Source organism: Ignavibacteriales bacterium, assembly GCA_026390575.1.
In the GTDB taxonomy this organism is placed as follows: domain Bacteria; phylum Bacteroidota; class Ignavibacteria; order UBA10030; family UBA10030; genus Fen-1298.
Genome location: JAPLFR010000015.1, coordinates 346,029 through 403,699, shown reverse-complemented (window position 1 = coordinate 403,699; position 57,671 = coordinate 346,029). Strand labels below are relative to the sequence as shown.

49 protein-coding genes (2 of these 49 cut by a window edge) are annotated in these 57,671 nt (G+C 44.0%); 19 read left to right on the top strand and 30 right to left on the bottom strand.

Annotated elements, in window-relative coordinates; translation table 11 throughout:
• Window positions 1-3,210: part of a hypothetical protein coding region (locus NTX44_12985; GenBank protein ID MCX6122516.1), annotated on the bottom strand (this coding region is incomplete at its 3' end). 579 nt of the annotated region lie to the left of the window's left edge; the window shows 3,210 of its 3,789 annotated nt.
• Window positions 3,211-4,631: 1,421 nt separating this feature from the next.
• On the opposite strand from NTX44_12985, the gene NTX44_12980 reads away from it, so the two are divergent.
• Together NTX44_12980 and hflX are read left to right on the top strand one after the other, a co-directional pair.
• The gene (locus tag NTX44_12980; GenBank protein ID MCX6122515.1) at window positions 4,632-6,815 is read left to right on the top strand and encodes a BatA domain-containing protein; all 2,184 of its coding nucleotides are present in this window, start codon (window positions 4,632-4,634) and stop codon (window positions 6,813-6,815) included.
• Between the two features lie 341 nt (window positions 6,816-7,156).
• Window positions 7,157-8,416, top strand: a complete 1,260-nt coding sequence (gene hflX, locus NTX44_12975; GenBank protein MCX6122514.1) for a GTPase HflX — start codon at window positions 7,157-7,159, stop codon at window positions 8,414-8,416.
• 200 nt (window positions 8,417-8,616) lie between these two features.
• Here the strand turns inward: hflX and NTX44_12970 are convergent, their stop codons facing one another.
• The 5 genes from NTX44_12970 to hutH all read right to left on the bottom strand — a co-directional run bounded on the left by NTX44_12970 (window position 8,617) and on the right by hutH (window position 15,199).
• Window positions 8,617-10,536: a tetratricopeptide repeat protein gene (locus tag NTX44_12970; GenBank protein ID MCX6122513.1), complete on the bottom strand. Its 1,920-nt coding sequence runs from the start codon at window positions 10,534-10,536 to the stop codon at window positions 8,617-8,619.
• 666 nt (window positions 10,537-11,202) lie between these two features.
• Window positions 11,203-11,538, bottom strand: coding sequence for a GxxExxY protein (locus NTX44_12965; protein MCX6122512.1), 336 nt, complete (start codon window positions 11,536-11,538; stop codon window positions 11,203-11,205).
• Between the two features lie 287 nt (window positions 11,539-11,825).
• Window positions 11,826-12,449, bottom strand: coding sequence for an MBL fold metallo-hydrolase (locus NTX44_12960; protein MCX6122511.1), 624 nt, complete (start codon window positions 12,447-12,449; stop codon window positions 11,826-11,828).
• Window positions 12,450-12,496: 47 nt separating this feature from the next.
• A complete protein-coding gene (locus NTX44_12955) occupies window positions 12,497-13,591 on the bottom strand; it encodes an adenosine deaminase (GenBank protein MCX6122510.1) in 1,095 nt (364 codons plus the stop codon).
• Between the two features lie 36 nt (window positions 13,592-13,627).
• On the bottom strand, window positions 13,628-15,199 hold the full coding sequence (gene hutH, locus NTX44_12950; GenBank protein MCX6122509.1) for a histidine ammonia-lyase: 1,572 nt from the start codon (window positions 15,197-15,199) through the stop codon (window positions 13,628-13,630).
• Window positions 15,200-15,448: 249 nt separating this feature from the next.
• Here hutH and NTX44_12945 point away from each other — a divergent pair, with 249 nt between their 5' ends.
• From NTX44_12945 to NTX44_12895, 11 genes are all read left to right on the top strand, one after another.
• Complete coding sequence (locus tag NTX44_12945) at window positions 15,449-16,555, top strand: hybrid sensor histidine kinase/response regulator (protein ID MCX6122508.1); 1,107 nt, start codon at window positions 15,449-15,451, stop codon at window positions 16,553-16,555.
• A gap of 24 nt (window positions 16,556-16,579) precedes the next feature.
• Window positions 16,580-17,959, top strand: coding sequence for a sigma-54 dependent transcriptional regulator (locus NTX44_12940; GenBank protein ID MCX6122507.1), 1,380 nt, complete (start codon window positions 16,580-16,582; stop codon window positions 17,957-17,959).
• Between the two features lie 62 nt (window positions 17,960-18,021).
• A complete protein-coding gene (gene sixA / locus NTX44_12935) occupies window positions 18,022-18,498 on the top strand; it encodes a phosphohistidine phosphatase SixA (protein ID MCX6122506.1) in 477 nt (158 codons plus the stop codon).
• Window positions 18,499-18,526: 28 nt separating this feature from the next.
• Window positions 18,527-19,009, top strand: a complete 483-nt coding sequence (locus tag NTX44_12930; GenBank protein ID MCX6122505.1) for an adenosine-specific kinase — start codon at window positions 18,527-18,529, stop codon at window positions 19,007-19,009.
• 18 nt (window positions 19,010-19,027) lie between these two features.
• Window positions 19,028-19,336, top strand: a complete 309-nt coding sequence (locus NTX44_12925) for a hypothetical protein (GenBank protein ID MCX6122504.1) — start codon at window positions 19,028-19,030, stop codon at window positions 19,334-19,336.
• Between the two features lie 250 nt (window positions 19,337-19,586).
• The gene (gene hutU / locus NTX44_12920) at window positions 19,587-21,245 is read left to right on the top strand and encodes a urocanate hydratase (protein MCX6122503.1); all 1,659 of its coding nucleotides are present in this window, start codon (window positions 19,587-19,589) and stop codon (window positions 21,243-21,245) included.
• An 83-nt stretch (window positions 21,246-21,328) separates the two neighbouring features.
• Complete coding sequence (locus NTX44_12915) at window positions 21,329-21,895, top strand: transposase (protein ID MCX6122502.1); 567 nt, start codon at window positions 21,329-21,331, stop codon at window positions 21,893-21,895.
• Between the two features lie 45 nt (window positions 21,896-21,940).
• Complete coding sequence (locus NTX44_12910) at window positions 21,941-22,297, top strand: VOC family protein (GenBank protein ID MCX6122501.1); 357 nt, start codon at window positions 21,941-21,943, stop codon at window positions 22,295-22,297.
• Window positions 22,298-22,442: 145 nt separating this feature from the next.
• Window positions 22,443-23,687 carry an imidazolonepropionase gene (hutI, locus tag NTX44_12905; GenBank protein ID MCX6122500.1) on the top strand — a complete coding sequence of 415 codons (1,245 nt, stop codon included), beginning with the start codon at window positions 22,443-22,445 and terminating at the stop codon, window positions 23,685-23,687.
• A 17-nt stretch (window positions 23,688-23,704) separates the two neighbouring features.
• Window positions 23,705-24,727 carry a glutamate formimidoyltransferase gene (gene ftcD / locus NTX44_12900; protein ID MCX6122499.1) on the top strand — a complete coding sequence of 341 codons (1,023 nt, stop codon included), beginning with the start codon at window positions 23,705-23,707 and terminating at the stop codon, window positions 24,725-24,727.
• 57 nt (window positions 24,728-24,784) lie between these two features.
• Window positions 24,785-25,411: a cyclodeaminase/cyclohydrolase family protein gene (locus NTX44_12895; GenBank protein ID MCX6122498.1), complete on the top strand. Its 627-nt coding sequence runs from the start codon at window positions 24,785-24,787 to the stop codon at window positions 25,409-25,411.
• A 251-nt stretch (window positions 25,412-25,662) separates the two neighbouring features.
• Here NTX44_12895 and NTX44_12890 read toward each other — a convergent pair whose 3' ends face one another.
• The 4 genes from NTX44_12890 to NTX44_12875 all read right to left on the bottom strand — a co-directional run bounded on the left by NTX44_12890 (window position 25,663) and on the right by NTX44_12875 (window position 29,136).
• The gene (locus NTX44_12890) at window positions 25,663-26,814 is read right to left on the bottom strand and encodes a PLP-dependent aminotransferase family protein (GenBank protein MCX6122497.1); all 1,152 of its coding nucleotides are present in this window, start codon (window positions 26,812-26,814) and stop codon (window positions 25,663-25,665) included.
• Window positions 26,815-27,054: 240 nt separating this feature from the next.
• Window positions 27,055-27,312: a four helix bundle protein gene (locus NTX44_12885; protein ID MCX6122496.1), complete on the bottom strand. Its 258-nt coding sequence runs from the start codon at window positions 27,310-27,312 to the stop codon at window positions 27,055-27,057.
• Window positions 27,313-27,402: 90 nt separating this feature from the next.
• The gene (locus NTX44_12880; protein MCX6122495.1) at window positions 27,403-27,828 is read right to left on the bottom strand and encodes an amino acid-binding protein; all 426 of its coding nucleotides are present in this window, start codon (window positions 27,826-27,828) and stop codon (window positions 27,403-27,405) included.
• 6 nt (window positions 27,829-27,834) lie between these two features.
• On the bottom strand, window positions 27,835-29,136 hold the full coding sequence (locus NTX44_12875) for a phenylacetate--CoA ligase (GenBank protein MCX6122494.1): 1,302 nt from the start codon (window positions 29,134-29,136) through the stop codon (window positions 27,835-27,837).
• A gap of 145 nt (window positions 29,137-29,281) precedes the next feature.
• On the opposite strand from NTX44_12875, the gene hypF reads away from it, so the two are divergent.
• From hypF to hypE, 6 genes are read left to right on the top strand one after another with little or no spacing between them, the layout of a single operon-like run.
• On the top strand, window positions 29,282-31,600 hold the full coding sequence (gene hypF, locus NTX44_12870) for a carbamoyltransferase HypF (GenBank protein MCX6122493.1): 2,319 nt from the start codon (window positions 29,282-29,284) through the stop codon (window positions 31,598-31,600).
• Window positions 31,601-31,646: 46 nt separating this feature from the next.
• Window positions 31,647-31,925, top strand: a complete 279-nt coding sequence (locus tag NTX44_12865; protein ID MCX6122492.1) for a HypC/HybG/HupF family hydrogenase formation chaperone — start codon at window positions 31,647-31,649, stop codon at window positions 31,923-31,925.
• A 23-nt stretch (window positions 31,926-31,948) separates the two neighbouring features.
• Window positions 31,949-32,314: a four helix bundle protein gene (locus tag NTX44_12860; GenBank protein MCX6122491.1), complete on the top strand. Its 366-nt coding sequence runs from the start codon at window positions 31,949-31,951 to the stop codon at window positions 32,312-32,314.
• 59 nt (window positions 32,315-32,373) lie between these two features.
• The gene (hypD, locus tag NTX44_12855) at window positions 32,374-33,465 is read left to right on the top strand and encodes a hydrogenase formation protein HypD (GenBank protein MCX6122490.1); all 1,092 of its coding nucleotides are present in this window, start codon (window positions 32,374-32,376) and stop codon (window positions 33,463-33,465) included.
• A gap of 58 nt (window positions 33,466-33,523) precedes the next feature.
• Window positions 33,524-39,028, top strand: a complete 5,505-nt coding sequence (locus NTX44_12850) for a PAS domain S-box protein (GenBank protein ID MCX6122489.1) — start codon at window positions 33,524-33,526, stop codon at window positions 39,026-39,028.
• Between the two features lie 24 nt (window positions 39,029-39,052).
• A complete protein-coding gene (gene hypE, locus NTX44_12845; GenBank protein ID MCX6122488.1) occupies window positions 39,053-40,117 on the top strand; it encodes a hydrogenase expression/formation protein HypE in 1,065 nt (354 codons plus the stop codon).
• A 206-nt stretch (window positions 40,118-40,323) separates the two neighbouring features.
• On the opposite strand, the gene NTX44_12840 is transcribed toward hypE, so the two are convergent.
• The 20 genes from NTX44_12840 to NTX44_12745 all read right to left on the bottom strand — a co-directional run.
• Window positions 40,324-41,550, bottom strand: a complete 1,227-nt coding sequence (locus NTX44_12840; protein MCX6122487.1) for a peptidase C1 — start codon at window positions 41,548-41,550, stop codon at window positions 40,324-40,326.
• A 23-nt stretch (window positions 41,551-41,573) separates the two neighbouring features.
• A complete protein-coding gene (locus tag NTX44_12835; GenBank protein MCX6122486.1) occupies window positions 41,574-42,119 on the bottom strand; it encodes an isoprenylcysteine carboxylmethyltransferase family protein in 546 nt (181 codons plus the stop codon).
• 27 nt (window positions 42,120-42,146) lie between these two features.
• The gene (locus NTX44_12830; GenBank protein MCX6122485.1) at window positions 42,147-43,622 is read right to left on the bottom strand and encodes a Ni/Fe hydrogenase subunit alpha; all 1,476 of its coding nucleotides are present in this window, start codon (window positions 43,620-43,622) and stop codon (window positions 42,147-42,149) included.
• A 47-nt stretch (window positions 43,623-43,669) separates the two neighbouring features.
• Complete coding sequence (locus tag NTX44_12825; GenBank protein MCX6122484.1) at window positions 43,670-44,122, bottom strand: CoA-binding protein; 453 nt, start codon at window positions 44,120-44,122, stop codon at window positions 43,670-43,672.
• Window positions 44,123-44,124: 2 nt separating this feature from the next.
• Complete coding sequence (locus tag NTX44_12820; GenBank protein ID MCX6122483.1) at window positions 44,125-45,090, bottom strand: hypothetical protein; 966 nt, start codon at window positions 45,088-45,090, stop codon at window positions 44,125-44,127.
• On the bottom strand, window positions 45,083-45,598 hold the full coding sequence (locus NTX44_12815) for a hydrogenase iron-sulfur subunit (protein ID MCX6122482.1): 516 nt from the start codon (window positions 45,596-45,598) through the stop codon (window positions 45,083-45,085). Before NTX44_12815 ends, NTX44_12820 begins: the two co-directional genes overlap by 8 nt.
• 25 nt (window positions 45,599-45,623) lie before the next feature.
• Window positions 45,624-47,636, bottom strand: coding sequence for a CoB--CoM heterodisulfide reductase iron-sulfur subunit A family protein (locus tag NTX44_12810; GenBank protein MCX6122481.1), 2,013 nt, complete (start codon window positions 47,634-47,636; stop codon window positions 45,624-45,626).
• The gene (locus NTX44_12805; protein ID MCX6122480.1) at window positions 47,626-48,528 is read right to left on the bottom strand and encodes a CoB--CoM heterodisulfide reductase iron-sulfur subunit B family protein; all 903 of its coding nucleotides are present in this window, start codon (window positions 48,526-48,528) and stop codon (window positions 47,626-47,628) included. Before NTX44_12805 ends, NTX44_12810 begins: the two co-directional genes overlap by 11 nt.
• Window positions 48,525-49,169, bottom strand: a complete 645-nt coding sequence (locus NTX44_12800) for a 4Fe-4S dicluster domain-containing protein (protein MCX6122479.1) — start codon at window positions 49,167-49,169, stop codon at window positions 48,525-48,527. Before NTX44_12800 ends, NTX44_12805 begins: the two co-directional genes overlap by 4 nt.
• A 424-nt stretch (window positions 49,170-49,593) precedes the next feature.
• Window positions 49,594-50,100, bottom strand: a complete 507-nt coding sequence (locus NTX44_12795; GenBank protein MCX6122478.1) for a hydrogenase maturation protease — start codon at window positions 50,098-50,100, stop codon at window positions 49,594-49,596.
• Complete coding sequence (locus NTX44_12790) at window positions 50,100-50,588, bottom strand: YbaK/EbsC family protein (GenBank protein ID MCX6122477.1); 489 nt, start codon at window positions 50,586-50,588, stop codon at window positions 50,100-50,102. Before NTX44_12790 ends, NTX44_12795 begins: the two co-directional genes overlap by 1 nt.
• Before the next feature lie 82 nt (window positions 50,589-50,670).
• Window positions 50,671-51,990 (bottom strand): Ni/Fe hydrogenase subunit alpha, encoded by a 1,320-nt coding sequence (locus tag NTX44_12785; GenBank protein ID MCX6122476.1) that lies wholly within the window; start codon window positions 51,988-51,990, stop codon window positions 50,671-50,673.
• Complete coding sequence (locus tag NTX44_12780; GenBank protein MCX6122475.1) at window positions 51,980-52,795, bottom strand: hypothetical protein; 816 nt, start codon at window positions 52,793-52,795, stop codon at window positions 51,980-51,982. Before NTX44_12780 ends, NTX44_12785 begins: the two co-directional genes overlap by 11 nt.
• Window positions 52,796-52,811: 16 nt before the next feature.
• Window positions 52,812-53,714 (bottom strand): FAD/NAD(P)-binding protein, encoded by a 903-nt coding sequence (locus NTX44_12775; protein MCX6122474.1) that lies wholly within the window; start codon window positions 53,712-53,714, stop codon window positions 52,812-52,814.
• Window positions 53,665-54,126, bottom strand: a complete 462-nt coding sequence (locus tag NTX44_12770; protein MCX6122473.1) for a cyclic nucleotide-binding domain-containing protein — start codon at window positions 54,124-54,126, stop codon at window positions 53,665-53,667. The genes NTX44_12775 and NTX44_12770 overlap by 50 nt, the downstream gene beginning before the upstream one ends.
• 29 nt (window positions 54,127-54,155) lie before the next feature.
• Window positions 54,156-55,283 carry a 4Fe-4S dicluster domain-containing protein gene (locus tag NTX44_12765; protein MCX6122472.1) on the bottom strand — a complete coding sequence of 376 codons (1,128 nt, stop codon included), beginning with the start codon at window positions 55,281-55,283 and terminating at the stop codon, window positions 54,156-54,158.
• Between the two features lie 119 nt (window positions 55,284-55,402).
• Entirely contained in the window at window positions 55,403-55,825 is a 423-nt protein-coding gene (locus NTX44_12760) for a hypothetical protein (GenBank protein ID MCX6122471.1), read from the bottom strand.
• Window positions 55,826-55,865: 40 nt separating this feature from the next.
• Window positions 55,866-56,054, bottom strand: a complete 189-nt coding sequence (locus tag NTX44_12755) for a hypothetical protein (protein ID MCX6122470.1) — start codon at window positions 56,052-56,054, stop codon at window positions 55,866-55,868.
• A gap of 236 nt (window positions 56,055-56,290) precedes the next feature.
• Window positions 56,291-57,652: a sigma-54 dependent transcriptional regulator gene (locus tag NTX44_12750; GenBank protein MCX6122469.1), complete on the bottom strand. Its 1,362-nt coding sequence runs from the start codon at window positions 57,650-57,652 to the stop codon at window positions 56,291-56,293.
• Window positions 57,652-57,671 carry the 3' end of a PAS domain S-box protein gene (locus tag NTX44_12745; GenBank protein MCX6122468.1) on the bottom strand. The gene runs 1,396 nt beyond the window's last position, so only the last 20 of its 1,416 coding nucleotides appear in the window; the start codon falls outside the window, past its right edge; the stop codon is at window positions 57,652-57,654. Before NTX44_12745 ends, NTX44_12750 begins: the two co-directional genes overlap by 1 nt.

Genomic DNA, 57,671 nt, shown 5'->3' with positions numbered 1-57,671 from the left:
TGCATCGCCAGCATCTATCATGCTTGTGGGGAATTTAGATGTAGCTGGGAATGTAGACACCATACCAACATATCCATCTGTCATACCGGAAACCTGACCGATTGAATAAACTCCATCACCAGTGATTGCTGATGTAGTAGTAAACAATAAAGTAGGAGTGTTAATGTCTTTTACTCTCACTACTAAGTCAGCGTGTCCAAAACCGCTTGTAGCAGTAACAGGAAGATCGCCATAATAAACCTTCCCGGCTATTGTGACTATTGCAGAGTTGTAACCAAACGCTAATATTTTTGTTCCAGGTGTAAAGGCACCTGATGTGACAGGATTAACCTTTATATATGTAATAGCGTGGCCGCTACCAGGGCTATTATTATACGTTCCGATCATTTTCACCCATTTTTGAGTAGCAGCTAATGTATTATCATAGGTAATTAATCTTACATCGGCAACGTCTTGGAATACATCCGTAACAGTATATGCCGCGGTTACTGCCAAATCGGTAAGGCTACCGAGACTATTTGTAACACCTACCGTCCAATTGAATAATGAAGCCCTCTTAACTGAAATGGACGCACCTCCAGTACCAAGAAATTGAAGATTACTTGGACTTTCAGTTACACCACTGAGTGCAGTAGCAAAACTAACGGTCGTATATCCAGGTCCCGTTTGAGCAGATGTAATTGTCAATGGAGCATACTTTGTACCATCTCCAACTGGGAATTCATAATTAAATCCACTACCGACGATTGACGCTGCAAACGTTCCATTCCATACATAGGCATTTACACCAGGACCAGGAGCTGTAGAGATAGCAGGGTCAGCGACAAACAACACATTTCCACTTGCACCCATGTTAATCTTTCCATAAATATTCGGGGAGTTATTACCAAATATCAGTTTTTGAATGGTAAGGTTGCCGCCCGTTACATAAAGACTACCTGACGTCAATGCAACATTCACCACAGAAATTTTTCCTGTTCCTGAATAATCTCTTGATGTTGCATTCAATTTCCAAGTCTGCGGACCTGCACCAAAAAATGTAAGCAAGCCTGTAGATAAATTATCCGTGGCTGCATCAAGTGATCCTTGCAGAGTCAGTGGTGCGGTACTCTGTAGAGTAAGCCCTCCACTGCCGATTGTAACATTTCCGGTAACAGACATTCCGGCGGTGGCGGTTGAAACGACTGAAGCAGTGCCCTCAGCACGAAGATTTCCCAATATAGTCAGACCAGTGGTGACTGTGGCAGTGCCTGTATTGCTAAATGTAAGATTTTGTAAATTCACACTGCCAACATTCACATTAGTAGCATTGCCGCTAACTGTAAGAGTCTTACCGGCGTTCATAGAGAAAGTACCACCGATTGACAAAGCCCCAGTTCCAGAATATTCGAGCGAGCCAGCACCACTATATGTTCCTGTAAGCGTTGCGGTGGCACCAGTTACTTTCAGCGACCCACCGTTAGTAATAGTTCCTGCTGCTGTACTCAAAAGAACAGTTTGTATATTTACACCGGAAACGATACTAAGGGAAGCAGAACCTTGAAGAAGTAACTGACCACTAAGGGTCCAGTTATTAGGTGGTGCTATCGCTGTTGCTGTACTATTGGTACCATCGAGAATTAGATTATTATTACTTAATGCATTCATAGATGTTATTGCAAAACCAATCCTCGGTTCAATTAAAACATCACCTCCGCTAGGTATCGAACCAAAAGTTACCTTTTGATTGATATCAACTGGAATGAGATTTATAGTACCAGCGCCAGTAATATTACCTATTACCTGAGTGCCTACTGTCCCGGCAACAGTTAAAATACCATACAATCCGCCTGTACCTTGGTTTGTAAATGTCGTTTGATTAACAACTGTAGCACTTGAGGGAATTGTAAAAGCAGCGGTCCCATCAACTGTTAGAACACCAGCAACCGTTGTTACTCCTGTTGGTGAAAATGTCTTTAATGATGGAGTTCCATTAGAAAGGGTCAAAGTTCCATACGAGTACTTATTTATTGTTTGAGCTCCTGTAGCATTAAATATAACTGAAGAAGCGTTACCTATAACAACATTAGTAAAAGTAGGTATTGTGGCTGCACTAACATAGAACAATCCAGCATCTTCCACCTTTAAAGTGGACGCTCCACTAACCGGTAAAAGCAGTACACCATTATCATAAAATTTTCCGCTACTAACATCCAATAGCGTTACAGTTACAGCTGCTGAAGAAGCCAACTGCACACCAGCACCGGAATTGTTAATGTATATGCTGGTGAAAGCTCCAGATGGAATTGATTGTAGTGTACCAGTTGTACCGCAGAAATTGAACGAACCACCCGCTTGGAGAGTTCCGTTACTGCCTATTGTTATTGATCCTTTAATATTATGTGTTGCACTACCCGGATTGAATGTTCCGATATTAATATTAAGTGTACCATCTATCGTCAAAGCTGATGCCGCGGCAAACACAACTAAGGGGCTGGCGGTAATAGTAAGATTGTTGTATTCAACTCCTGCAACTGTCGTAGCACTTGAATTTGCATAAACGACTTCTGAAGCGCCAGCAGTAAATGCTGTAGGGTTAATGGACATTGCAGGTGTGCCAGACAATGTAATTTTATACGCTGTATTTGGATCGCCTTTCAATGCACCATTCACCGTGAACCCACCTCCAACTGCGATAGGACCACCAATAATCTGCACAGTGGTTCCGGAGGTTATAGTAAGTCTACTAAAGTTAAGAGTTGGAGAAGCTGTTGTAGTTATTGTTTGCAATGCTGAGGAAGCAAAGAAGACATCGCCCGTTGAACCTGGATTAAAACTTCCTTCCCTGATAAAATCTCCATTTACGGTTATTATGCCAGGTTTAGTTGCATTACTCGCTATTAAAGTACCAGTGCCTTTAATCCATAGCTTGTGATTCACTAGTAAGACACCAGCTGTGGAGTTGTCTGATATATTCATGGTACCTGTAATAGTTAAATTTTCACATGTAGCAGCGCCTGTCAGAACAAGGTTAACACCACCTGATTGTGGAGCACCGACTACTACATCATAACCCGTTCCAGGTGTGGAACTACCATCCCAGTTCAAGGGATCTGCCCAAGAACTACTGATTGCACCCGTCCAAGTTGCAGGGGTGTTAGTTTGTCCAAACACTGCAGCACTTAATATCACAAGCAGCGCGACAAGTTGAAAAAGTTTTTTTGTATACATTTGTTCCTCCGATTAGAGATTATTTGAAAATTCTAAATGCCTCTTACGGCATCCCTTACTAATTTCTGATCTACGAACACTTTTGAAGAATTCCAATTTTAAAAATTTACATTTACAATTCTTACTTCATTCTCCGCGCGAAGCGGATCTCACACGATGGAAAAAGAAATTAGCTAGAATTAAATGTTAACCATCCTCTCATATATTTTTTAACTCCTTATTATTTTGTGAAAAGAAATTGCATTAAAATTTTTACTCAGCTTGTTTTGCCGAGGTAATAGAAAAGTCGAATGAATACTCACCACAGAATTACAAAACGGCCTCAGTTCTTCCGTATCTGATTGCAAGCAATATATGAGAATTCAACAATCTTGTCAAGTCTTTTTTTGTGTTCTAACGCACAATAATACGCATTTATATTGGGGCAATTCGCTGCCGGTCATTTCTTCCACCCTTGAATTCCTCCTCAAGAATTTTGTATTGTATTTTTTTGAGATTAATCCTTTATCGTTTTCACACGCCCTGAGCACCTTCAGACTTTCCATCAATATTTTTGATTTACTTTGTTAAAGTCATCATCATAAATATGAATAAATATACGCATTGTTTTTCTTTTTGAGGGATTTGTTTCTTTGAATTCCTTATGCCAACATAAGGTATCAAGTCCAATTTGTCAACCATTTTTTATAAATATTTTTGCTCCATGTGACGCTCCACACAAGCATTGTATACCCTTCCTGAAGATTTTCTTGAGAATTTGCTGCACGCTATGCAGCCATTCATTTCAAGATTCCAGCTATTCGGATGTACCCATGACGCATGCTCTATTATATAGAGAGTTCGTAATATTTTCTCAAGGTTCTCTCGGAAAGCAAAAAGACTAACAGGTTTTGGTCGTGTCTCTGTTTAGTGCGGTGGCTGACCAAAAAGTGTAAAATTAACGGTAATCGAAACCTCCCGCCTGCTCGCCGACGCTCGTAGAGCTTAGGCGAGCCTGCCGGACGGGCAGGTCAGGTTTCGTTTTCAGATAATAGAGGTTGTCTAAAAAGTATGTGCACAGGGGCGTCACGAATCCCCGCCTGCGTGACTGCGCCAGCAGTCGGGCAGGATTTCGTGACGCTGAGCCATTGAAAACAATTCATTTTCAGTGTCACGGTACGGACCGTGACACTCAAGTTATTTATGTTACGCAAAAAAAGGAAAAAGAAGACTGTCATTCCCGCGGATTGTAAGTCCGTTTCGATTAGTAAATCGAAACGAGATCTCGATCCGACTTTAGTCGCGACCGCGACTGCCATATGGCAGTCGGGCAAAGTCGGACGGGAATCTAAAATAGCCCACTCCCCAAGTTCCTCCCTCCTTGATTTTCCATTATCTTCGGCTTAAGTTACTATTACATTCATCCGCACAGAGGAAGCACATTGACATTTCTTAATCCCATAGCATTGGTTGGACTCCTTGCGGCAAGTATTCCTATCCTGCTGCACATATTCAATTTGCGCAAGCTCAAAACGATTGAGTTCAGCACGCTGTCGTTCTTGAAAGAATTGCAGAAAACAAAAATCCGCCGGCTGAAACTCCGCCAATTGCTCTTGCTGGTTCTTCGTACTGTATTAGTTGTTCTTGTTGTCTTCGCATTCTCACGTCCGACATTGAAAGGTTCACTCCCCGGCGGTCTTGCCGAGCAGGCGAAGACAACGGCAGTTATTCTCTTTGACGATTCGCAAAGCATGACCGCGAACGACGAACAGGGAGAACTGCTGCATCAGGCAAAGAATACCGCCCTTGCGGTCGTGAACCTTTTCAAAGACGGCGACGAAGTATTTCTTCTTAAATTTTCCGGTGTCCCTCTCGATGGAACAACAGAACTTCCTTCTGCCCAGCGAAACTTTCCGGTCATCCGAAGCACCATCAATGAAATGAAACCGTCATCGATGCATCGCACAATCGAAGATGCGCTTCGCTTTACCGCCCGGCTCCTTGCTGCATCCCAAAACTTTAATAAAGAAGTTTATGTCATTTCCGATTTCCAGGCTGGTTCACTTGAATCTAAAGCGCACTTGATGAAAACCAGCGAGAAACTCTTTGCGCCGGCGGTACAATTCTTTTTCGTTCCTCTCGGCAAACGCGAATTGCAAAATGTTTCTGTAGAATCGATAGAAATCCCGAATACAATTTTTGAAGTGAACAAATCCTTTACTGTGAAAACGAAGCTTACAAATCACGGCACGTCAGGCGTGCAGAATCATGTTGTCAGCATCTATCAAGATGGAAGCCGGGTAGGACAAAAAGGCGTTGATATCCTTGCCGGACAATCGGTGGAGACGGAGTTCACGCTTGTGCCAAAGCATTCTGGATTCATTGAAGGAAAAATCGAATTAGAAGACGACGATCTTGAATTTGACAACACACGCTTTTTCACCGTGCATATTCCGGAAGAACTTCATGTTCTTCTTATCGGCAGCGCACCCGATCTTACCTATCTTCGAATAGCTCTCGCCCCCCGACTTACCGACAGCAGTGCAAGCTTAAAAATTAATCAGATACCGTATGACCGTTTTTCATCATCTCAATTGAACAATATCGATGTCGTTGTCCTTTCCAATCTGCACGAATTCACGCCCGATCAATCTTTTGCCTTAAAGACATATCTTCAAAATGGCGGCGGCATGCTGTTTTTTCCCGGTGCACAAACGACTGGTACCGTCTATAATACTGCCATCGCTGCACCGCTTGGCATATCAACCGCCGCAGCTTCAGATGATAATTCCACGACAAAATCGACCAACTCATTCATCGAATTCGACAAAGTCGATTTACGCCACCCGCTCTTTGTCGGAATGTTTGAAGAAACCGAATCAAAACAATCGTCGGGAACGACGCAGCGTCAGCGTGTACTGGAATCGCCGCGCATCGCAAAATCATTCCATTTTGTTCCAACGCCGAGATCGAGATCTATCATCACATTGACAAACAGCTATCCATTTCTGATAGAAGAACGGATTGGCAGCGGACATATATTGTTATTCAGTGTTGCTGCCAATGCCGAGTGGTCGGATTTACCATTGAAAGGATTATTTGTTCCGTTGGTGCATCGTTCGCTTGCCTATCTTGCGCAAGGATCGGCAATGGAACATTCATTGTTAGTTGGTGAAGCAACAACTATTCCTCTTCACTCGGTTGTTCCGTCAAAACTTACAATTACGAAACCGGGCAATCTGGAACTCGTTATCAATCCTCAACAGCTTGCGGCAGAAAAAAGTATCCGGTATTCCGATGATGACGTACCGGGAATCTACACCGTTGCATCTGTTCAGACGACTTTGGATAAGTTCGCCGTGAACGTCGATCCGGACGAATCAAACACAGCGCCATCGGATGAGACACACCGAGAGACCATGTTCAAACGGATCGGTATTTCGGACAACTCCATGCACACGGTGACCCAGCCGCAAGAGGTACAGCGCATCATCACAGAATCACGTCTCGGTGCCGAACTTTGGAAACAATTTCTTATCGCCGCGCTGATTATTGCTATCATCGAAATGTTCGTGGCACGAGATACGAAGCGTCATCGTTCTTTGGCAGCAAAACAAATTACATAGGTCACACCTCTACGGCTTTTCGATGATAGTACGGAGCAAGGATCATATTTAAGCAATTATCGAGGTTGTCTAAAAAGAATAATCAAGTGGGACAAACATTTGGGAACGACAATAGGATTTTTTCGGCTTCTTTGGCTCGGGGAGTTGGTTAGATGTCGGACACCTTCCTTAAGAATTGCAATGCGAGGTGTCTGACATCTTTCTGGGTCCACAACAAAAGAGGGTGCATCTTGCGATCCACCTTCTCTGTCGGGATACCACTCCCTAAGCAAAAGATGAAACGAAGCGCATTAATAGAGGAGTTCCACTGAGTCTTACTATAATAGTATGAAAGAATCATTATGATTGAATTAGCTCAAACCGGAAAAGAAAAGTGCATTCTCGTTGGAGTGCCGACACGCTCGAATTTAAAAGCCGTGGTTGATGAGTCACTCGCAGAACTCGCATTGCTCGCCGACACAGCGGGAGCGGAAGTTGTAGGAAGAATAACACAGGATCGCGATCATATCGAACCGGCGACGTACATCGGGAAAGGAAAGGTTGAAGAAATACATCAGCGCTTGAAGGAAGAAACTATTCCGCTTGTTATTTTCGACGATGACCTCTCACCCGGACAGGTGCGAAATCTTGAGCGCCTCATGGAATGCAAAGTCCTTGACCGCAGCGGATTAATCCTTGATATCTTTGCATCGCGCGCAAAGTCCAGTGAAGCGAAAACGCAAGTGGAACTTGCCCAGCTTGAATATCTTCTGCCCCGCCTCACACGCCAATGGACGCATTTATCAAAACAATTCGGCGGTATCGGCACAAAAGGTCCCGGCGAAACGCAAATCGAAACTGACCGCCGGCTGATTCGTACACGCATCAGTCACCTCAAAGAAAAGCTTGAGCGTATATCGCAGCAGCGTGTTACACAACGCCAGGGACGCACCAAGCACACACGCACTGCGCTTGTGGGCTATACCAACGTTGGTAAATCAACTCTTTTAAATCTTCTTGCCGGTTCAGATGTGTTCGTTGAAAACCGGCTTTTCGCAACACTCGATCCGACAACGCGGCTCGTGCCGCTCAATGCTACTGTTTCCATTCTTATGACGGACACCGTCGGTTTCATCCGTAAACTGCCGCATCATCTTGTTGCATCGTTCAAGAGCACGTTGGAGGAAATAACTGAAGCCGACATTCTTCTTCATATCGTGGATATATCGAGCCCGTACTTCGAAGATCAAATCAACGTCGTGCAGGAAACGTTAGAAGACCTTGGTGCCGGTGATACGCCGACACTGGTTGTATTCAATAAGATAGACATGTTCCAAGACCGAAGCATCCTGCCGACGCTATCCGAAAAGCATCCAAACTGTGTGTTCATCTCCGCAGTCCGGGGAATAAATATTCTCGGACTGAAAGAAGCGGTTGCACAAATGCTGGAGCAAGAATTTATGGTTGAAGAAATTGTAATACCGGATTCAAAACAAAAGCTTATTGCACAGCTGCATGATGTCGGTGAAGTGTTAGAGCGGACATACGAAGATGGAAAAGTGAATATGAAGATACGGATTCACCGGAGAGATAAAGAAAGGTTTTTGCAGCTCGTTAAATGATCAAAGGAAGATTCGCTATTTGTTAATTTAACGCTTTAAAAAAGAGAAATTCTTCCTTTGGAACAAAATTTTGGTCTCGTATATCGTACACAACGAAAAGGAAAGTATTACTGAGAACTATCAGTGTAGCTGTGAACACTTTAACTAATCATAAGACGAAAAAAGTAAATCTCGAATCTACTTTATGAATTGTTTGAGCATCATTTTTTCAATATCGAAATATACTTCAGCGAGTCTAAGCTCCTGCGGACTTGCTCCAAATGAGGATCTAATTGCAGAGCTTTCCCATAACAATCTAATGCATTTTTGTAATTTCCGGTTTGACGATAAGCGGCACCAAGATTAACATAGGCATTTGCCTTTGAGCTGTCTAATTTCACAGCGGTCTTGAAAAATTCGATCGCTCGATAATAATCCTTTCTTGAAAAAACAATTGCGCCGATATTGACATACGTAACACTTCTATTCGAGTCGCATTCAAGAGCGCGCTGAAAGTCCTTCAATGCCTCATCGTAATCCCCTGCAAGGTAATGTGAATATCCAAGGTTTTGCCAGAGGCTCCACCGCGCGGAAGATGTCTCGAGGGATTTTCGGAAATGAACAATAGCTTTCTGCAATAATACTGTTTGTTGGTCACCTTTCGGGAGTTTTTTCCCCAGCATCATATACATCTCACCGAGTGATGAATGTATCATAGCATTATTCGGATCGTATTCGAGCGAGCGTTGAAAGTTCCCTAGTGCCTCATCATAATCGCCGGCGATCGAATAGGCATATCCAAGGTCGTGCCAGATCGCCCACTGCGACGGAAGAATATCGAGCGATTTTCGTAGGTGAACAATGGCCTTCTGCAATAGCTCTGTTTGTTGGTTACCTTTCGGGAGTTTTTTCGCCAACTCCGTATACGTTTCACCAAGTGACGATTGTACTCTAGCACTGTTTGGGGATGAGATTTCATCGGTCTCTAGAAGTGTTAGATTGTTCTTCCAATCTGCTCCACGGTTAATGGTGCGAATGCTTAATATGATGCAGATGACAACTATAGCTGGAACTATCCATTTCTTTCGTTTACCTGAAGAGTTGAATTCGAAACGACCAACATGAGCAGTAAAAAGACCAAGAGTGTAGCAAAATCCTAATGATGGAGTGAAAAGAAATCGCTCAGCCATTGTGGACCCCATGAGAAAAAAAAGATTCGAAACCAGAGAGAGTGTTATAAGATAATACGCGACTCCAAAACTCTGTTGATCCCTTTTTACGAATCCATACATCGCATAATAAGACAATGCAATATATACTGCAATACATACAATCGACCACATATCATCCCAACCAACAAACGGAATCTGATTAAATGAATAATCATACGAAAGCCGAAAAGGGAAAAAAAGAAGGAGGAGATAGCGGCCTAGTATATTAAACGCCATTGGAGTACGCGCGAAAATTCCTGGAGAAGCTACAAGTGAATTGTCAATGAGCGGAGGCATTTCTTTGAATGCATCGACATCGACGATAGACCATCGAATAAACAAATAAGCTAACGCTACAGCAGCAAATGGAAGAGTTTCCCGAACAATTCGCCGCCACTTTAGCTCGGTGAAAAAGTGCATGGCTAACGGAACGATGAATAGGAACATAATAACATGTTCCTTCGAGAGTAATGCAAGGAAGTAACTCAGACAACTCAATATCCGAAGCCCGATCTTGTTTGCGCTGATACCACGGAGTAAAAGGAATAGAGCACAGATCATGAACAAAAAACTCAACAGCTCATCTCGGCTTTTAATATTTGCGACTACTTCAGTGTGGACAGGATGAACAATGAATAGAAGAGTAATAATAAATGGAACGATGGGATCATAATTTTTGAGCATTGTTCGGAGAAGGGGAAATAGCACAACTGCAATGAAACAATACAAGATCACATTAGTTGCATGATGTACATGAGGATTATGCCGAGCCAGATTCGTCTCTATGGCATATGTTGCCAACGCAAATGGACGATACGAATCGTTTTGTTTGTTGTACCCAACAAGGTAGCCTTTCGAAAAAATGTCCACAAGACCTGTAATTCCCTTTTGAACAAAAGTATTATTTTCTATAATTGGGATATCATCCATTGTAAAATCGTGAAATAGCGTGTTAGCATATAATAGAAACGCAATAACAAAGAGTAGGACGGGAGTTGTGGCTTTGTGAGAAAACAAAATTGTGTGAAGATCTCCCTCGTGTCGATGTCCGGACATTCTCCCTGGAAACTTATGTTGATGTGTTAATTTTGACATGAGATAACTCTATTCCTCAGCATAATCATAATGACTGGACATCTTCGCGCATACGAATATGAATGTCAAACGTTTTAATAACTAAAATTTCAAATATCAATGGAAGGCATTGCGAAATACTTTACTTCCCATTTTTAATCTTATTTACTGATGTAACGCAGAATCCGACAAAATATTGCTACGACCTATGCCAAGGGCATCCCCTTCGGGACAGATCGTGGTTTTAATATCTCCTTAATAAATCTGGGCTTTTCCCAAAGGGATGGAGACTGTGTCAAAACTATAAAAAGGATCTCGTCATTCTGAACGAAGTAAAGAATCTAAACTAAAAACAAGACTCTTCGTTGTGCTCAGAGTGACAAAAGCTACTTATTACACAGTCTCGATGGCTTTTTGCTATGCCCAAAACGACACAATATGTGGCTAAAGCCATTGCTACATCATTATCATTTGTCCACGACGTAAACGACGAGGCTATAATTCAACTTACTTTACGTAACATTAGTAAATAATCCTACTTCTAATACCTGATGACTTTGAATAATTGAGAAGTTGATCCTCGAGGGATTTTTCAAGGGCGCGATTAGCTTTCAATTCAACAAGGACTTGTCCTTCTACTAAAACATCAGCAATAAAATCTCCAACGGGTTGGCCACCATAGAGTACTTTAAGAGGCTTCTGTTGCACAGTATTCAATCCAATTGATGATAATTCTGGTACCAAAGCATTTTCGTAAACTTTTTCTTGAAATCCACTCCCAAGCCGATTATGGACTTTGAAAGCTGCGCCAATAATTTTCTCCGTCAGTTCTTTCAACGGATACATTTCTTCAGCCATGCTTTTCAATTCCCTATTTATCTTTTTCCGTCCGCCACCGTAAAACGGTAGCGGGACACCCCTCCTTGTTAAGGAGGGGAAATTTTCTCCCCTTTAAAAGGGGAGATGTCCCGATGAATATCATTCATCGGGATAGAGGGGTTGTATAAAAACACAATAGCTGAATAATTACCTTTTTACCAGTTTTTTAATCTGCGAAATCCGTTATCTGTGTTTCATCAGTGTATTCTGTTCAATCACTTCAGTGCAATCTGTGCAATCACATCAGTGTAATCTGCGCAATCATTTCAGCGTTCTGATGTCATTATTACCGTTTCGCCTTTGAACAATTTCTTCACTGTATCCGCATCTGCACGAGAACCGACAATACTACCGTAATGCATTGGAATAAGCAGTTTTGGTTTAAACACATTCGCAGCTTCAGCTGCTTGCGTTGCCGTCATGGTATACGTACCTCCGCATGGCAGCAATGCTATATCCGTCATAATTTCCCGCATCTCCGGAATGAAGTCCGTATCCCCTGCGTGATAAATCTTCTGACCGTTCGAGAGAGTAATAATAAATCCCACCCATTTATTTTCTTTGGGATGAAACTTCTTGTCAAGATTGTACGCCGGCACCGTTGTCACCTTCAACTTGCCGATCGTGTAAGCTTTTCCTGGAACGACAGTAATAGCCGAATTGCCAAATTGAGATGCAACATCTTTTGGGGCAACAATAATCGTCTGATGCGTTTTAATCTTTGCAATATCTTCCATCGAAAAGTGATCATAGTGAGCATGCGTAATAAAAATGATATCTGCTTTTGGCAGATTTGTCGGAAGTTTGAATGGATCAATATAAATCTGCATAGCGCCGTCTTCAATGCGGAATGCCGAATGTCCCATCCAATGAATGTGTTTGTGTTCCATATGTCCTCCTATGAGCAACATAGAAAGCAAAGAAATAATCCAAGTCATCACTTTGTCCTCCTTCGTTGCTTCTCTTTTGCTTTTGCAAATCCAGGCTTTAACACATCGTAAATTAATGCAATGCGCTGTTTGTACGGCATGAAAGCGCTCTTCATTGCATTAATAGTCAGCTTTTCCAGATCTTCAAATTTCAAGTGGAACATTTCTGCCGCCGTGCAATACTCATCTGTGAGCGTGATATTGCTCATAAGGCGATCATCGGTATTGATTGTGCAGCGGAACTTATAGCGATAGAGAATGCCGAACGGATGTTGTTCCATACTCTGCACCGCACCGGTGTGCACGTTGCTGGTCAGGCAGATTTCGAGCGGAATGCGTTTGTCTAACACATACTGTGCAAGCGTTCCCATATTCAATACTTCGCCTTCTTTTACACGCATATCTTCGATCAGCCGCGTTGCATGTCCGATGCGATGTGCGCCGCACCATTGAATCGCCTGCCAGATGGATTCTTTGCCGAATGCTTCACCCGCATGAACGGTAATGTTAAAATTTTTCCGTTGGATATATTCAAAGGCATCCACATGTTTTTTTGGCGGATAACCGCCTTCTTCGCCTGCGAGATCGAATCCAACCACCCCGCGATTCCGGAAATCAACCGCTAACTCCGCCATCTCTAATGAAGCAGATGGATTCAGATGCCGCATGGCACAAATGATGAGGCCGTAATGAATGCCGAAATCTTTTTTCCCGTGCTCAAATCCGCGCAGTACTGCTGCAACCACCTTTTGCGGATCGAGTCCCTTACCGGTATGGAACACCGGAGCAAACCGCGATTCGATGTATACCACTCCATCTTTTTTCATGTCCTCCAGTGTTTCATACGCCACGCGTTCAAGCGCTTCTTCCGTTTGCATCACGCCGCATGTATGATCGAATCCTTCAAGGAAAAGCGATAAACTTCCGCGGGCAGCGCCGCGATGGAACCATTCCGCCAATTCACCGGCATCAGCAGTCGGAAGCTTTTTGTACTTCTGATCTTTTGCCAATTCAATGACTGTCTGCGGGCGCACACCACCATCAAGATGATCATGCAGCAAAACTTTTGGCAGAGTTCGGATAAATTCTTTTTTGAATTTCATACATCGTCCTTCTCTTTGAGGGTAATCATTATTTCATCAATCCAATTTTCCGATTCTTTCTTCTACTGCAGGGAGAATGCTTCCGTCCAAAACTAACCCGAGTGCTTTTTGAATATCATCGTACAGCACTCGATCTCGATGCAGGTGTTTGATATGCTTTCGAACACATTGATATGCCGCTTCAGTTCCTCTGCCGGCTTTGAGTGGCTTTTTATCTTTCAATGTTCTTGCAAAGTCCATCCCCTGGCTGGCGCATAATAATTCGATGGCGAGAACCGTCTGTGCATTCTTCAGGACACGCCATGCTTTCTGTGCACTGATAGAGCCCATGCTGTTATGATCTTCTTGATTTGCAGAAGTTGGAATGGAATCGACACTCGCCGGATGTGCCAGCACTTTGTTTTCCGAAACGAGTGAAGCGGCGGTATACTGCGCAATCATCAATCCAGAATTCAGTCCGCCGTTGGGAGTAAGAAAACGCGGAAGACCACTCAGCGAACCATTCACGAGCCGTTCAATGCGCCGTTCAGAAATATTTGCGAGTTCCGACAACGCAATGGCAAGGAAATCCATTGCCAGCGCCACCGGCTGACCATGGAAGTTGCCTCCTTCAAGATGAATGCCCTCTTCAGGAAAGATGAGCGGATTATCATTTGCAGAATTTATTTCTATGGAAATATTATCATACACATAATCGATTGCATCGCGCGAAGCACCGTGTACTTGCGGAATACAGCGTATCGAATACGCATCCTGCACGCGCATGTCGTTGCGACGATGGGATTCGCGCAATTCGCTGCTGTGCATCAATCTCCGCATATTCTTTGCAGCCGCCAATTGACCTTTGTAAGGACGAAGCTGATGAATCCGTTCATCGAACGCAGTGTCGCTTCCTCGCAGCGCTTCGACACTGATCGAAGCGGCAATGTCTGCAATCTTCGCTAAAAGTTTTGCTTGATGAACCGCCAACGCAGCGTACGCCGTCATCATTTGTGTACCATTGATGAGCGCGAGTCCTTCTTTCGCAGTCAGCCGTACCGGCTGCAGTCCATTCTTTCGAAGTGCTGCACTCGAATCAACAAGTGTATACGTTGTCCTTTTCCCTTTTTCCTTTTGATGTATCTTTCCTTTCCCCATCATTGCCAGCACCAGATGCGCGAGCTGAACGAGATCGCCGCTTGCTCCAACGGATCCTTGTGAAGGAATAACCGGAACAATATCGCGGTTTAACATTTCCATCAACAACTCTACCGTCGAAAGCCGTATTCCTGAAAATCCTTTTGCTAATGCATTCACCCGCAATGCCATCATTGCTCGCACCACTTCTGCCGGCAACATATCACCCGTGCCGGCCGCATGGCTGAAAATGAGATTTTCTTGAAGTTGTTCAATATCTTCTGCCTTTACCTTCACGTTGGCAAATTCCCCAAAACCGGTTGTCACACCGTATACTACTTCGCCATTGTTGGTCCACTGTACTATAAGCTTTCTCGCTCGTACAATATTTCGCTTTGCAATCGAACTCAATTTCGCATGAGCGTTTTTGTTTGCAAGATCAAATACTTCAGGAATAGTAAGCTGGTTGCCGTCGAGAATGTAGGTTTTCATTGTAAACCGATCAATTGATAGAAATCTATAGTCTAATGTAGCAGTGCTTGGTATCAATTTCAACCCTTCCTTACTACTATAAGAGGAGAAAGCAATTGACTTTTCAAGCGAATCTGGTTATTATTTCCGTTAGTAGAAATTACAAAACTGATACTTTTCGATACGAAATTCTTTCCGTCTTCGATGCCTCATTCAACAAGTAAAGTGTGCTGAGGGGGAAAGTGCCTTACCCAGTAAAAGCGACCATTTATGAGTGAAGAAAAAATTCAAGTCCTCATCGCCGACGACGAAGATCCGCTTCGCATGACCGTTGCCGCATGGCTTGTTGATGAAGGATTTGATATTGAACAGGCCGCCGACGGCGTGGAAGCGATAAAGAAAGTGCAAGAGAAGGATTTTGATATTGCCATTCTTGACATCAAAATGCCCGGCGCGAATGGTTTAGAGGTTCTCCGTTACATCAAAAAAAATTCTGCTGAGACAGAAGTTGTCATGATGACGGGTATGAGTGATGTGAGTATGGCCGTTGAAGCGATGAAGCTTGGCGCCAAAGAATACCTGACCAAGCCCATCGATATGGACCAACTTGTGCCTCAACTCAAAGGAATTATCCGCGCACGCGATGCTGAAGACCGCATCCGCCGTTTGCAATCTGAACATACTGCCCGCTTGCTTTTCGATCTTCACAATCCTATCGCCGGTCTTCGCCAAAGCATCGGTTACCTGCTCAAAGGAATGGCTGGTTCGCTCGGCGATCACCAGAAAGAATTGCTTGGCTATATGACCATATCCATCGACAAAGTGATCAACCTTTTAACCGATATGATGGACCTGACAAAACTTGAAGGCGGGCGCGTACGATTGAATAAAGGTATCAGCAGTCTTGGAACGTCGGCGCAAAATATAGTCCAAGAATTCCATGTTCCAATTCAATCAAGCAACATCACGTTAGATTTCTACACAGAACCTGATTTGCCGACACTTGAATATGATTCCGAAAAAATCGAACAGGTGTTAAAAAACTTCATGAGCAATGCCGTTGCCCATACACCGTCTCAAGGCGCCATCGTTGTGCAAGTGCGTAAAGTTGCCCTTGTGCTGGAAGAAGGACAGCAGCCGACCGAGCATGTCCTGGTTTCGGTGTTTAACAGCGGCATCGGTATTCTCCCGGAAGAACTCCCGCTGATTTTTGATCGCTATCGGGATCTCGTCTCCGAGAATTCAAACAAAGAAAAATTGTCCGGGCTTGGACTCGTTATTTCGCAGCGTATTATTGAAGCACATAACGGAAAAATTTGGGTCGAATCGGAAGTCGGCAGAGGTGCGACATTCTATTTCGCACTGCCCATCCGATAAACGCTTTTTCATTCCACATACTTTATGAAAACTGAAACCATTTCCATCCTTGCAGTCGATGACGAGGAATCATTCCTTCAAGTCATTCAAGTAATGCTCACGCAGGAAGGATACAAAGTAGAAGTTGCGAAAGATGGCGTTCTTGCCATCAACGCTCTCCAGCAGCACATATTTGATCTCGTTCTACTGGATGTAAAACTTCCGCGCGTGGATGGCGTGGAGGTGTTGAAGTTTATCCGCGACCATTCCTTCGACACGCAAGTCATTATGTTGACAGGTGTGCACGATGTGAAAATTGCAGTCGAATGCATGCAGTTGGGTGCATACAGCTACATCACGAAACCCTATGCAGGAGACGAACTCCTTGCTGTTATCGAACACGCAATGGAGCGCAAGCGGCTTAGTCTCGAAAACAAAGTGTTGAAGTCAGAACTTGCACGCCATACATTCACCGGTAATATTGTCGGCGAAAGCAAACCCATGCTGGAATTGTTGAACATAGCGGCAAAAGTTGCGCCAACCGATTCTCCCGTTCTCATTCAAGGCGCAAGCGGCACAGGCAAAGAACTTGTCGCCAACTTCCTGCACAAAAATAGTTCGCGCAAGGATCAGCAGTTTGTTGCATTGAACTGTGCCTCTATTCCGGAGAACCTGCTTGAAAGCGAATTATTCGGTCATGAGAAGGGCGCGTTCACCGATGCGCACGCTATGAAGCAGGGCATTGTTGAAATCGCCAATGGCGGCACGCTCTTCCTCGATGAAATCGGCGAGATCAGCCTCATGATTCAACCGAAACTTTTACGCTTCCTGCAGACAGGCGAGTACAGGCGCGTAGGTGGCAATAAGAATTTTAAATCAGATGTACGGGTGATTTCTGCTACGAATAAAAATTTGCATGACGAAATCGGTGATGGACAATTCCGTGAAGATCTGCTCTATCGCATCAACGTCATTACACTCTCGGTGCCGTCGCTGCGGGAACGGCCTGAAGACATTCCCCTGCTCGTGGATTATTTTTTAAAGAATCGCGTGCGTCCGCGTGAACTGAAAATGATCGAGCCCAAGGCGCTCGAACTGCTCATGAAATATGATTGGCCCGGTAATGTGCGCGAATTAGAAAATGTCATCGAGCGCGCCAGCATTTTATGCAAAGAAAATATTATTTGCGTCGAAGACATCGCTCTCCCCATCGGCAGGCGCACAAGTCTCATCAAAGAAACTGCCACCACGGCGGGCAGTCCGCAAATCGGAAGCGCAATTTCAATCCACGAAATCGAAAAATTTCATATAGCAGGCGTACTGAAAACTGTCGGCTGGAACAAAAACACGGCAGCGCAAATTCTCTGCATCAGTCTCAAAACGCTTTACACAAAAATTCAACAATACAATTTAACGAAACCATAGCAGAGCGTTCGATCTGCTCTTTCGGTTTGCACAGTGGTTTCCAGAATTCTGGTAACACGACTATGCATATTTACTTCCTCCGACACGGCGACGCTTCTCCCAGTTCCCGCTATAGCGATGACGAACGCCCGCTCACCGATCTTGGAGTACGCCAAGCAACACTCATCGGTACACTTCTTCAACGGATGGATATTGTCATCCATGCAGCGCTCTCAAGTCCGCTCAAGCGCGCACAAGAAACTGCCTCTCTCGTCCTTTCAAACAGCAATAAGCTGCAAGTTGTTCTCAGCGAATTCTTGTTGAACGGATCTGATCCACAACAGCTCTTCGATCAGCTTGATGAACTCAGTGTATCATCAGTTCTTTTAGTCGGACACGAACCATATTTATCTGATATAATCTCATTGCTCCTCGGTGGAAATAGAAACGTGGAGATAGAAATGCGAAAATGCAGCCTCGCATTGGTGGATATATCAAACCCGATTCATCAAGGCACCGGAGTATTAAAGTTTCTTATACCTGTTGGAACAATAGCGTAATCGTTCAGACATATATCAAGGAAAGCACATGGAACTCAAAACAATTAAAATTGAAAAACCGGAAGCGATTAATTTTATCCTTGGACAATCGCACTTCATCAAAACGGTGGAAGACATCCACGAAGCTATCGTGCAGACAAATCCGCAGATGAAGTTCGGCCTCGGTTTTTGCGAATCATCCGGAATGGCACTTGTCCGCTGGACGGGCAATGACGATGTACTTATTGAGTTGGCTAAGAAGAATGCTCTGTCACTTTCCTGCGGACATTGCTTCATTTTATTTGTAGAGAATGGTTTTCCTATAAACGTTCTCAATGCCTTAAAAGCCCTTCCGGAAGTCTGCACTATTTACTGTGCGACCGCAAATCCGGTAGAAGTCATTATTGCAGAAACCGAGCAAGGCCGCGGTATTCTCGGTGTTATCGATGGCGATAAATCAAAAGGCGTAGAAACCGAGAATGACATCAAATGGCGAAAAGATTTTTTGCGAAAGATAGGATATAAATTATAATTACTCAGGAGAGGAATCGTGATAACGCGTGACACTCTCATTCGGCGAAATGGCTGGATCCGGCACAATGGACAATTCCTGCCATGTGATCAACATGGACATAAAAAGATATGCCATGAACTTAATCTCACCGAAGAGGAAGCTGAACGAAACGGATGGATCAAAATTGCGTGGGATGGAAATGGTCTTGAAGTGCGCGTCAATCCGGCATCAGAACCTACACAAGATCAATTCGACACACTTTGGGATTGGTGTCTGATCCATCAAGAAAAGTTCGGGCTGAATGCCAAAGAAACATTTGAGCGTTTCAAGAAATCATTGCTGTAAGCGGAGCGATGGTGATCGCTGTAATGGTAACATTAAAGACTCAATCTCCAAATATTATATGTCAAACAATAACAAAATCTCAAATGTGCAATGACCAAAACTGACTGCTCATTGTGTTGTGTTTTGTATTATTGTTTTTGTTTGTTTTATGAGATTTGTGGTTTGGAATTTTTAATGGTTACAATACGATATATCCAATAGTTATTCATTGTTTAATATACCACTTTCGTAACTATCGAAAGGCGGCACTATGAAATTAAAACCTCGCACTATTCGAGCACCACGGGGGACACGACTCACCTGCAAGGGCTGGATTCAGGAAGCCGCTTTACGGATGCTCATGAACAATCTCGATCCGGAAGTTGCCGAAAAGCCGCAAGAGTTGATCGTCTATGGCGGCACAGGAAAAGCCGCCCGCAACTGGCAATGTTTCGATGCTCTTGTTGAATGTCTGAAGAATTTAGAGAATGACGAAACATTGCTTGTCCAATCCGGCAAGCCAGTCGGCATCTTCAAGACGCATGAGAATGCACCGCGCGTCCTGATCAGTAATTCATTGCTTGTTCCAAAGTGGGCAACATGGGAAGAATTCCGGCGGCTGGAAGGACTTGGTCTGACGATGTACGGACAAATGACCGCGGGAAGCTGGATTTACATCGGCACGCAAGGAATTTTGCAGGGGACGTACGAAACATTTGCTGCCGCGGCAGTCAAACATTTCGGAAAAAATCTTGCCGGTAAATTCTTGCTCACCGCAGGACTTGGCGGTATGGGTGGAGCACAGCCGCTCGCTGCAACAATGAATGGAGCCGCTTGTCTTGTTGTTGAAGTCGATCTGCATCGTATCAAGCGCCGCCTTGAAACAGGGTATCTCGATACCATGACAAATAATCTCGATGATGCTCTTGCACAAGTTCGTGCGGCAAAAGAGAAGAAAATTCCTTTATCCGTAGGTTTGCTTGGGAATGCGGCGGAGATTATTCCAAAAATTGCAGCAGGAAAATTCTTGCCCGACATCGTCACCGATCAAACATCTGCGCATGATACATTGAACGGTTATGTGCCGGCAGGCATGCTTTATACAGAAGCGCTCAGACTTCGCAAAAAAGATCCACAAAAATACGTTGCCCTCGCTCAAGCCTCTATTATAGAGCACGTAAAAGGTTTGCTGAAATTGAAACAAAAAGGCGCTATTGTCTTCGATTATGGAAATAATATCCGCGGCGAAGCATTGGCAAATGGCGTAAAGAAGGCGTTTGATATCCCCGGTTTTGTTCCCGAATATATTCGTCCCCTCTTCTGCGATGGCAAGGGTCCATTCCGATGGGCAGCTCTTTCCGGCGATCCAGAGGACATCTATCGTACTGACCAAGCAGTGATGGAAACATTTCCGGAGAATAAACAGCTCTGCACCTGGATTAACAAAGCTCAAAAGGAGGTCGAGTTTCAAGGATTGCCGGCGCGCATTTGCTGGCTTGGGTACGGTGAGCGAGCGAAAATGGGAAAAATTTTCAACGATCTTGTTGCCAGTGGTGAAGTCAAAGCGCCTATCGTCATTGGCCGCGACCATCTCGACTGCGGCAGTGTTGCATCGCCAAATCGCGAAACGGAAAATATGCTCGATGGCAGCGACGCTATCGCGGATTGGCCAATCCTTAATGCACTACTGAATACAACAGGCGGTGCAAGCTGGGTAAGTGTTCATCACGGCGGCGGAGTCGGCATCGGTCTATCTCTCCATGCTGGGATGGTTGTTGTCGCCGATGGAACCAAAGAAGCAGAAGCAAGACTGCAAAGAGTATTGACATACGATCCCGGTATGGGCATTATTCGCCATGCTGATGCCCGGTATAAACGCGCTATCGACAACGCAAAGAAATGGTCAATAACAATTCCTCTTTTAAAATAATTCCAGAATGACAACGACATGCCTTCCTTCCTTTTGGACGAAGGCGTCCACGCCGAGCATCTGAACCTTAACGAGGAATAATTTTGAAATATATATCAATTCCAAGTTCGACCGACATATATTTTGTAACATCGCGAGTTACCAGATATCGCTCAGTGTTTTTATCAGAAGAATTATCTATGATCCCTCTTCAGTCGCTATCTTGGATACGAGAAAAAAAGACATGGCAAATTTTTGCTTTTTGTCTTATGCCTAATCATCTCCATCTCCTGATAAAAATCTTGAATAAAACGCCAATTGAAAAAGTCATGGGACAATTTCATTCCTTTTCCGGTCATAAAATTATTGATACGCTGAAAAAGAATCATGCCACCGCCTTGTTAAATTCTTTTATGGTCGAAGGAATGCGAAAAGGTGATCGAAAATATTTATTTTGGGAAGATTCACTTGCACGGTGTGTCGAAACAGAGCATGTTTTAGTGGAAACCCTTGAATACATTCATAATAATCCGGTCAATAAAAAATGGCACCTTGTGGATGATCGAAGTGATTACCAATTCTCATCAGCCTGTTACTATGACAATGAAAAAATTCCTATTATTCCTATTGATGATTACTGGGAATCATTCGGCGAGACGCCTTCATCCTAGTGAGAGAACTGTGTAAAAATATTCGTGAACTTCGTGGAGGAAATTATGCACGCATTCGGTCATATTGAAATTCCGACAACCAACATCGAGAAAGCGAAGAAATTCTTCGGCTCTGTCTTTGGATGGACATTTACGTATGTACCAGATATCGACTACACATTGCTTCATACGGGAAAACATCCCAACGGCGGATTCGAAATCGTCAAACGTCTTCCGAAAAAAGGACAGATCAATATTTATATCGAAACTGAAGACATCGATGCAACATTGAAAGCCATCCGTAAAGCTCGCGGCACAGTACTAAAGAAAAAAGCACCGGTAGGATCGATGGGTTGGCGGGCACAGTTTGAAACGCCTGAAGGCGTTGTGCTCTCGCTTTGGCAGCAAGCACTCAAGCCATAACATGACTTCGCCAATATCAAATACGTTTCAGATGGGATGGATCAATCGAGGCATGCTATATCGATTGAACTGGAAGCATTGATTCTTCACAATTATCTTTGTTATTTGCTTTCCACTATACATCGGGAAATCGTTCTATTTTTTTATGAATCTTCTTATTAAAAATATCAAGCAACTAGTTACTGTGAGCGCTCATGGCAGGCCGTTTAAATCCGGCAAAGAAATGAATGATCTCGGTGTCATTGAAAATGCAACGGTATTGATTGAAAACGGACGCTTCAAGTGGATCGGCCGAAGCGCAGAATTCACGCAAACAGTGGATGAAACTATTGATGTTATTGATGCTTCCGATTTGGTTGGACTTCCCGGATTCGTAGATTCACATACGCATTTATTGTTTGCCGGAACACGGGAAGACGAGTTTGCCATGCGCATTGAAGGGAAAACGTATCAGGAAATCGCACAAGCTGGAGGTGGAATTCTCAGTACTGTCCAGGCAACCAGAACGGCAACGAAAAAGGAATTGAAGAAACGCGCTCGTCAGCATTTGGATACCATACTAACAGAGGGAACGACAACCATAGAAATCAAATCCGGATACGGGCTGAACGAAAAAGATGAAATGAAAATACTGGAAGCAATCAACGACCTGACCGAGGAATGTTTGATGGACATCGTGCCGACATTTCTCGGAGCTCATGCCGTACCACCGGAGTTCAAGAACAATTCCGACGGTTATGTTGACCTCATCTGTGCACGGATGCTTCCCTACATCGCGCAACGCAAACTTACAAAATTCTGTGATGCTTTTTGCGACCAAGACTATTTTTCTGTTAAACAATGCCGGAGAATTTTTGAAACAGCAAAGCAGCTTGGTATGAAAATCAAAATTCATGCGGATCAACTGACGCAAATCGGTGCATCGAAACTCGCGGCAGAAATGGGTGCACTCTCTGCCGATCATCTTGAGCATATCGACGATGAAGGAATTGCTGCATTAAAAGAATCTGGAACCATCGCAACAGTTCTTCCCGGCGTTTCGTTCTTCCTGCACTGCAATTATCCGCCCGCACGGAAGATTATCGATGCCAGTATTCCGCTGGCGATCGCATCAAATTTCAATCCTGGTTCCTGTATGTCTTACTCTATGCCAATGATGATGACGATCGCCTGCACGCACATGTCGATGACGCCGGAAGAAGCCATTACTGCTTCGACGCTCAATGGAGCGGCTGCGCTTGGTCTATCAGAAAAACTTGGCAGTATCGAAGTCGGTAAACAAGCTGACATTGTGCTGTATGATATTCCAGGCTACAGGTATCTCGCCTACCATTTCGGCACGAACCACGTTGCCAAAGTTATCAAGCACGGAACGTATTTGGATTTTTAGCTCAGAGAGAACTCTATATGAAAAAACTCGTAGAATGCGTTCCGAATTTTAGCGAAGGACGGAATCAAGAAACAATCGATGCTATCTGCACAAGTGTTCGAAGTGTGCCCGGAATCCGTTTGCTCAATGTTGAGCCGGATAAAGATTACAACCGAACAGTAGTAACATTTATCGGTGCACCAGATGCTGTACTGGAAGCAGCGTTCCAGGCAACGAAAACTGCGGCTGAACATATCGATATGGCACAGCACAAAGGCGAACATCCACGCATCGGCGCTGCTGATGTCGTACCGTTCGTTCCGATCAGCGATATGACAATGAATGATTGTGTGCAGCTTGCGAACATGTACGGCAAACGTGTTGCATCCGAGTTGAACATTCCAATTTACTTATATGAATTTGCATCGCGTTCACCTTATAGAAAAAATCTTTCCGATATCCGCAAGGGCGAATACGAGGGTCTGCCGGAAAAATTGATAGACCCTGCATGGAAACCGGATTACGGTGAACCGGTCTTCAATTCAAAATCCGGTGTTACCGTCACCGGTGCGCGAAGTATTCTCATAGCATACAATATCAATCTCAATACAAAAGACGTTACGTTAGCACACGAAATAGCGTTGCGTATCCGTGAGAGTGGACGCGTGATGAAAGACAAGTACGATAATCAAGTAAAAAACGAAAAAGGAGAAACGATAAAAGTTCCTGGCACGCTGAAAGCTGTAAAAGCCCTAGGCGTCTTCCTGGAGCGATTCAGAATTGCACAAGTTTCCATTAATCTTGTGGATTTTGAAATTACTTCCATGCACGAAGCTTATGAAGAAGTGAAAAAACAGGCCCAAGCGCTCGGCATTAATGTCACGGGAAGCGAACTTGTTGGATTAACACCGCTCGCCGCAATGCTGAAAGCGGGTAAGTTTTATTCAGATAAAAAAACACTTTCCGAGCAAGAGTATATTACACTCGCTGTCGAGAAATTAGGATTAAACCAGTTTGAACCGTTCGATACGAAGAAAAAAATCATTGAATACCAGATTTAATATTTGTACGTCTTAGTGAATTTAATAGAAGTGTGACGTTAGCTCATAGGACTCGATATGCTTACATCTCTTTCTGTTACTAACTTTCTTGATGAACTTGCATCCAGCTCTCCTGCGCCCGGTGGTGGAAGCGTCTCTGCGCTCGCTGCATCACTTGGAACCGCACTCACGTCAATGGTATGCCGGCTCACCATCGGCAAAAAGAAATATGCTGATGTGCAGGGAGAAATGGAAGAAGTACTGAAGCAATCGGAAGAGCTTCGCGCTCAATTCAACGCAATGATCGACGAAGACACAGCAGCATTCAACAAGGTCATGGCGGCGTATGGATTACCAAAGGAAACAGAAGAACAGAAGGTGAAACGTACAGCAGAAATTCAAAAAGCAATGAAAACAGCGACGCTCGTTCCGTTACGACTCATGGAACTTTGCCTCAATGCGTTAGAACTTGTTAAGATCATAGTAGAGAAAGGAAATCAAAATTCTCTTTCTGACGCCGGAGTTGCTGCGCTAATACTGCATGCAGGAGGCGAGGGCGCTGCTTTGAATGTTAAGATTAATCTTGGTTCATTAAGTGATAGTAGCTTTGTCGCCCAGACAAAAACGAAGGTAGAACACTATCGCATTTCTCTAGAAACTTTTACTTCCGATATTCTTGCGAGCGTGAACAAACATTTGGTGTAACCTTTAGAAATCTGCGACAACATTTTATACAGGTAACTTGTGCTCTAGATAGATTTAATACACACAAGATACACCATGAAGGAAAGTTTTAAAATCCCAGATCATAAATCATAAAGAACAAACAAATTCTAATATTAAACTCCAAAACACAAAAATTTATTTTTCTTGGATCATTGAGTATTTGGATTTGATATTTGTTTGTTATTTGGCATTTGAAAATTGATTTTTTTAGATGTACTTACGTTGGCAGATTAATTTGATAGTTTCAACGCTTCTTTAAGGCAATCACCAAGAATATGAATTCCTTTTTCGATTTTGTCTTCAGGAGTGTGCGAGTATGCCAGCCTGAAATGACTATTATCCTTCCCTTCCGGGTCGAATGTCTTTCCAATGACAAAGACAGCTCCTTTTTCAATGCTTGCTTTGAGCACTGACATAATATCGATGTTCGGCGGTAATTTTATCCAAATGTAAAACCCGCCTTTTGGCTCCACCCATGAAATTTCATCGGGAAAATATTTGCGGATGGCATCAGCCATTGTATCTTTACGCCGCTTATAAATTACGCGCATTTTTTTAATGTAGAGATCCATCTTGCCGCTTTGTAGAAATTCATTCGCTAGTACCTGCGTAAAGTTAGGCGAACAGGCATCCATTGACTGCTTGCATAATTCGGCTTTCTGATAAATATCCTGCGGTACCAGCATCCAACCTAATCTAAAACCGGGTCCAAGTATTTTTGAAAAAGAACTTGTATAGCATATATCAAGTTCGTCTTCATACAACGCCTTCATTGGAACTACTCTTTTCCGAGCTTCTTCATCGAAATACAATTCGCCGTATGCATCATCTTCGATGAGCATGAGTTCATGCTCTTGAAGCAAAGGTACCAATTCCTTCTTTCGCTGTTCTGTATACAGTATGCCGGCAGGATTATGAAAGTTTGGCGTTAGATAAATAAATTTTGGGGGCTTCGATTTCGTTTCATGTAAAAAACTTTTCAAGGATGAGATATCGATCCCGTCGTCATCTAAATCTATTCCATGAAGATCTGCTTGATACGATTTGAACGCAGAAATCCCTCCGATAAAGCAAGGATTTTCAGTTACCACTACATCTTCCGGATCGATAAATACTTTTGCAAGAATATTAATCGCTTGCAAGGAACCGGTTGTAATCATCAACTTATTTGTTTCAACCGGCATTCCTTTCCTTTTCAAATACTCTTTAAGGGATTCGAGCAATGGAGGATAACCCGGTGTAGGACCGTATTGAAAAGCGGTCTGCTTGATATCGAGAGGCAGCGTATTATAAATCTCGTCGATTTCTTCGACAGGAAAAAGCTCGTTGCCCGGCATACCGCCGGCAAACGAAATAATATCCGGCCGGGTTGCAAGACTCATGAGATCTCTAATTTCGGAAGTGCGAAGAGAGGAAACTGAATTTGAAAAACGAATCATAAATTTATCCAATAATCTCTAATTGAAATTCCAATTATCAATACCCAAATTACAAACAAATGACAAACTCAAAATTCCAAATCAAGTTGATTTCTCGATGATCTTGCTAAGAATTTTTAATAATTCTGTCGATTCTTGAATCAATTGTTCTCTTGTTGATTTCAGAGAATCGTCGCACTCTAATCATTGTAGCCTATAACGACTTTCTTTTTCTTCCTTACGAGCAATTCGAGTATACATCACAAAATCTTTCTTTCCTAATGATTCATTTGCTTCAATATAATTTGCTCCCACCGATCCTGTTGATCGAATTAATTGTTTTGCGATTTCAATATTCGATAAATTCTTAGGCGCCTTACCGACCAGAGAAATGACATCTTTTGTATACTGAAGTGTTCGCTCCTCAAGATTGTATGGTTTCCTTGTTTGGATTTTATCCATTTGAAAATTGGTTGTGATTTCGGATTTATTATTTGATATATTTTTATTGGAGCTTGTTTGAGATTTGTATTATTATTTGGAATTTAGTATCTATACTTCATAAATATCGTTTGCTTTGAGCAATTCCAATTTATGCTTCTGTAAAACCATGATGGTCTGTTGAATTGCATCGGTGCGAATGATCACGGTTGCACGATCACCCATAGCGAATGCATACATATATTCTACGCTGATTCCTTCGGAAGATAGAATTTCCAATGTCCTATGTAAACCACCAGGGTTGTGCGGAACCACGACGGCGACAACTTCTGTGATATGTACAGAAATTCCCTTTGCTTTCAATGCTGCTTCCGCCGCTTCCGGCTTGCTTACGATCATCCTCAGGATGCCGAATTCAGAGGTATCGGCAATACTGAAAGCTGAAATATTAATTTGTGCTGAAGCTAACGTTTCGGTTACTTCAGTCAAACGACCTGACTTATTTTCGAGAAATACTGAAAGTTGTTTTATGATCATGGCATCCTACTTTATATTTCGTTTATCTATGACTCGTTTGGCTTTGCCTTCGCTGCGTTCAATGGTTTTTGGTTCAACGAGCTTTACAAGGGCACTGATACCTAACGTTGATTCAATGTTGTGCTGAATTTTCTTCTTAAGATCTTCCAGTTTTTTTATTTCATCAGAGAAGAATTGCCCCTCAACTTCAACCCATACTTCCAGAACATCAAGATTGTTGACCCTGTCAACAATCAGCAAGTAATGTGGTTTGGTTTCGCTCATTTCGAGCAGCACCGTTTCTATTTGAGACGGAAAAACATTTACTCCTCTGATGATCAGCATATCGTCGGAACGGCCGAGACATTTTTTCATCCGTATGATAGTGCGGCCACAGTCGCATTTTTCAGGATTCAGCACTGTAAGATCTCGTGTGCGATATCGGAGCAACGGCAACGCTTCTTTCGTAATACAGGTGAATACCAATTCTCCCATCTGACCAAAGGGAAGCACTTCGAGCGTTTGCGGATCGACAATCTCCGGAATAAAATGATCTTCAAAAATATGTAATCCTTTTTGGCATATGCATTCAGAAGCAACACCCGGTCCGATCACTTCGCTCAATCCATAAATATCAATCGCTTTTATTTTCAATTTGTCTTCAATTTCACGGCGCATTTCTTCTGTCCACGGTTCGGCTCCAAACACTCCAGCTTTAAGTTTTAGCGAATCCGGTGATAGACCTGCTTCAGCCATCGCCTCGGCTAAATGGAGAGCATAGGATGGTGTACAAGCGAGGATGGTAGAACCAAGATCTTGCATTAATTGCAGTTGGCGCTGCGTGTTGCCGCCGGAAACAGGAATAACGGTTGCACCAATCTTCTCCGCACCGTAATGAATACCTAATCCACCGGTGAACAAACCATAGCCATACGCGATATGCAGTACATCGTTCTTGCCGCCTCCGGCTGAAGTGAGCGTGCGGGCTACGACCTCAGACCAAATTTCAAGATCTTTGCGCGTATATCCCACAACTGTCGGCTTCCCTGTTGTGCCGCTCGATGCATGGACGCGCACGATTTCCGATGTCGGCACAGCAAATAAACCAAAGGGATAATTATCTCGCAAATCCTGCTTTGTAGTAAAAGGCAGGTTTTTTAATTGATCTACGTTTTTTATATCCCCTGGTTCGATTCCGCTTTTCTGAAACTTTTGGCGATAGAATGGCACATTATAGTAGAGTCTTTCTATCATTGTGGACAATCGTTCACCCTGCAGCTTGACGAGTCGTTCCCGATCCATGCATTCAATATATTCGTTCCAAATCATGTCTGATTCTTTTCTTTCGTATTATTTTCTTGAGATGATTTAATTAAAGACTTTTTTTCATAAGAATAAACATCTTTATAACAATGATGGTTCGGAATTCTTCCATACTGATTCTCACAAGATTTTTTTGCACTTTGTGGGTGCGGTGCAACAACTAAAGAGAAAAAATTTAGAAAGAGTACGGCTGAGAGTCGTTATTCACGGCGCGGTGCAGGGCGTAGGATTTCGACCATTCGTCTATCGACTAGCGACAGAGATGAAACTGCCTGGCTGGGTATCGAACTCTGGCCAAGGTGTCTTTATTGAAGTCGAGAGTGCAAAAGATACACTCAATCAGTTTCTGTTTCGTCTGCAGAAAGAAATACCCCCGCGGGCATGTATCCAAAGTTTAGAGTTTTTGTTTCTTGACGCAACCGGCTTCACATTGTTCGAGATTCGTAAAAGCGATTCTGCTGGAATAAAGACTGTGCTGGTTCTTCCCGATATTTCAACCTGTCCTGATTGTTTGAAAGACATCTTCGACACATCAAATCGCCGCTACCTTTATCCTTTTACTAATTGCACAAACTGCGGATCGCGCTTCTCTATTATAGAAGCATTACCGTACGATCGACCGAATTCATCAATGAAGAAATTTGAGATGTGTCCGGATTGTAAAGCAGAGTACGAAAACCCGTTCGACCGTAGATTTCATGCTCAGCCAAACGCATGCCCCCTCTGCGGACCAAAATTAGAATTGTGGAATGATAAAGGAAATGTCATTGCTGAAAGACACAACGCACTTCTTCAAGCAGTGGAAATTCTTCGAACCGGTAAAATTGTCGCCGTTAAAGGGATTGGCGGGTTTCATTTGATGGTTGATGCACGCAACGACGAAGCAGTGCGTCGTCTTCGCACAAGGAAGCATCGGGAAGAGAAACCGCTAGCTCTCATGTTCCCTTTATTAGAAGCAATAAAATTGGAGTGCGAAGTTAACGAATTTGAGGAACGGCTTCTGCTTTCGCCAGAATCACCTATAGTTCTCTTAAAACGTTTAACGGTCCGCAATCCGCAATCCTTCATTGCCAGTTCTGTCGCTCCTTCCAATCCCTATCTCGGCGTGATGCTGCCGTACACGCCGTTGCATCACATCTTATTGAAAGAACTTGGTTTTCCTGTTGTCGCAACAAGCGGCAATTTATCGGACGAACCGATTTGTACTGATGAGAACGAAGCTCTTCATCGACTCAATGGAATTACAGACATGTTTCTTGTTCACAACCGACCGATTGTGCGGCATGTGGATGATTCCATTGTACGTGTTATAATGGGACGCGAGTTGGTACTTCGCCGCGCACGCGGTTATGCACCCTTACCCATTTCTGTAGGGACACGCCATGGCGTGTCCCTACTGGCAGTCGGTGCACATCTCAAGAATACAATTGCGCTGACATCGGACGACAATGTGTTTATCAGTCAGCATATTGGCGATTTGGAAACGATGGAATCGTTAGATGCTTTTCATCGGGTCATCACAGATTTCCAAATGCTCTACGAAACAAAACCTGCACAGGTTGTTTGCGACCTTCATCCCGATTATCTTTCATCGAAGTTTGCTCGAAGCACTGGCATTCCATTCATAGAAATCCAGCATCATTACGCACATATCGCTTCTTGTATGGCGGAGAATCAACTGGAAGGCAAATTGCTCGGCGTATCGTGGGATGGAACAGGGTATGGCCTCGACGGAACTATCTGGGGTGGCGAATTTTTATTAACAACGGAAACATCATTCGAGCATATTGCCACCTTCCGTTCCTTCCGATTGCCAGGTGGAGAAAAAGCTATTAAAGAACCACGGCGCATTGCTCTCGGTATTTTGTACGAGATATTTGGCGATAATATTTTTCACGATAACGATTTGATTTCCGTGCAAGCATTCACACCAGCGGAACTTGATGTGCTTAAACAAATGTTTGTAAAGAACATCAATATGCCTGTTACCACGAGCGCAGGCAGACTTTTTGATGCTGTCGCATCGCTTATTGGACTAAGACAGATCGTGAATTACGAAGGCCAAGCGGCAATGGAATTAGAATTTTTGATACAAAGCGTGGAAAGCGAAGAATGTTATCCCTTTGGAATTGATGAAGCGCTAAAATTAAGGATAGTTGACTGGCGATCAGTTTTTGAGGGAATTCTTACTGATATAAAAAATCACATCAGCCCATCAACCATTGCTGCAAAATTTCATAACACACTTGTTGAAATAATCGTGGCAGTGGCAATGAAGATCAAGCACAACCGCGTGGTGCTTTCCGGTGGATGCTTTCAGAACAAATATCTGACGGAGCACACTGTGAAACGGTTACGTGAAGAAGGATTTCGTCCGTACTGGCATCAGCGGGTACCGCCAAACGACGGGGGAATTGCTTTGGGGCAAGCATATGCCGCTCTCCGTTTGCAAAACGCAAATAGAGCTTGATTATGGATTCAGGAATTTGAACATTGACTCAGAAAAGGAAAATACAATGTGTCTAGCAATTCCCGGTAAAGTCTTAGAAATCGATAATGCCGTTTCGCCAATCATGGGCAAAGTAAGTTTCGGCGGTATTAAAAAAGAAATCTGTCTCGAACTTGTTCCGGAAGTGAAAATCGGCAATTACGTTATTGTTCACGTCGGCTTCGCCATCAGCATGATGGATGAAGCGGAAGCGCAGGAAACGCTTAAGCTGATAGAGCAAATGGGAGAGTTGGGAGAAAAATCAGAAGCCAGAAGCAAGAAGTCTGACGCACGAAGTAAGACATAATAAGTAAAAAGCGGATAGAAAAAATGATTCAATCCTATCGCGATTTGAAAGTATACCATGCCGCCTATGATCTTATAATGCAATTATTTTGGTTAACGAAACGTTTTCCAAAAGAAGAATTGTATTCTCTCACAGATCAAATGCGAAGATCATCGCGCTCGGTTGCTTCAAACATTGTTGAAGGATGGGCAAAACGATATTATGAGAATGTTTTTGAACGTCATTTAGTTGATGCAATTGGATCAAACGAAGAAACAAAAGTGTGGATATTATTTGCTTTCGATTGCAAGTATATTACTGAAGAGGACAACAAGACACTGCTTCAGAAATGCGATGATGTTGGCAAAATGCTCCATGGTCTCATCGAAAACTGGAAAACATATGAATAAATATATTTCGTCATCTTGCTTCTTGCATCCTGTTTCTATTCTCTTGCTTACGGATGACCATGCGCTACGTTGATGAATATCGGAATGCTGCTTCAGCGGAAAAGCTGATGAAGGAAATCCACAGAGTTGTTACTCACGCTTGGACAATCATGGAAATCTGCGGCGGACAGACACATACGATTGTTAAATCCGGGATTGATGATCTGCTTCCTTCCAGCCTTACGCTCGTGCACGGACCCGGATGTCCGGTGTGCGTCACTCCACTTGAACTCATCGACAAAGCAGTCGCCATTGCATCACGATCGGACGTCATCTTCACCTCATTCGGTGATATGCTTCGAGTGCCGGGCTCAGAAAAAGATTTGCTCACAGTGAAAGCTCAAAGCGGCGATGTCCGTATTGTCTATTCTCCACTTGACGCGTTGAAACTTGCCCAGCAAAATCCTGGTAAAAAAATTGTATTCTTTGCCGTAGGATTCGAGACGACCGCTCCTGCAAACGCAATGTCCGTTTGGCAGGCAAAAAAACTTGGTCTGAAGAATTTTTTCATTCTTTGTTCGCATGTGCTTGTGCCGCCTGCGATGGAAGCAATTCTATCGTCACCACTCAATCGTGTTCAGGGATTTCTCGCGGCTGGACACGTCTGCACTGTGATGGGATATGAAGAATATATTCCACTCGCATCCAAGTATCGCGTTCCGATTGTCATAACAGGCTTTGAACCGGTCGACATTCTTCAAGGAATTTTGATGACGGTGAAACAGCTTGAAGAAGGACGTGCAGAAGTTGAGAACCAATACGCACGGGCGGTTCGACAGGAAGGCAATCGTTCAGCGCAAGCATTAATGAGTAAAGTATTTGAGGTCGGAGATAGAGCTTGGCGCGGTATCGGAATAATTCCAAAGAGCGGTTATCGATTACGTGATGAGTTTGCAGCGTTTGACGCCGAGAACGTGTTTGATGTTTCAACCATCCATACGCAAGAATCGTCGTTGTGCATTGCAGGTCAAGTAATGCAAGGATTAAAAAAACCATACGATTGTCCGGCATTTGGAATTCAGTGTACACCAGAACATCCGCTTGGCGCTCCCATGGTTTCCTCCGAGGGCGCATGCGCAGCGTATTTTCATTATGGAAAAATGAATCGTTGAAAAACGATATATTGGATTGTATGAAAGATAATTCTGAGCGTTAAAAAGGATACGGCATATGAAAAAAAGTCCTCTACCCAGACGGACAATCCCCTGGTTCCTCATCACCATTTTCCTGTCTTTGGCAGCCGGCATTTTCATCACAGGATTTTTTTTCTATCAAGATCAACAAGAACGCATCAAAATTGCGGCACAGAATGATCTTGCTGCTTTCGCAGATTTGAAAGCAGGACAAATTGCACAGTGGCGACAAGAACGCATTATCGATGCCGAGCTTACCTGCAACAATGCGGCGATCGCTCGTCAAGTTGAGATATATTTCAAGACCCCAGAGAAAACAAGTCCCAAACAAGATCTCTTCAAATTTATGAAATCCTTCCAGGACCATGCGGGGTACAGGTCTATTCTTCTGCTTGATGCAAAAAGAAATGTTCGTTTGTCAGTATCCAATCATGATGATTCTGTTTGTTCATATGGACACACAATTTTTAAAGAAGTACTCCTTTATCGGCAAATTACTTTTTCTGATTTACACTGTTCGAAAAGTGTTCCATACGTGCACATCGATTTGATTGTTCCCATTTTCTCTCCGGATCGGAGCGATAGCACGATCATCGGTACGCTACTCCTACGTATTGATCCGCAGGTAGTTCTCTTTCCGCTCATCAAAACATGGCCAACACCAAGCCGTACATCCGAGACACTGCTGCTCGAGCAAGTTGGGGACAGCGTCGTCTATTTAAATGAGCTTCGTCACCGGAAAAATACGACGCTGACATTGCGCATGCCAATTTCTAACGAACAACTTCCCGCATCGATGGCAGCACGCGGAATTGAAAGAAATGTAGAAGGAAAAGATTATCGCAGTGTTCCTGTCCTTGCAGCAATTAGAAAAATTCAAAATACTCCATGGTTTATGATAGCTAAAGTTGATCAGGAAGAAATTTATGCACCTCTTCGTTCACAAACATGGATCGCGGTTATTGGGATGTTTCTCTTCCTCCTTGCAGCCGGCGGCATTATCGTGTCCTGGTGGCGGCATCAACAGGCAAAATTCTATCGCGATAAATATTTAGCCGAAGTGGAGCGCCAAGCCCTTATGAAGCACTTCGATTATATCATTAAGTATGCGAATGACTGTATATTATTAATCAATATGGATGGCCGGATCAAAGAAGTGAACGACCAGGCATGCAAGGTATATGGTTACACACGAGAAGAATTTGCACAATTACGTATTCACGATCTCCGTTCAGAGAGAACTCGCCTTTCCGTTGATAAGCAAATGAACCAAGTTGCAGAGCGAGGCGGATTAGTGTTTGAAACAGAGCACCGGCGGAAAGATGGCACAGTGTTTCCTGTCGAAGTTAGTTCACGGTTCATTAAGATTGACGAAACGAGGTTTTACCAAAGCATCATACGCGATATTACTGAGCGCAAGCGCGCAGAAGAAAAATTACGATCATTAGCTTCGCGTAATGATGCAATCCTTTCGTCCGTTCCTGATATTATTATGGAAGTAGACAACAATAAAGTCTATACGTGGGCAAACCGTGCGGGTATAGAATTCTTTGGAGAAGATGTCCTTGGTAAAGAAGCAGCGTTTTATTTCGAAGGTGAACAAGAGACCTATCAAAAAGTTCAACCTATTTTTATCGGCGATGAAAACGTTATCTATGTTGAAAGCTGGCAGCGGCGTAAGGACGGTGAAAAACGTTTGTTGGCTTGGTGGTGCCGTGTGTTGAAAGACGAAAATGGAAATGTGTCAGGGGCGTTATCGACAGCACGCGATATCACCGATCGCAATCGCGCAGAAGAAGTCTTAAAAGAAAGTGAAGAGCGGTACAGGCAATTATTTGAACTCTCGCCCGATACGATTTTTATCCAAAGCGAAGGCAACATTGCATTCATCAATGAGGCAGGTGTTCATTTGTTTGGGGCAACAAGCAAGGAAGAACTCATTGGACGACGAGTCATACATCTCATGCATCCTGAGTATCGTGAAATTGTTGCGGAGAGAATAAAACACCTGAAAGAGTTGAAATCACCTGTACCGATGATTGAAGAGAAGTATTTACGTTTGGATGGTTCTTCAGTTGATGTCGAAGTAGTTGCAAGTCCTTTTCTGTTTAAAGGGAAACCAGCGGCGCAAGTTGTTGTACGAGATATCACTCAACGAAAGCTGGTAGAACAAACCTTGCGAGAAAGTGAAGATCGATTCCGAAGAATATTCGAGGAAAGTCCGCTGGGAATGGCAACTTCTAATTTAGATTTCAAATTTATTGAAGCCAATGCAACTTTTTGCAGAATGATGGGTTATGAAGAAAACGAATTGACCTCCCTCACCTTCAAAGATATTACACATCCAGAACATATCACGGGTGATATAGAATCGATTAAAAGACTTTTTGCTGGAGAAATACCTCTATACCATACTGAGAAGCGCTACGTACGAAAAGATAAAAGAGTTGTCTGGGGGGCGGCAACTATTACAATTGTCCGCGATATGAATAAAAGATTTTTATACTTTCTCGCTATGATCGAGGATATCACCGAACGCAAGCTTGGAGAAGAATCGTTACTTGAAAGCGAAGAAAAATATCGGACACTTTTTGAAAACTCTCTTGAAGGAATCGGTCTTTCCAAAGGAAATAAGGTAATCCATGCCAACAAAGCATTGCTTGAAATCTTTGGCTATGATGATTTAGACAAATTCCTTGCCAAACCATTACTAGAACATATTGCTCCTGAATCGCAAAATATAATCCAGGATATGCTCGAAAAAGTTAAAAAAGGAGAACCAACTGAAAAGAGGTTTACTTATAAAATAATTCGTAAAAATGGCGAAAAGAGAGACTTAGAAATCGCTACAGATCATGTAAGGATTGGAATTGAGGTTTATACACAAAGCACGTTCCGTGATATCACCGAACGCAAACGCACTGAAGAAGCACTTCGCGAAAACGAAGAAAAGTATCGTCGATTGTTTGATATGGAATCTGATGCTCTCTTCCTGATCGATGACGAAACGGGTCAGATCATTGAAGCTAATGCAGCCGCCTCCACTCTGTACGGATACCAGCACCAGGAATTGCTACAGATGCGTAATGTGGATCTATCGGCAGAACCAGATGAGACAAGCCGTGCAGGCAAAAATCCTACTGAAACTCGTATTCCGATCCGCTACCATCGAAAAAAAGATGGGTCAGTATTCCCGATAGAGATCACGGCTACCCGACTCAGCTGGCGAGGTCGTCCAGCCCATATGCCCGCTATTCGGGATATCACAGAACGGATTCGGTCAGAAGAGGCGCTACGAGAAAGCGAAGAACGATATCGGGAATTGTATACGAATGCTAATATTGGAATCTATCGTACGACACCAAATGGAGACATTCTTCTTGCCAATCCACAGCTTCTTAACATGCTCGGGTTTTCCTCGATCGAAGCGCTCAAGGCCCGTAATCTAGAACAATCAGGATTTGAACCATCTTATCCAAGAACTGATTTCAAGCGAAAAATGGAACAGGAAGGAGAGGTAAAGGGTCTTGAATCAGCTTGGCGGCGAAGAGATGGTTCAACTATTTTTGTCCGTGAAAATGCGAAAGCGATCCACGATCCGGATAACTCCATACTCTATTACGATGGGATAGCAGAAGACATTACAGAACATAAACATGCTGAAGAAAGTCTAAGAAAGAGTGAAGAGCTTTTCAAAATGCTCGTAGAATCTTCTCCAGTTGCGATCGCCGTGTTCTCCGGCGCAACAAAAGACATCGAGTACGTCAGCCATCGATTTACTCAATTGTTCGGGTACGAACAACAGGACATCCCTTCCCTGGATTCTTGGTGGTCATTTGCATACCCTATCGACGAATATCGGAATCAAATAGAATCTATCTGGAACAATTCTGTAGAACAAGCACAACTCGAGGCTAATGACACCGAACCCCTGGAATCTGTAATTACGTGCAAGGATGGTTCCAGTAAGTATATCGAATCTACATTCTCATCGATGGGGGAACTCACGCTCGTCTTCTTTTCCGATCTCACTCAACACCGGATGGCAGAAGAGGCGCTTCGCCAAACGCACGCCTTTAACGATCTGCTCATCCAGACAATGCCATTCGGGATGAACATTGTTGATGAAGAAGGAAATATCCTTTTTGTCAGTAAAGCTATGAAGGAAATGCTTACAGTCGATGTTGTAGATATGTGTTGCTGGAAAGTGTACAAAGACAACGAACAGCAATGCCAAGACTGTCCATTGAAGAGAGGAATCTCATTTGGCAAACCAGATGTTATTGAAACAATGGGTATCTTAGGCGGTAAAACTTTCCAGATCAGTCATGTGGGTATGATGTACGAAGGACGCAAGGCGATGCTGGAGGTTTTCCAAGACATTACCGAACAAAAGAAGCTTCAGCAAGAGTTAGTGCAATCTCAAAAGATGCTTAGCATTGGTACACTCGCAGGCGGAATTGCACATGATTTCAACAATATTCTTGGGATTATTCTCGGGTATACTTCCATTCTTCCCTCGATGAAAAGTGATCCACAGAAATTTTCCGACGGAGTGAATGCGATCAAACAAGCAGTCGATCGAGGCGCAGGATTGGTCAAGCAAATTCTTACTTTTGCCCGCAAGACTGACGTTGCATTCGGACCATTAGATGTTCCCGATCTTACGCGAGAACTTGTATCGATGCTGCAACAGACATTTTCAAAAACCATCACCTTCAACACAGAAATAGAAATACAGCTTCCCCTCATTAATGCCGATCATACACAAATTCATCAGATATTACTCAATCTCTGCGTCAATGCACGGGACGCTATGCCCAACGGCGGTGTCATTTCAATTAAAGCGTATATGGCACTAGGTATTAATTTGCGGGAACGCTTCCCAACGGCAAATGAGCATCGTTACATCTGCATAACTGTATCCGATACCGGAACAGGGATGGATGAAACGACTCGCAATAGAATTTTCGATCCGTTCTTCACAACAAAAGAAAAAGGGAAAGGAACAGGATTGGGACTTTCTGTAGTGTACGGTGTTGTTCAAGCTCACCACGGTTTCGTGGACGTGGAAAGCGCGGTCGGAAGCGGAACGAGTTTCCAGCTATACTTCCCTGTTCCAAAGGAAAGCATTTCTACTCTTGAAACAGCTAAAGCAGAAAAACAAGTTCACGGCGGAAACGAGACTATTCTTGTTGTGGAAGATGAAGACTTACTGCTCGATATGGTACAGATTCTTCTTGAAACGCACGGTTATACTGTGCTAACGGCTAAAGACGGTATGGAAGCGGTGAATGTATACAACCAGCATGCACACGAGATTGCACTCGTTATGAGTGACATGGGTTTGCCAAAATTGTCGGGCGATGGTGAATTTAAAAAACTCAAAGAAATAAACCCTGCAGTGAAAATGATATTAGCCAGCGGATTTTTTGAACCAGATATAAAAGCAAAATTGGAAGATGCCGGCGTACGGGGATTTTTACCAAAGCCATACATCATTGAAGATGTGCTCGCAAAAATCAGGGAAGCGTTAGATTAAAGGAATCCGAAAAGAATAAAACCGATGAATGAAAAAACTATGGAAATGAACAATGGCTTCTCTTGCCCGCTGCCAATGATGGAATACAAGCATGTTTTGCTGGCACACGGCGGGGGCGGAAAACTCTCGCACCAGTTGATCAAAAATATGTTTGCATCGCAATTTAAAAATGAACTGCTTGAACCGTTGCACGATGGTGCTATCTTCTCAATTGGTACCACACGGTTCGCATTTTCTACCGATTCGTACGTCATCAATCCAATTTTCTTCCCAGGTGGAAATATTGGCACACTCGCCGTAAACGGAACCGTGAATGATCTTTCCATGTGCGGTGCACGCCCGCTTTATCTTTCTGCCGCATTTATTATTGAAGAAGGATTATCCATGGAAGAATTATGGCGCGTTGTACGTTCTATGGAAACTGCGGCAAAAGCAGCGGGGGTTCAACTGGTTACCGGTGACACGAAAGTGGTTGATCGCGGAAAAGGCGACAAAATTTTCGTCAATACATCGGGCATTGGTATTCTTCCGGATGGAGTTACCATCAGTCCGCGGCATGCAAAACCAGGAGATAAGATTATTTTAAGCGGTACAATTGCTGATCATGGAATCGCCATCATGTCTGTACGGGAAGGATTGGAGTTTGAAACTCAGATTGAAAGCGACTGTGCACCGCTCAATGAATTAGTAGAGACGATGTTTGCGGCAAGCCAGGAAATTCACGTTCTTCGCGACCCGACGCGCGGCGGTGTTGCATCTGTTCTCAACGAAATTGCCGAGAGTGCTGCTATCGGAATTTCTATTTTTGAAGATCGCATACCTGTCTCTGAAGAAGTACTGGGTGCTTGCGAAATCCTTGGCTTCGATCCACTCTATGTAGCAAATGAAGGCAAACTCCTTGCATTCGTTGCTCCGTCGGCAGGAGATAAAGTGCTTGGAGCAATGCGCACGCATCCGTTAGGAAAAAATGCTGTTATTATCGGCGAGGTTGTTGCAGATCATTCCGGTACTGTGATTATGAAAACACGCATCGGGGGTTCGCGTGTGGTGGACATGCTCTCCGGCGAACAACTGCCAAGAATATGCTGATGATTATACTGATTTTCGCGATTTGGATTGATTGCGGATTTCACTGATTGTTAAACCAAAAGAGCTTCGAAATCAAGCAAAAGATATTTACAAAACAGTAAAAAATATTCGCTCAAGCACTACCTATCAGTGTAATCTGTCCGTCTCGATTCATCGAGACGGGCAATCCGTGTTGAATCAGTGAAAAACAGAGTAATCCCGATACTTCACTTTCCCATTTTCTTCACGATCTCAGGCACAGCGCTTTTGGGGAGCATCACTCCGAGCATCTTCAACTTCACAAAATCTTCATGAAAAAAGTAATAACCAGAATGTGAGTTGTTGCGCGAGCCAGCACCCGAATCTTTTACGAGATACCAATCTGTTCCATCTTTCTGTGTATAACCGACGATGTGAATACCATGGTCATCCTCGGTTGTAGCATTTTTAAATCTAAAAATACGTGCATTTTCATCAATGTATTGCGATGGAATATCAAATGTTGGTATAACAGCAATGCCCGCATGCCCTTCGATCCCCGGTTCCGAGACATCGCCGCCGATGACTTCAGTATAACCTGTGCGAACCGCATTCTTCACTGCTGCCATAAAATCGCTCAAAGGAACGTTGAAGTAATCCTTGCTATGCCACCAATTATCCGGTACGTCAAATTCCACAGATGTGTAATACGGGCGGTCGGCAAAAGATACAAGTTCCACATATTCGTCCAGGTTCAATTTGACAACCTTTTCAAAATATTCCTTCGGTGTCATTTCCTTGTTACCGACAAGAATTTTTTCCGGCGGCGCACCGATGTAATGATTAAGAATGGATTTGACGTTATGTTCCACCGCATCCTCATCCCAACTGTTTGAAGTTTTAAGAGATTTAAGATATGTCTCCAATTCCGCAAACATTTTGGAATGATCGTGAAAGGGCTGACCGTTGAGCAATCCGGTGTACGCATCTGCAGGAACAATACCATGATTCTTCCATATACGTTTTACAGCGTCCGACTCCGATCCTTCACCGAACTCCTGATCGCCGCGCGCCCGAACATACCCACGCGCCTTTTCAACGTATTCCCAATACACAGTGTAAAGTTCAGAGAGTTTGATCTCGCGTTTGCTCAACCGGAATATTTCAGATTCGAAAAATGATGTTGTGGAAAAACACCAGCACATTCCGGAGACTGCCTGTGAGACCGGCTTGTTATGCCAATACGTTGTGAATTCATCTAAGGATTTCGGTGGATTGAATTGAGTAAAATCAACCCGCAGTTTTTTATTCGCAGTTGAATCCTTCTTATAGAATTTATCAAGTGTCGTTTTGACGGAATCCCAAAATTCATTCTTTGATTCTATGAACACTGCTTTATCGCGTCGCTCGATTTGCGCATACAAAACGTTTGAGCTGAATTCAAAGATTATGAACAAATAGATCAATTTTTTCAAGCAAATTCCCTTTCTGATATTGTTCAAAATAAATATGGAATAAACATCTTTGTTCTCTTCATGTATGCGTGATACTCTTCGCCAAATTTGATCAGCATCTCTTTCTCCTCCTGTTTGGCAGTTGCAATCAATGCAAAAAAGTTGAACAAAACAAGAGCAGTCGTTTCAATCGTGATCTGTTTAAAGAATATTCCAAATCCTAATAATACAAGCGAGGCGTATAATGGATGGCGGATGAATTTATAGAGCCCAACAACGACGAGCTTCGAGGTATTTTCGAAGTCGCCTTTTGGTTTGCCGATAACCCGGAGAAGGTAGAAACCCGTAGCGGCGTAGACAATCGAAACGAAGAGTAGTATCCATGAAATGAGTTGATTCCACAGCAGCGTGTGCTTAAACCATACGGGTACATTGAGGAGCACGAGTAAGAGAATGCACTCGAAGGAAAAGAATCGTGGAATACCATGAGGACGCTTGGCTTTAATGGAGAATCGCCAAGTGAAGACGAGAGCGCCACATGTTCCAAGAATAAAAATCAATATCGATGTAACTTCCAGAGGACACTCCATACAATGAAACTGATCGATCTATATTTTTTATCTCTTTAAGATATCTATGAGATTGCCATCCTTATCACGGAGGTGAACAACGAGGGGCATTTCACCAGGTAACGAATGCGTCGCACAGGCATTGCATGGATCGTATGCGCGGAATGCCATTTCAATCATATTGAGAAGACCGTCATTTACTTTTCCGCCATGAATGAGGCCTTTCGCTGCTTTATCAACACCCATTGCAATACGTGCGCCGTTATGTGCGGTAGCAACAATGAGGTTCACTTTTGTGATCAATCCACGTTCGTCCGTTTCATAATGATGGATGAGTGTACCGCGCGGTGCTTCGACAATACCAATGCCGACAGTCGGTGTTTTTGTCGGAATCGTACGAATGTCTTTGCTGGTGATTTCAATATCATTCACGAGTTCAACGCATCGTTCTGCAGCCTGCAGCATCTCCACAACACGTGCCCAATGATTAGCAAGTGTCATGTGCACCGGCTTTCCACCTAAAGTCTTATAGAGTTCATCGCACGCTTTCTGCGCCTCAGCGGTCGCCATACCATCGGCAACATTGAGACGCGCAAGCGGCGCAACAGAATAGACACCACTTTCAATTCCGTCCACAAATCCTTTCCATCCGACCATTTTGAGGTAAGGGAATTTTACATAGCTCCAAGGTTCAACCTGTTCTGCGATGTGATCAAGATATTGCTGGGGCGCAAACTTGATGAATTCGTTTCCGCTTGGATCGACTACCCTCACCTTACCATCATAGAAATTGAGCTTGTTGTTCTCATCCACTAAACCCATATAGTATGTTTTATGAGTGTAGGTCTCGGAAGTAATCATCTTGACATAGGTATCATTCTTTAACACAATATCTTTGAATACCTGCAATGTGAATTTGGCAAACTCTAATCCATCATTAGCCACTTCTTTAAACTTCGGTAAATCTTCTAGAGCTATTCCTTTTGAGACTCCGCCCGGTAATCCGAAAACCGGATGGATTACTTTACCACCGAGGTAACTTATCAATTCACGCAATCGGCGCCGCATAGAAATTACTTTCTTGCCAACATCCACACCCACTTTGCCTATCACACCGACTACATTACGCAATTCTTTCGGTGCATCCGGGCCAACGATGAAATCAGGGCCGCCAAGAATATACACATGAAGCGCGTGGTCTTCGAGCATAAAGAGATTATAAATCAACTCACGAATTTTCTTTGCTGCAGGTGGTGGATCTACTTTATAGAGGTCATCCAACGCTTTCGTACCAGCCATATGATGTGCTGTTGGGCATACACCACAGATGCGGCTGGTAATTTGCGGCATATCTTCGGCAGGACGTCCCTTGGAGAAAATCTCGAAGCCGCGCAATTCTGGGATTTGATAATATGCCTTCGTCACTTCACCTTTATCATCAAGAAAGATATCGATCTTTCCATGACCTTCAAGACGAGTGATAGGATCAATCGTTATTCGTCGAGTTGTAGTTGTTGCTTCCATTATTGTTCCTCGTGTTAATCTGCCTTGAAATCGTCAAAGCTTATTTTTTATTTCGGCAATTTACCCATAACTTTTTTCCCCCAGCGATGCAGGCGATGGAAAGAAGCTACCGGTTCAGTAAACATCATAATGCATTCACCATAGACAACACGAATATTATGATCTTTACAAAATTGTATTGCTTGCGGCGATTCCGTTTGCTGCTGCAGCCAGACATGCTCAATACCTGCCTCAAGAATTTCCGGTAATACCTTCATCGTTTTTTCTGGTGGAAGCATTATTACAACACCATCGACCTTTTCAGGCAACGATTTGATGTTTGGATAACATCGATCACCCTCAATCTTATCTGCATTCGGATTAACAGGATATACCGTAAATCCGTGTGTTTTCAAAAAACGGTATGCAACGTTTGCTAATTGCTTGGTATCTCGCGAGACACCGATAAGAGCGAGCTTTTTCTGTGATAAAAAATCATCTATGGATTTACGGGAAACCATAATTAAAAATTCTTTCTTCTCAATAGCGATACTGGTAAACCGTAACGATAAAATGTTCCGACAGGGTCCGGAATTGTTGCCAGTGTCTCATCAATTCCTTTTTCATCTTTCGCTTCTATCTGCGATGCAAGGGCAGAAAGAATTTTTGCTCCCTGATCTTTCACCCGCGAGGTCGGTCCAAAACAGCCGGTGCATGGCATATTGCCTGAGATGCAAACACCTTCACAACCGCCTCGTGTCGCAGGCCCCATACAAACAATGCCCTGCGCCAGCAAACAAGTATTGGGATCAATTTGTGTCCAGTGCGGACGTTTGAATTCCGTAAACTTTAGATCGCTTGGCTTTGTATCTTTTTTCGGGCATTCATCACAAAGTGCAATATCCGGTGCCAATATTGCGCCTTTCTCCGATAATTTTCCGGAAAGAAGTACTTCAAGGGCTTGCTTCAGCAATTTCGGCGTCGGCGGACATCCGGGTAAATAATAATCGACATCGATGACCTGATCAAGCGCACGTACAATATTAAAGAATGTTGGCAATGTAACGGAACTGCCGTTTGTTCCAAATTTCACTTCCGGACGTGTTTTCTCCTTGTTCACCGTTGAAGGTGATTCTTCATATACGTATTTGAGAATTTCTTCACGCTGAAATTGATTGGCGAGTCCTGGAATACCTCCCATATGCGCGCATGAACCATAGGCGATGATAAGCTTGCTTTTCTTCCGCATGAGCTTCGCCATCTCTTCCTGCTCCGATGTCCGTATAGCTCCATTGACCATCGAGACCAAGATCGAACCATCAGCCATCGCTTCAACATCTTTTTTCTTGAAATCCATAGCAACAGGCCACATCACAATATCCACTGCCGCAACTACATCCAGAATGTTTTCGGCGAGGTCAACAACTGATTCCTCGCAGCCGCCGCAGGAAGCACACCAGTAGAAAGCCACTTTCGGTTTATCAGGCATGGACTGCTTCCTCCTTTCCCTGAACTTCTTGTTCAAGTGTCTCCATTTCTTTATCCCATTCCGCAAATTTCTTCGGTAATCCGAGCGGGCCGAGTCTGCGCACTTGCTCTGTCATTTCATTGATGACTGTTTTGACACGCTCGCCTTCAGAAGCAGATATCCACTCAAGACGAAACCGTTTTTCTTCAATTCCCATATCTTTCAGCATTCGTTTGAGAAGCCGCATACGGCGAAGCGCCTTATAATTGCCTTCCATATAATGACAATCCCCGGGGTGACATCCGCCGATGAGAACACCATCCGCACCTTTGGAAAAAGCATCAAGAATGAATTGCGGATCAATGCGTCCGGAACACATCACGCGAATAATTCGAGCATTGGGTGCATATCGAAGACGCGAGACTCCAGCAAGGTCTGCCGCAGTGTATGTGCACCAGTTGCAGAAAAAAGCAACAATATGCGGTTCCCATCCGTTTGAATTTTCTTCTTGTTCTATTATTGTTGACATAGTATTTTCTTCTCCAGGTTCACATTCAACAGCATGCGCTCTGTTCCATTTTCAATAAGCCGTCAATCTCACTGAAGATCATTTCATCTTCAAACAAATTCTGTTTGATCGAGCCGGATGGACATGCCGCAACGCATGTGCCGCAACCTTTACAGAGTGCTTCATTGATGAATGCCTTTTGCTTTGCTTCGTCGCGAGAGATAGCATTGTATGGGCATATCGTGAGACACGTACGGCAGCCTGAACATTCTTCTTGCACAACAAAAGCTGTATTCGGCTCCAGTTCGATCTCACCGGTATCGATAAGCGTGAGCGCTTGGGCAGCAGCTGCACCTGCCTGTGCAACACTATCGGGAATGTCTTTCGGTCCCTGGCAAGCACCGGCGATAAAAATACCGTCTGTAAAAGTATCTACAGGTGCAAGTTTTGGATGACGTTCGAGGAAGAATCCTTCTGTTGAACAAGAAATATTGAACATCCGCCGCACATCTTGCGAATCTGCTTGGGGTTCCATTCCAACGGCAAGTACGACCATATCCACCGGTACGCGGCGCACAATGCCGATCATCGTGTCTTCTGCACGGATGATAAGCTTCCCTTCTTCCGACGGACGCACCGCCCAGTCGGACACTTCAGCTACACGTCCGCGAATAAAATGAACATTTTCATCGAGAAGTTTGTCGTAAAATTCTTCGTATGATTTTCCTGCCGCTCGAATGTCGATATAGAAATTGTAGACTTCTGCGTCGGTATGCTCTTTCAGCAGATGTGCAAGCTTCAGTGAATACATGCAGCAGGTACGGGAACACCAACGGTTCGTGTTCTTGTCCCGCGAGCCAACGCAATGAATGATGCCGACTGTTTTCGGATGGCGGCCATCACGAAGAATCAAATCACCGCCAGTAGGACCAGATGCATTGACAAGTCGTTCCACTTCCAGCGATGTATAGACATTTGGATATTTCCCATATCCATAGAATGGGATGCGTTTCGCATCAAACGTGTGATAGCCCGTCGCAAGAATAATAGTACCAACTTCAATTTCTTTAGTCTCTTCTTTCTGCTTAAAGTCTATCGCTTTCCGATCGCATGCTTCTATACAGGTCTTCTTGCATCGGCCGGATTTAAATTCAATGCAGGTTTCCCGATCGATCACCACAATTTGCGGAGTTGCCTGCGGGAATGGAATGTAGATCGGTTTCCGCTTACTCAATCCCACATTGAATTCGTCAGGCGTCTTGCCTTCTTTGTACACACACTTCTCAATACAATCCATACAGCCGACACACAATTCTTCATTGATATAGCGCGGCTTCCGCTTGATTGCAATTTTATAGTTGCCGACATAACCATCGACGTTTGACACTTCTGAATAAGTCCACAATGTAATATTGGGATGATTTTTCACCTGCGACATTTTCGGCGTAAGAATGCAGGCAGCACAGTCAAGTGTTGGAAATGTTTTATCGAACATTGCCATATGTCCGCCGATCGTTGGCTGTCTTTCCACGAGATACACTTTCTTGCCGGCGTTTGCAAGTGTGAGTGACGCATGAATCCCAGCAATACCACCGCCAACAACAAGCACATCAGGATGAATCTTTACATGCTTCGTTTCCAGAGCTTTGTGATGAAACACGCGCTGCACTGCTGCGCGAGCAAGGTCTTTCGCTTTTTCCGTCGCTGCTTGAGTATCGGTGTGAACCCACGAAACATTCTCGCGGATATTCACCATCTGAAAGTAATAAGGATTAAGACCGCCTTTTTCCACTGCCGTACGGAAGGTGTGCTCATGCAAGAGCGGCGAACATGACGCCACTATAATTCGGTTAAGCGAATGTTCTTTAATATCCTTCTGGATGAGTTCCTGTCCAGGATCGGAGCACATATATTTGTACTCACGCGAAATAGTAACACCGGGCAGTGTCTTCACATACTCAGCAACTGTTTTCACATCCACGATGGTGGCGATGTTGTGTCCGCAATGACAAACGTAGAATCCGATACGCATCGGTTCATTATGTCCATTACCATGCATTGGCCATTTCTCCTTTCGGATGTGTGATATGCTCCAGCGACGGCTTCTTGAAGAGCCGCTGCATTCCAAGTTCCTTTTCCGACAAACCGAGCGCGACACCAATAAGCTGCGTAAAATATGCTACCGGCAAATCAATTTTTTCTTTATAGATGCGATCAATACGTTCCTGATAGCATTCTAAATTGTGCTGGCAGAGCGGACAGCAGGTCAGCATGATGTCGGCGCCGCGTTTCTGAGCTTCTTTGAGAAGCAGGCGGTTCAAACGCAAACCTGCTTCTTGAGTTGTGCCAGTGAGGCTGCCGCCGCAACATCTTGTTTTCAACGGCCAATCGACCGGCTCTGCACCAAGCGCCTGCACTAGCTTATCCATCGTAACAGGATAATGTGAGTGATCAAACTTAGCAAAAGGCCGTACGACTTGGCAGCCATAATAACATGCAACCTTTAAACCTTTTAACGGATATTTAACACGCTTTGCAATATTTTCGATACCATAATCATTCACCAGTATATCCAAGGGATGACGTACATCTACGCGGCCATTGTAGTGAAGTCCAGCTTTATTCAGCTTTGCATTCACGTTCGCACTGACATCTGGATAGTCTTCGAGGTAACGTTCAGTTTTTGAGAGAACAAGGTAACATGCACTGCAAGGTGCAACCAAATTGATTGTACCTTCTGGAGACTGCAATTCAGCAAGCGCCAGGTTGCGTGCAGCAAGTGCAAATGCATCCATTTCATCAATAGAAACATACGATGTAGCACCGCAGCAGTTCCAATCTTTCAATTCTTCGTACTGAATTTCCAGCGCTTTGGCAACAGCAATCATAGATTCTTCGTATGCGCGTCCAGTACTTCGCAGCGAGCAACCGGGAAAACTAAGATATTTCATGATGGCTGCCCTCCTTTTTCATGTCCAAGGATAGCATGGATTTGATCGCGCCGTTTGACATGTTCTTTGCCGATTGTGAGACGACCCCGCAGAAAAAGTTTCAAGCCAAGAATAGATTCTTTCAACATTTTGAATGGATTCGTACGTAAATAGAGACTGATGAGCAGCCAGCTTTCCGTGTTCCGGCCATCTTTTAAAACTCGCTTGTAAAATTCCTGTGCAAGAATCGGAATCGCCAGGCGCTTTGGATGAAAGCCCATTTGAATTGCTTCGCGTTTGAGTGCATACATCACATCAGTGATATGAATTTGTCGGGGACATTGGACGTAACAAGAGTAACAGGATGCACAAAGCCAGATCGTCAGTGAGTTGAGAACTTCTTCCTTAAATCCTTCGCGGGTCATAGCGATAATCTTCCGCGGCGTATAATCCATATAATGCGCAAGCGGACAAGTGGCACTGCATGTGCCGCATTGAATACAGCTGAGAAGTTTCTGGCCGTACGCTTTTTTAGCCACGCGTTCGCCGAACTCGAGATCGAGTTCAGATTCAAATTTAATCCGCCGAACGACGTGTTTCATTTTTTCTATTTTCTGGGGTGCTTCGTCCTGGCGGATTGATGGTTGAGCGGGGAGTTGCATTCATTCCTCCTTAATAGGAATAATGTTCCGATTTGTCGTACAGGGTATGAAGAAGCATTATGAACACATTTTTATCTTGCGCGTTCAAATCACACTTATGTTTCGGACAATCAACTTTGCGAGATACAGTTCGAGTTTAATATGGATGTTAAAAAAAATAAAACGATACTATCATAAATACCATCATTTTTTTTAAGGAGTGAAGAGAGGGTAACATTACGCGTGCCAATTTTTAGGATGTCACTGCCGTAAAAAGTGTAAAGTATATATACATATACCGCTATTATTGTTAATAGATATTCATCAGTTATTCTATAAACTTTGATGAACAAATCAAAAAACTGCATCAATGAGAATTATATTCTTGTTTGTAGTACTACGAGGGTGTTCAATGACAAATCGTAAACAATGGCAACGGACAGTATTATCGGAGTAATTGCATGTCTTTTACGATGTATTCGACAATTTTATAGGCAGCCTGCTGAACATGAAACGAAATGGTTGTTCCTGCGGCAAAGTTAGTTCCTTCAATTCCGTAAACTACTAACTTTGGAGGCAGGACATTCATCTCACGTGCCAGTTCGATTGCTTCCGAAACACTAAATGCATGGGTTGAATAATGAAAGAACTTTATCGGTGTTTTCTCTTTTATTGCATCTATTCTGAAAATTGTACCGGGTATTGCGCCTGACGAAACTGCATCAACCAAAATTACATTTTCACGTCCTTGCCACGCCTCCATCAGCGCAGCGCCTTCACCCGATTCTTCTTTTACACTCACTGACGGAATCTTTTTCTCGCGAATCCTCCGAGCTATCACCAATCCGACGCCATCATCACTGCGATACTCGTTTCCTATTCCAACCACGAGAATCTTCTGAATGTTGTCCTGAACAAACACTCGAAAACCTTCAGAAGGTTTTTCTGTCATTATGGTTCTTTAATTTCGAACCGTGATTGCGAGAATTCTGCAACTATGGGTTTCACTAATCGCAAGTAATCGTACATCTTGAGCCGGATAGATCTCGTATGCGAGCATGCATTGAAGACAATTACATCGTCGTTAGCCAGTGTTGTAGCAACATACACCGGCAACGCGTAGAGATTTCCGAACGGCGGCATTGCACCAACTTCGCAATCCGGGAAAAGTTGCTGCAAATCTTCTTCGGATGCAAGATGTATATGTTTCCCCTTTAACACATCATTCAATAAATGATCACTCAATCGGTGATCGGCCGGCATCACAACCATGCAGTACTTGCCATCAGAGTTCACAACAAGAGTTTTTGCCAAATCTTTTTCCGGTACGTGCGATACAACGGCAACCTCGTGTGCAGAAAATGCCGGAGCGTGTTCAATCACTTCATACTGCACGCTGTTGTGCTTCAAGTAATCAGTCACATCGCCAAGCTTCGCCATTTGCCACCTCCTGCGTTATTGGTGAATGAATCCATGTCGCTTGTATGTCGGAAGAAAAGAAAAATTTGCAACGGTGTTTTGTTCAATCGAATTCGCCTCGGAGTTCTCGGTGTTGTTCGTCTTCGATCTCAAGTTTGAGGAAGTGGGTTGCGCACGAAATGCACGGATCATAATTCCGGATCGCTTGCTCACATTGCCAGGTAAGTTTTTCTTGCGAAAGATGCAGGCGCGGCGGTACGAATTCGCGTAAATCCTGTTCGATAGTTTTCTGGTTTTGCGATGTCGGCGGAACGATTTTCGCATCGAGAATAATTCCCCGCTCATCCAACCGATATCGGTGATAGAGAATACCGCGCGGTGCTTCGGTACATCCATAGCCTGTTCCGAGTTTCGGTTGAATATCCACTGCCGCTTTCTCTGGCATTTCATACTCTTTCATAATACGCAACGCTTCTTCACATGCGTAGAGCATCTCCACGGACCGCACAATGATGCTCTTGAACGGGTTATTCGTTCCCTTTCCAATACCTGCAGACTTGGCGGCATCTTGCGCAGCGGGAGTGAGCTTATCGAAGTTCAAATTATAACGAGCCATCGGTCCAACGAAGTATGCACCGCGTTCTTTCAAAATGGAGTGAAGCGCGTTAGAGTGCGAGACGTGCTCTTCCATAAAATAGTTTTCATATTCATGAATCTCGATGTTCAACCCCTTATTGGAACAAAGCCGCCCTTCATTCAACGGATACTCTCGTTCATGACGCAGTGCAACATATTCGTACGCACGCTCAAAATCTGGAAATGACAGCTTGGCAACAAATTTCACGGTCTGGATGGATGAATCAACCGCCCACTTTAATCGCTCGGTTAATGTTTCAAGTTCCAGCTTTGTTGGTAATTTGTAGAAGCCGCCAACGCGAACGTTGATCGGATGGATTTCCCTTCCGCCGACAAGGTTGACGATGTCGTTGCCGATCTTCTTTGTCTTTAACGCCATTTGAACAACAGGGCTGTGATCTTTTGCCATCTGGATTGCATCGGCATAACCAAGAAAGTCCGGCGCATGCAGCATGAAAATGTGAAGCGCGTGACTTTCAATCCATTCACCGCAATAGAGCAATCGTCGGAGCGCACGAAGCTGCCCATCTACAGTAACACCAAAAGCATTTTCCATCGCATGAACGGAACTCATTTGGTACGCAACCGGACAAATACCACAGATGCGCGCAGTAATATCCGGCGCTTCGCTGTAATGCCTGCCTCGAAGAAATGCTTCGAAGAAGCGCGGCGGCTCAAAGATATTGAACTTGACGTCGCTCACTTTGCTACCGCTCACTTTTATTAACAATCCGCCTTCGCCCTCCACTCGGGCAAGGTAATCAACTTTTATCGTCTTACTTTTCATGTGCTTCGCTCTCTCTTCGGAATGCTTCAGCGTAAGCATTGAATCCACGGAACAAACGTACGAGTTCATCATCCTTAACACCGAGTGAATTCCAGTATGCGCTGAGTGCAGACGTGTTCGGCGTTTCCTTCGGGCCAAAGCAGCCAAAGCAGCCGCGCGAGTATGACGGACATAAGGCGTTACATCCAGCCTGAGTTACCGGACCAAGACACGTTGGGCCATGAGCAACTAACCCACAGGTGATGAAGCGCCGCTTACATTCGAGACACACAGCGTACGCCGGAGTGTTTGGTTTGCGGCCGTTGAGATATGCGTTGATGACCTCCACCAATTGATGCTTGTTGATCGGGCAGCCGCGCAACTCGAAATCTACAAAAACATGGTCGGCAATTGGCGTCGATTTATTCAGCGTCTCGATGTACTTCGGATTGGCATAGACCGCTATGATAAATTGTTTCACATCCTTGAAGTTACGAAGCGCTTGAATGCCCCCAGCTGTTGCGCATGCTCCGATCGTAATGAGAACTTTCGACTGGCGCCGTACTTGGTGGATACGTTCAGCATCGTGTGGTGTGGTGATGGAACCCTCCACCAGTGAAATGTCGTATGGACCTTTCGTGACTGCACGCGACGCTTCGGGGAAGTTCGCAATCTCGACATGCTCGGTAATGGCGAGCAGTTCGTCTTCGCAATCGAGCAGACTTAATTGACACCCATCGCATGAAGAAAATTTCCATACAGCAAGTTTTGGCTTACGGGGCTTCTTTGCAGCCATCTTCGGAACCTTCGTGTTCTTAGCAGGCATCTTCGAGCTCTTTATATTAAATTTCCCATTTCACCAGCATATCTTTGATTTTACTATACTGAAAGACAGGGCCATCTTTACAGACAAAGAATGATCCAAACTGGCAATGTCCGCACAAGCCGATGGCACATTTCATATTACGCTCCATCGAAACAAAAATGTGCTCGTTATCGACACCGCGCTTATGCAGTTCCATCGCGGTAAATCGCATCATAATCTCCGGACCGCAGACGAATGCCATTGTATTGCGCGGATCGAATGGCGCCCGCGAGATAAGATTTGTTACTACGCCAACATTGCCGCGCCATCCGCTCATTGCTCGATCAACCGTAACGTAAATTTCCAAATCAAAGCGTGCACGCCAATTTTCTAATTCCTGCCGGAAAAGGACATCTAAGGGCGTGCGTGTCCCATATAATAGTACGACTTTCCCATACCGCTCACGGTGTGCAACAACCTCATACAGCGTTGGCCGCAGCGGAGCAAGTCCTATACCGCCGGCAACGAAAACGACATCCAATCCGTTTGCTTGATCTACAGGCCATGGCGTTCCATACGGACCGCGAATGCCTAAAATATCTCCACGCCGCATTTTGTCCATTGCTTTCGTCACGGTACCGACTGCTCGTGTTGTATGCACAAGCATACGTGGATTAGCCGGATCTCCGCTAATAGAAATCGGAATTTCACCGACACCATACACATACACCATATTGAACTGTCCTGGCTGAAACGAAAACTCTTCCAGGGCGCCCAGAGGTTGTAATTCAACGGTGAATGTATCTTCCGTTTCATGTTTCACTCGCCGGATTTGAAACGGCCAAGGAAGCATTGGATTCCGCTTGTAATCTACTTTGAGCGATAGTAGTTCAGGATCGGTCGCCATAAACGTCCAGAAGTTGTAAGCGTGTGGATTCAAGTTGTTTCATCATAATATCAGCGAAGCGTTTGAGCAATTCGTACCCAAGGTGATGATCGTCCTCGCACTTGTTGCGTAAACATTTTCCATCGAGGGCAATCATGCGTGTAAGAGCCAACGCTCTCGCATCAAAGTGCCAGGTATAAGGCGGTACAAGCCACGACCAGCCAAGAATGTCGCCTTCTTCTAATGTCTCGATGATAACCGGACCTTTATTTGGCGTCATAATTTGGAGCGTGACTTTTCCCGATCGGATAAGATAGAAGTGATTCGCTTCTTCACCTTCGCGGTGAATCATCTTGCCGGCATCGACGCGCATATTGGATGCGCAGCCAACGATGAGCGCGAAATATTCTTCATTGAGTCCTTTGAAGAACGGATGTTCTGCAAGAATATTCTTTAGGTCTTCCATAGCACTTTTCCTTTAATTAACATAACTCATCAAGTTTGATTTTCACGAATGGCGCGTGCTTCCTCAGTGATATCGATGCCAACTGGACACCATGTAATACAGCGTCCGCACCCAACGCAGCCAAATGTACCGAACTGATCCACCCATGATGCCAGTTTATGCGTCATCCATTGCCGGTAGCGTGCTTTTGCAGAAGCGCGCACGCTTCCACCGTGAATGTATGAAAAGTCGAGCGTGAAGCAAGAATCCCATTTTCGCATACGATCTGCTTGCTTGCCTGCAAGATCCGTCACATCTTCCACCGTGGCGCAGAAACAGGTTGGACAAACCATGGTACAGTTGGCGCACGTAAGGCACCGCGCAGCGGTTCGTTCCCAGCGTGGGTGTTCGGAATTTTGATAAAGAATATTTTTCAGATCGACTGTGTCAAGCTGCCGTCCCATTTGTTTTGAGGTCTTTTCGCTGACTTCGTTGACCGTCGTAATATTTTCATCGGTTGCTTTTATATACTTCACGCTCTTGAGAACATCTGCACCCAGCTCTGTACCTACTTCCACGATAAAGTAATGACGCTTGTCGTTTAGGATTTCAGTCAATGCAAGATCAAATCCGGCTGCGGCTTTAGGTCCCGTGCCCATCGACGCACAGAAACATGTTCCTCCTGCTTGTCCGCAATTTACTGATACAATAAAATTACCGGCCCGTTTTCGCTCATAGACAGGATCGATAAAAGGTCCGCTGAGGAATACTTTATCTTGAAGAGTAATGGCGCTTAAATCGCAGGGGCGAACACCAAAAAAAGCGTATTTTGTCGGCGCCGGTTCTTGCGATGGTTGTTTTTTCGAGTTGGGAAGATCAAGTCCTTTATTACTTTTGTGGGTTGCAAAGATTTTTTGAATTGGCGGGAAAAGAAATTTCTTCCATGACTGCGGACCAACCGTCCAGCCAAACACTGCGGCATCATCCCGTTTCTTCAATCGATACATGCCGTTTGTTTGTTCATCCGTCCAGCCGATAGGAAGATCGTTAGGATGTGTCAACTCGTCGTAAATGATTGCACTGTCGTGCACGGTGGGCCCGATGACCTTATAGCCACGGCGTTTGAGAGTTTCGACCAGGCGGTCAAGTTCGCTGCGTTCAAGAATAAAAGTCTTCAAGTGGATACCTACAAGATTGCTTTGTGAGAATGCAAAACAAATAACTGTAAATACCGTTGTCTTAAAAGCCTATTACTTATTCAATCGTCAGATGGGAATATACAATACCTCAGAGCGTCTTATTTCAATAAATCCTCAATCGCTTGTGTAATAAGTTCTACATCAACCGGTTTATAAAAAACTGCATCTGTAAGATCGTCAATTGATTTGTTCATCTCAGGTGCAAGAGACATATAAGCACGCAAGGCAATGATTGGGATTGTGCTTGCCATTCGGCGTACAATATCAAGTTGTTTGATGATATCGGCAGAAAATGTATAGAGATCAATCAAGATTAAATCTGGTAAAATTTCTTTGACCGCTTGTTCAAATTGTTCCAGCCGGTGTTCGCGTACAATCTGAAACTGGTCTTCGAGATTGAGTAGAAGAAACCTTGCCAAATCTGCATCCGGACTAAAAACGAGCACACGCTTCCGTGAGACGGTAGCACGTGATGCCGCCTGCGCTTGATCATGCGAAATTATGCCGACCTGATTGGACATGGTGAAGTTTTCTTTTGTCCGATGCCCCTGCTGAACGGAGTTACGCTAAATAATCTGTGTCGTCGAAATCAGTTTCAAGCATTTCATGTGGAAACGTGCCGAAACTTTTTTCATTGGTATTATCAACGAAAGGGAGAAACGTCTTTTTGTTGTCTACGATATGTTTGATCATAAACATACCGCCTGCGGCAACGGCAACGATTCCAACAAGCCACCATCGTAACTTCATGTATATCTCTTCTGCAAATATTGATAATTATTCTCACAATATATTCCGCAAGGAATGTGCCAGTAATTACTAAGGTACCATGTCTTGACAAATTAAGGTTGATTGAGTGAGGCATGCCCCTCTGTTTCAATTGAATTTGCAGATTTTGGGAAATAGCTTTAGACGGATTTCTTACAAATCAGAAGATTTGCATCAGTGCTCATCCGGACAGTTTTAAGAAAAAATGGCAATTCTCTTCAGTGCGACGGTATTTGCAGCTCTTCTATTTTGCGATAGAGCGAAGAAAGACTCACACCCAGAACTTTAGCGGCTGTTTCCTTGTTCTGCCCGCAAGCCGAAAGCGTTTGTTGAATGAACTGCCTTTCAAAACTTCTCACAGCATCCTTAAGTGTCCCATGACCGGTAGAAACAGACGGAATGTCTTCTGCAGGTCGCATATATTCCGGAAGATGTTCAAGTCTGACGAAGTCTTCATCGCAAAAGATGACGGCGCGCTCGACGACATTTTCCAATTCGCGTACTTCGCCTTTCCATTGGTATTGGAGCAAGGCACGCATCGCTTCGTTGGCGAATCCCTGAATTGGTTTGCTCATTTGTTTCTTGAATGCATCAAGAAAATGCTGCGCGAGAATTGGAACATCATCAGGACGTTCCTTGAGTGAAGGCAAATCGATTTCAACAACATTGAGACGATAATAAAGATCGTCGCGGAATTTACCATTCTCCACCTCTTTGCGCAGGTCCCGGTTCGTCGCAGCAATAATGCGAACATCGATTTTGATCGGTTCCGTCATACCAACAGGTGTAATTTCTCTTTGCTCAAGCGCACGTAATAATTTCACCTGAAGTTGAATTGGAATTTCACTTACTTCATCAAGAAAGACGGTACCGCCTTCCGCAACTTTTAACAATCCCTCTTTGTCTACTGTTGCACCTGTGAATGATCCTTTTTTGTGTCCGAAGAGTTCGCTTTCAAACAGTGTGTCAACAATGGCTCCGCAATTGATAGGCAGAAACCTTTTTTCACGACGCGGACTATTGTAGTGAATTGCGCGTGCAACAATTTCTTTTCCTGTACCGCTTTTACCGGTGATCAACACAGTACCTTCACTGTGCGCAACTCGTTTAATTACTTCAAAGATTTTTTTCATCGGCGTACTTTGCCCTATAATTTGATCGAAATCATAGGTACGCTGAAGTTCTTGGCGTAGGAGGGAGTTTTCAATAGTCAGCGCATGGTAATCGCAAAGCTTCTTCACACGGTAGAGCAGATCATCAAAGTTAATCGGCTTCAAAATATAATCCGCGGCACCTTCGCGCAGTGCCAGCACCGCCGTTTCGACAGATCCAAATGCCGTAATAATCACAACCAATGTCTGCGGCGTCCGCTGGCGAATTTGTTTCAGCAAATCCACTCCTTTCATTTCAGGCATTTCAATATCAGTAATAATGATATCGAATGGATTTGCTTCGTGCTTTGTGAGTGCGTCTTTACCGTTGACTGCTTCTTCAACGTTATATCCTTCTTTCTTTAAGATGAAGGAGAGGGATTCACGGATAATTTGTTCGTCATCAACCACTAATATGCGTTGCGCCATTAGACACCTTTCCAAGGAA

Bases quoted from the DNA above. Each gene is read 5' to 3' on its own strand.
- hflX (MCX6122514.1), top strand. From the start codon at position 7,157: ATGATTGAATTAGCTCAAACCGGAAAAGAAAAGTGCATTCTCGTTGGA.
- NTX44_12970 (MCX6122513.1), bottom strand. From the start codon at position 10,536: ATGGATGATATCCCAATTATAGAAAATAATACTTTTGTTCAAAAGGGA.
- NTX44_12965 (MCX6122512.1), bottom strand. From the start codon at position 11,538: ATGGCTGAAGAAATGTATCCGTTGAAAGAACTGACGGAGAAAATTATT.
- NTX44_12960 (MCX6122511.1), bottom strand. From the start codon at position 12,449: ATGGAACACAAACACATTCATTGGATGGGACATTCGGCATTCCGCATT.
- NTX44_12955 (MCX6122510.1), bottom strand. From the start codon at position 13,591: ATGAAATTCAAAAAAGAATTTATCCGAACTCTGCCAAAAGTTTTGCTG.
- hutH (MCX6122509.1), bottom strand. From the start codon at position 15,199: ATGAAAACCTACATTCTCGACGGCAACCAGCTTACTATTCCTGAAGTA.
- NTX44_12945 (MCX6122508.1), top strand. From the start codon at position 15,449: ATGAGTGAAGAAAAAATTCAAGTCCTCATCGCCGACGACGAAGATCCG.
- NTX44_12940 (MCX6122507.1), top strand. From the start codon at position 16,580: ATGAAAACTGAAACCATTTCCATCCTTGCAGTCGATGACGAGGAATCA.
- sixA (MCX6122506.1), top strand. From the start codon at position 18,022: ATGCATATTTACTTCCTCCGACACGGCGACGCTTCTCCCAGTTCCCGC.
- NTX44_12930 (MCX6122505.1), top strand. From the start codon at position 18,527: ATGGAACTCAAAACAATTAAAATTGAAAAACCGGAAGCGATTAATTTT.
- hutU (MCX6122503.1), top strand. From the start codon at position 19,587: ATGAAATTAAAACCTCGCACTATTCGAGCACCACGGGGGACACGACTC.
- NTX44_12910 (MCX6122501.1), top strand. From the start codon at position 21,941: ATGCACGCATTCGGTCATATTGAAATTCCGACAACCAACATCGAGAAA.
- hutI (MCX6122500.1), top strand. From the start codon at position 22,443: ATGAATCTTCTTATTAAAAATATCAAGCAACTAGTTACTGTGAGCGCT.
- ftcD (MCX6122499.1), top strand. From the start codon at position 23,705: ATGAAAAAACTCGTAGAATGCGTTCCGAATTTTAGCGAAGGACGGAAT.
- NTX44_12895 (MCX6122498.1), top strand. From the start codon at position 24,785: ATGCTTACATCTCTTTCTGTTACTAACTTTCTTGATGAACTTGCATCC.
- NTX44_12890 (MCX6122497.1), bottom strand. From the start codon at position 26,814: ATGAGTCTTGCAACCCGGCCGGATATTATTTCGTTTGCCGGCGGTATG.
- NTX44_12885 (MCX6122496.1), bottom strand. From the start codon at position 27,312: ATGGATAAAATCCAAACAAGGAAACCATACAATCTTGAGGAGCGAACA.
- NTX44_12880 (MCX6122495.1), bottom strand. From the start codon at position 27,828: ATGATCATAAAACAACTTTCAGTATTTCTCGAAAATAAGTCAGGTCGT.
- NTX44_12875 (MCX6122494.1), bottom strand. From the start codon at position 29,136: ATGATTTGGAACGAATATATTGAATGCATGGATCGGGAACGACTCGTC.
- NTX44_12865 (MCX6122492.1), top strand. From the start codon at position 31,647: ATGTGTCTAGCAATTCCCGGTAAAGTCTTAGAAATCGATAATGCCGTT.
- NTX44_12860 (MCX6122491.1), top strand. From the start codon at position 31,949: ATGATTCAATCCTATCGCGATTTGAAAGTATACCATGCCGCCTATGAT.
- hypD (MCX6122490.1), top strand. From the start codon at position 32,374: ATGCGCTACGTTGATGAATATCGGAATGCTGCTTCAGCGGAAAAGCTG.
- NTX44_12850 (MCX6122489.1), top strand. From the start codon at position 33,524: ATGAAAAAAAGTCCTCTACCCAGACGGACAATCCCCTGGTTCCTCATC.
- hypE (MCX6122488.1), top strand. From the start codon at position 39,053: ATGAATGAAAAAACTATGGAAATGAACAATGGCTTCTCTTGCCCGCTG.
- NTX44_12835 (MCX6122486.1), bottom strand. From the start codon at position 42,119: ATGGAGTGTCCTCTGGAAGTTACATCGATATTGATTTTTATTCTTGGA.
- NTX44_12830 (MCX6122485.1), bottom strand. From the start codon at position 43,622: ATGGAAGCAACAACTACAACTCGACGAATAACGATTGATCCTATCACT.
- NTX44_12825 (MCX6122484.1), bottom strand. From the start codon at position 44,122: ATGGTTTCCCGTAAATCCATAGATGATTTTTTATCACAGAAAAAGCTC.
- NTX44_12820 (MCX6122483.1), bottom strand. From the start codon at position 45,090: ATGCCTGATAAACCGAAAGTGGCTTTCTACTGGTGTGCTTCCTGCGGC.
- NTX44_12815 (MCX6122482.1), bottom strand. From the start codon at position 45,598: ATGTCAACAATAATAGAACAAGAAGAAAATTCAAACGGATGGGAACCG.
- NTX44_12810 (MCX6122481.1), bottom strand. From the start codon at position 47,636: ATGCATGGTAATGGACATAATGAACCGATGCGTATCGGATTCTACGTT.
- NTX44_12805 (MCX6122480.1), bottom strand. From the start codon at position 48,528: ATGAAATATCTTAGTTTTCCCGGTTGCTCGCTGCGAAGTACTGGACGC.
- NTX44_12800 (MCX6122479.1), bottom strand. From the start codon at position 49,169: ATGCAACTCCCCGCTCAACCATCAATCCGCCAGGACGAAGCACCCCAG.
- NTX44_12795 (MCX6122478.1), bottom strand. From the start codon at position 50,100: ATGACAGAAAAACCTTCTGAAGGTTTTCGAGTGTTTGTTCAGGACAAC.
- NTX44_12790 (MCX6122477.1), bottom strand. From the start codon at position 50,588: ATGGCGAAGCTTGGCGATGTGACTGATTACTTGAAGCACAACAGCGTG.
- NTX44_12785 (MCX6122476.1), bottom strand. From the start codon at position 51,990: ATGAAAAGTAAGACGATAAAAGTTGATTACCTTGCCCGAGTGGAGGGC.
- NTX44_12780 (MCX6122475.1), bottom strand. From the start codon at position 52,795: ATGCCTGCTAAGAACACGAAGGTTCCGAAGATGGCTGCAAAGAAGCCC.
- NTX44_12770 (MCX6122473.1), bottom strand. From the start codon at position 54,126: ATGGAAGACCTAAAGAATATTCTTGCAGAACATCCGTTCTTCAAAGGA.
- NTX44_12760 (MCX6122471.1), bottom strand. From the start codon at position 55,825: ATGTCCAATCAGGTCGGCATAATTTCGCATGATCAAGCGCAGGCGGCA.
- NTX44_12755 (MCX6122470.1), bottom strand. From the start codon at position 56,054: ATGAAGTTACGATGGTGGCTTGTTGGAATCGTTGCCGTTGCCGCAGGC.
- NTX44_12750 (MCX6122469.1), bottom strand. From the start codon at position 57,652: ATGGCGCAACGCATATTAGTGGTTGATGACGAACAAATTATCCGTGAA.